Below are 57,671 nucleotides of genomic sequence, written 5' to 3' on the forward strand. Positions count from 1 at the left end.
GTATCCTTCTAGACCAAACCCATTACCTGCGATCAAATCTGACACGCGGCTATTATTTTCCAACGAAGTTATTTTATTTTTTGCTTTCGTATAGATAAAGCTTGATACCCAAGAGAAAGTTTCATTTTTCAAGATAGTAGCGGCCAAACTAAACTCCACACCATTTGATTCCATATCCGCTACGTTACCGTATTTTGCAATCTCTCCTCCTAGCCCTTGTGTATTGACAATTCCAATCAGGTCAAAGTTTTTACGCTTGTAGTAATCAATATCTAATGCGATACGATTTTTAAATAAGCCCAAAGAAGCTCCAATATTCAATTCGTGTTTCTTTTCGTAAGTCAATTCTGAGTTTTCTAAATCCGAAATATTCAACCCTGACTCTTTATCCGAAGTACTCGGTCTCCATGGATTATAACTTTGAATAATAATCTTTGAATTGGTCACGAAATCAGGTCCCCTATCAGCTGTCAAACTGTAGGAGGCTTTCAGCGCTAGATTGGATATTGGTGTCTCAAGCTCTTTAAAAAATTTCTCTTCATTTACATTCCACATTCCCGAAACGTTCCATGTTGGCATCCAACGTGCCGAGGTCGTCCGTCCTAAACGATTCGTCCCCTCGTAACGCAAGGTACCATTCACCGTATACCGATTATCATAGGTATAGTTTGCTGTACCGTAAAAAGCTATTTGACGAGTGCGCGCTGGCATTACAGAGCCATTTTTACGTCTATCTATAGAATAGTAATCGGAATTTTCTTCCTGACTTTTCTTAAACAGTTTGTAATCAATAAATGGTATTTCGCCCAAATCATATTGCAATCCCCATCCTCTGAACCAATTATTGTTTCGATCTACAGAATTCAGCTCCCCACCAGCAAAAAGATATAGTTTATGTACCAAATTAAAGGTATTGTCATAGGCAGCAGTGGCTCGAAAGTCTTTCGTCCACATTCTATTATCAGTTCTGTCATAAATACCACCGTTAGGCAATACCGTCTGAGGAATAGCATAAGGATCACTCCGGTCTTTGTATAGGAATGGGTTCGCATTTCGTATAAAAGTAGTTGGCATCCAACGATAAGCCAGGGCTTGATTAGACTGATCTTTTATGTAGTGTTGCTGCGATGTTTGTTGATAACGAGTCGCTCCCATTATTCCCAACTCTAATGGTTTGATAGGCTTCCATTTCAGCTCCCCTTGAAACTTGATATCAGCTACATTCAGATCCATGTAGTTATTTTCAAGTTCATGCAATATATTGAATGGCGCATAATTCCTAGCGTAAAATTCGTTCTTATCCAAAGTACGGGAAGTATTTAAAGCATAAGAATAAGGATTAATATCAAAGTCACGCTTTACTTCCATAGAAACTCGGTCTACTGTAGACCCCAGAGTTCCAGGTGCACGTTGATCACGATAAGACCCGTTGCTTCTGAGTTCGAGTTTTAAATTGTCGTACAGATTATAAGACGCATTGAATAGAGCCGTATAGCGCTTAACGTCAGACTTTTTTGCCCAACCATCGTCAAAAACACCACTGATAGAAGTATAATACTGAGCTTTATCTGTTCCCGAGGAGAGACTCACAGAATGATTTTGCATTACAGTCTTACTGAAGAGTTCGCCGAACCAATCTGTATTTCTATACTCTGCCTGCCGCAAATAAGCATTCCGAGCTTCTTGAGTGTTCTCTAATTCTCCTGCCTTTATCAATTCGTACATCTTTCCATATACACCAGACTGCGACCGGCTAGCTACATCTGCCATTGTCAGCCATCCTCGTTGCTCTAATATCTGATAGAAAGACATCTGCTCCTGAGAATTCATTATATTGAAATTGTTGTAGGACGGAATTGCTCTTGTTGTAAATTCACCCACATAACTAGCAGAATTCCTCCCAGCGGTACCTCTCTTGGTCGTTATGACAATTACTCCCCCCATAGCTCTAGCTCCATAAATCGAAGTAGCCGAGCCGTCTTTTAGAACTGTAAAAGACTCAATATCATTTGCATTCAAACCTGCGACCGCAGAGCTGATCAATGTCAAAGCATCTCCAGAAGATAACTCGTCGGATGAGACACTCCCGACATCTTCGACAATAACTCCGTCGACTACCCACAACGGCTTAGAACTACCATATATAGAAGTTGCTCCACGAACCCGGATTTTTGGAGCCGTACCAAACGTACCTGTCGTATTCTGCACAACGACACCTGCTACTCGTCCCTCTAGCGCTCTCGACGGATCAGGCAATCCGCCAAGTTCAATATCTTTCATATTGACCTTGCTGGTTGCACCAGTAAATGTTCGTTTATCGATTTTTACGCCTAACCCTGTTACAACGACCTCTTCTATCTCATCATTATCAGCCAATAAAGTAATTGCAATAGTCTCCTGGTTACCGACGGGCACTTCCTTTGGCAAATAACCTATGTATTTAACGAGTAAAGTTGCCCCATTAGCACCTTGAATAGAGAAGTTTCCTTGCGCATCTGTAGTTGTCCCTACAGTTGTCCCTTTGATCGAGATCGAAGCACCGACCAATGGGCTTCCTCCTGCATTACGAACTGTCCCTCGGAGTCTATGCTGAACTTCATTTGCAACGTCTAGCCTCTGGATGTTTTCTACTTTCGCATTAATCGTAATAGTTCCATCTATTATCTTAAAGGCCAACTTATTATCAGCAAGAACCTGTGTCAACGCATCAGACAAGAGTTTATTTTCAAATTGAACATTGACCCTCTTTGCATTTTTAAGAAGCGCATCGTTATACAAGAATTTAAATTTTGTCTGTTTACCGATTTCCTTAAAAGCATCTTCTAACCGCGCATTCTTTAAGGAGAGCGAGACTTTTTGAGCGTTGCTGCTTCCATATGCACAGGTCATAAAAACCAACATCAAGACTGTTGCTATTTTCATAATCCGGAGAATTATTGGAAAGGGGGTGCCAGAAGAGGCATAACGCCCTTTGCCAAATGATAAGTTATTCATACATTTGAGTAATTGAGTTAATGTTAATAGTTTAATTCTGATTAGCTTAATGATTTTTAACAGGGGTGCTGCAACACCTCTGTTTTCATTTTTCCCGTGTAAACCTTATATCATACTTTATTGTTTTTTAGGATTAATAATTTGTTATTATCTATTTTAAAATCTAAATCACTTACAAATTCCAGCATCTTCAGTACTTCTGTCAAATTAGAGCTACGACTTATTTCACCGGTATAGGTCTGAGATAAAGAAACGCCCTTCGAAAAAGAGATTTCCAAATCATACCAATTTTGCAGTTGCTTTGCAATAGTCACAATATTATCTCCTTTGAAATAAAAAGAATTATTTTTCCATGCCAATGCTTTTTCCACATCAGCATTTTGTACATCAATACGATTATCCAACATTTCTGCTTTCATACCAGGCGATAAAACTTGTTCCATCCCATCTTTATACACTAAAACAGATCCTTCCTCAAGAGTTGTCACAGCCTTCTCATCATAAGCAGACATGTTAAAGCTAGTTCCCAATACCTCAACATTTCCTCCATCCGTTTCAACAAGAAAAGGTCGATTAGCCTCCTTGTTGACCTGAAAATAAGCCTCTCCTAGCAATTTAACCTGTCTCTTTTCTTTTGAAAATTGACTAGGGAAGGTCAATCTGCTATTGGCGTTCACCCAAACTTTGGTACCGTCCGAAAGGGTTAGATTCAGAAAGTTTGCAACAGGTACTATCAAAGTATTCCAAGTTGTTGATTTGCCTTCTGTCAATACCGTCTTGTCCTTCGTTGCAATACTTCCATCAGCAAGTAATGTTACATTATCATTGACTTTTATTTCTGTTCCATCTGCTAAGACAATTTTCGCCCCTTTGATTGCCGGAAGAATATCATTTTTATAACGTTCGTCTTTACTCTCGACAATACGGTTATTATCTTCTGCTCTATTAATTCTCAACACGAAAAAAGACACTATACCTATCACAGCCAAAACCGCAGCAATACGACTCCAGTATAAAACGAACTGTTTTCTTTTTTTCTTGTGTATCATCGACCAAGACCGATCGGAATCAAAGGAATCAAAAACTTGTGTATTCATTCCCTTTTTGACCTCATCCTCCAACTCTTGGATCAGACGAGCGTTTCGAAAATCCTGCTCAGACCATTTCTGCAGAGCATAGATTTCCTCCTCAGTCAATTCGTTATTGAATTTCCTACGTATCAGTTGGGCAATATGTAAAGGGTCAGTTATCATAATTTCCTCTATAAAAATTTAAATTGATGAGGAGAGCTACAAATTCGCTTTTATATCATGGCACAATTCTATGGCACTTAAAGTCGAATTCCTGTAGGTTTGTATATAAGAAACGGAAAGTGAATAAACGGGTGACAAATAATTAACTTTTTTTTAACAAAAAGGTTATTCTTGAAAAAACAGGAAAATACAGCCTAATTATTGGTAAGTATCAGCAACACGATAATGAAAAAGAATTCGGGATGAATCTTCTGCCGCAGCACACGGAGTGCCCGTTGTTTTTGTGTCTTGATCGTGTTGACCGAAATCGACAACTGATCTGCAATCTCTTGATTAGATAGACCGTCGAGATAGCTCAGCTTAAAGATATATTGACAGGAGTCAGGCAACCCGTTTACCACACGACTGATCTCCGCCATAAACTCGGCCCGAATAATCTTATGCTCATAATCGGTGTCATCCATCTCATCTCTAGATTGTCTGCTTAAGTACTTCTGAATGGTCTTGCCTTTACGATTACGATTATATACCGCATTACGAATAGTACTGTACAGAAAAGAACGTACAGCATGGGGTTCGGAAGAAATTTTATGTTTATTATCCAAATAAGCGACAAATGCATCCTGTACCAGATCCTCGGCCAACTCAGTATCGCTCACCATCTCCCAGGCGAAATAACATAGTACTTTGTAATGCTTGTTGAACTCTACTCGATCCTCGAAATTCATCCCTCGCCCTCCTCTAGGAATATAGTGTGACGGTACTTATTTGTACGCTAGTAAATATAAGATATAGTTTGAGAAATGGCAAACAAATACCTCAATATTGAAACTTAACATTAAAATGCTGACATAATTAATAGCGCAAAACAGCCTTCCAATAAAAAAGGGAGTGAAAACAAAATTTCACCCCCTTTTTTATTGAAAATCTTCTAGAAAAAGTTAATTAACATCCCACCAAATTTTATCTTTCTGAGGATCAATGTCACCTTCAGCAGCTACATTTGCCGCATTGTAATTAAATTCATTTTGAGGGTATTGTAACCTCAAAGGAATTTTTCTTCCATTAAGGGAAGAATTCAATGACAAAGGAACATCGCTAGGGTACCCTAGTCTCCTATAATCTACCCATGCCTCAAAATTATTAATGCCAGGCAACGCCAAATATTTCTGATTAATAATCAACTCCAACTTATTAGAGCTATTCGACCAAGAAGCAATATTCTTCTGTAAATATCCAGCAACCTCAGTTTGTGCATCAGGAACATTCAAGAAAACGAAAGACTCTTCGACAGCCCTTTCATACATTGCTTCCGCATTTCCTGACAACCAACCTCTTTGGACAGCTTCCGCTTGTAAAAACAAACTTTCCACTGAAGTGAACAACCAAGCAGGTGCATCAGGAGACGGAACTAAACCTAGGCCCATCACAATAGATTCTCCTGACGAAGATTCTCCCGATACATTATTTTGACCAAAATTCTTACCTCTCCATAATTCCCCACCAACAGGTGTGATAGCTTTTAAAAAAATCTGTTGATATCTTAGATCATCATTTTGTTTATATTTATCTAAAACAAAATTATTCGCTCGATTAAACCCATCTACTAAAGTATTATTCTCATCCCTAACGTATGCAATATACATAGGGTTCAACTTGTATTTATCGTTAGAATATCCAGGGTTTACCCACGCCGTTTCGCCTTCATCTAAGAAACCACTTCCATCTGCAACAATTTTTGCTATCTCAGCTGAGGGATTTGCAACCTTTTCAGATTGATGCACCAACAACCTGAGGGTCTGCGTATTGACAAACTTTCTCCATTTTTTCAAATCGCCCTTAAATATCAAATCAGCTGCGACGGCTTGATCCGATATGGAAAGATTAGGATTGGAAAAAATCATACGGGCTTCATCAAGCTGTATTAATAAATCTTTATAAATATCCTCTCCTTTATCATATTTTGGCGTTATTTTATTGGCCAAATCAAAAGCTTCAGAATACGGCACGTTATTATACATATCAACCAAATACATGAAACCTACCGTCTTTAATGCTTTAGCCACCCCAACATAAAACTGTTCGCCACTAGCTAAGCCTTTTTGCTCCATTACATGATTATCCATAAGAATATCGTACCACCCAGCATCAGGCGTAACTCCTGACCACTGGGTCGCTTCAAAAGCAGCATCGATATTATAATTCTCTAAAGGAACAGATATCCCAAACGAACTACCCCTAGCCCAGTATCCCATCCAATGCGCGGAAAATCTATAAGATGATGTACTTCTTTTAACCACATTTGTAATAACGGATGTCATTAACAAATCTGGAGTGATCGCCTCTTCTGTTGGAAGATTCGGATTTTTGTTGATATCAAAAAAACTATCTTTACAAGCTGAAAAAGTTAATGTAGAAGCACATATAATTGCTATTATTTTATTTTTCATTTTCGTAATATTAAATACTAAAACTTAGCGTTAATTGTAAATCCATAATTTCTAGTCGGAGGATTTTGTGTAGACGTAATCATACCCATTGAGTTACTTCCATCATCGTAAAAACTATTAAAGTCGGGATCCATAAATTTGTTTTCTTTAGGCAGCCACAATGCGATATTTCTACCCACCAATGCTATAGACAAAGACTTCACAACTCTCTGTCTAGATGCTAGCCATTGCTCAGGCACACTGTATGTCAGCGCTAGTTCTCGGAACCTCCAACTACTTGCATCCACTAGAAAATTAGAGGCAGCCTGCCTATATTCTGCAATATAGTGCTGCAGTACGTGCTCATTCGCTCCGATTTTAGCAGTCGTATTCTCAATATATTGACCAGGATTGTTTGGATCCTTTATAACAGAATTAGGAAGTATAAAGGGCTCTCTATTATTATATGCAGTAGCTTCTGAAACACCTGTCCAAGCCATAGAAGTTCCCATTTCGTTAAAAGAAGCTTGATGCCCAGTTTTATGTTCAAATAATGCGGACAGGTTGAAAGATTTAAAATTGACTGAAGGGTTCAATGAAATAATCCATTTTGGCATTGTACGACCATAGACTTTTAACGCATTAGATGCGCTAGGACGTCCAGTTGTTTCACTCACAATAATTCTTCCTTGGTCGTCCCTAACGTAATCTGTGGCTTTAAACACAAAGGCAGGTTGTCCTTTAATGGCATAATTACCAACCCTTGCATAACTTGTACCAATGACAATCTCATTCAAATCTTGGTCATCAAAAATAGAAGTTACCTCACTATCATTATAAGTAGCATTGGCTCTAAATCTAATATCACCTCCATCAAACTTCACTAATAGCGTTAAATTTAAATCCAATTCAAAACCTTTATTAATAAATGAAGCTGCATTCCTGTACATAGAGCGATAGCCTGTAGCATCGGAAACTCTGACGTTAACGATTTGATCTGTATTCTTTTGATAGAAATAAGTTCCTTCTAGACGAATTCTATTATTCCAAAATCCAGTTTCCAAACCGACTTCTGTACTGTTAATAAATTCAGGCTTTAGGTTGGGATCATAAGCAGTGTTTCCAGCTGTAAAACCAGGTACGGAGCCATAAGGATATCCTGTGTCACCTGGTTGAGAAAATGTTGCTTGAAGAAGATAAGGAGTAATATCAGCATTACCAGTTTTATTCCAAGCCCCTCTAATCTTTAGAAAAGACAAATAATCAGACCTCAAAGCATCAATTGCTTCAGTTAAGATTAATGAGCCTGACACTCCAGGATAAAAATAAGTATTATGCTCCGAAGCCAATAAAGATGTTTTATCCATTCGCCCAGTAACCTCAACATTTGCCCAGCCTCTATAATTCAACCCTGCACTACCAAAATAAGAAAATAGGCGAGCTTTATATCCATTAGATGATCCCGTCAAGTTGCCTAAACGATTACCTAGGTTAAAAATATCCGGAACAAGCAAAGAACCTGCTTGAACACGAGTCGTACGATACTCATTCTGTCTCACATAAGTACCCAAAATAGCAGACAATTTGAAATCATCATCCAACTGCTTATTAACCTCTCCAAACAACTCTGAAGAGAGCGTGGTATAGTTATAGTTATACTCTTCAATTGACGCAGGAATTGACTCCTTTTCTCTGTCTATCCCAAACTGTGAGACCTTAACTCCTAGCGAACTATTGCGCTCCGCCGTATTTCGGGAAATTAATCCTGCACGATACGTAAAACTCAGCCAATCTGTTGCTTTAAGAGACAAATCTAAATTGGTTATTAAATCTTGTTTTTTACCTTCTTTTCTCCAATTTCCAGCTTGAAAATATGGATTTAACCCATAGTTTGTAAACCAATTTTCATGCTGAGACCATTTCTCATTCTGAAAATCTTTATATTTTGTAACTCTAATATGAGCAGGTGTATTTATTATCTGATTAAAAATCCCATCATTCCCCCCAACACCTAAAACAGCAAACATTTCTTCAGCCCCAGTACCATCAAAAACATTATAATTTTGTTGAACATAATTTGAATTAAATCCAACCTTAAATATACCAAATTCTTTACCCGTATTTAATCGGATACCTGTTCTTCTATTTTTATCATTTGGAACGATTCCCTTTACGACAGCATCTTGAAGACTAAGGAAAAAATCATTCGTCGACAAAGACAGATCGGTCTGATGAGTAATTCCCGTGTCATAAAACTTCTTACGTTCATCAGTTGCGCTATATACCTCTGTTTGTTGCGAACCGTCTGGCAATTTAGGACCAATATTAACAATAGAACCATCAAATGCTGGTCCCCAGGACATATTTTCGATCGGATCATAATCTCCATCATATCCTGTACCAAACTGCTTCTGCATCGCAGGAAAATAAGAGACATTTTGAAATTGCGTGGAGTGTCCCAAAGTGATTACAGGAGCTGAACTGCCTTTTTTAGTTGTAACAACAATGACACCATTTCGAGCATCTGGTCCATAAATTGCCGCAGATGATGAACCTTTCAAAACAGAAACATTCGAAATGTCATTTGGATTAATAGATGACATATAATTCAAGTCCATCGGAATTCCGTCCACTACTAACAATGGATTGTTCTTACCTGTAAGAGATCTAATACCACGCAAGTTCATTTTAACGTTTTCAAAAACTCCGCTATTAACTCCAGTTACGTTCAACCCGGATACTTTCCCTGTCAGACCACTAGCAATATTAACTGCATTAACCTTGGTCAAATCTTCACTGCCAACCGTTGTCGCAGCGTATCCAAGATCTTTCTTACTTCTCTCTATCCCCAATGCAGTCACTACGACTTCCTCCAAAGCATTATCATCAGAAGCCAACTGTATATTGATAGTACTCTGATTCCCTACCGTAACGCGTTGAGCACTATATCCAATAAAAGAGAAGTTAAGTGCTGCGCCTTGATTTACGGAAATAGAATAATTTCCACTTCCATCGGTCTGTGTAGCAGTAGAAGTACCTACCACAGACACGGAAACTCCTGATAATGGAGTGCCATCCGTTGCAGAGGTAACTTTACCACTCACTTGCCGATTTTGTGCCATCGACACGCCTATTAAGCAAGTCAGCACAAAAAATAAACTGAGTAATTTTTGTTTCATGTGTTTATGTGTTTAGTTAAAAATTGTGTACTTGATATATTTGAATTCATCCAAAATCCGATGCGTAATATCTCCTCTCCACATCTAAAATAAGATGGAGATAAAACGTTTTATCTAATCAGTTAAAACGGGTAACAGACCATAGCGTACAATGATCTTAGAATTTTTAGAAAAAGCAGTTATATAATCCTTGTCTGACTTAAAGAGCCAGATCAAACTCCACTAGAAAAATCTAAATGCGGAGATCGAGGGATAAATTGAATAATCTTTGTTCCATGTGTTGTGTGTTTAGTTTTTAAAATTGTTTGTGTGTTAGTAGCTGCAACATCGTAACAACGATATTACTATGCAAACATATAAAAAAAAATAAAGTTTCACACTTTTTAACATATTTTTTATTGAAAACAACAAAAGAAACCGTAAAAAAGACAGAATACAGACTTCAATTGTAACAACAGGCCAACTATTTTGCCAAACAACTAAAATAATAGGAGTACAATATCACTAGTATAACTACATAAAAACGGGGTGACATTTTTCAATATCCCCCCGTTCCATCCACTAAAGATTTACGAAATCTAAATATTCCTTCTACCTGTCATGGTAATTGAGAAACATTAATCCTTCAACGGATTTTGATCTGCCACTGACAATTGCTTATTAGCATTAATCTCATCTTGAGGTATGGCAAACAACCACCGGTTACTATTAGCCGGCAACGATGTTACGCCTGGAGCAAAATTATTTCCATTTCCTCCATTTAACTGCGCCCCTCCATGGTTACCAGCTCCCGTAGGACGATTAAGTCCTTTTCCAAGACGTTTGATATCCAAGAGGCTAAATCCTTCTCCCCACAACTCAATTTTACGCTGTAACAGAATCTCATTTAACAAGGCTTCCCCTGCGAGACCTGCAGTACTGTATCCGCTATACCTTGTTGTTACTAGATCAGCAAGTGTCTGTGCAGCTGCTGCATCCTGCGTAAGACGAGCCTGCGCTTCCGCTTTGATAAGATATAGCTCTGACAATCTCATAAACAAATAATCAGAAGCCCAATTTCCCAATTGACGCAACTGGAATTTCTTTTGTGCATAAATAGGCATATCCGCACTAATTACACCCTGAAACAAATCTTTACGTACATCACCAGATGGGATCTTATCATAAAGATCCTTGGTGATCTTTTTCTGACCACCCAGTGCTGCATAACCGCCTACGGCAGCTCTATTATCCATATGCGAATAAAATGAAGCAAAAGCCGTAGACTGCTCTACATTGACCTCTCCACCCCAGATCCACTCAGCCGCACTCAGCGTATTAAATGCTGCCGACGTGTATTGAGCAGCAGTAAACAATTGTTTACCACTCGACTTGATCGCTTTATCGGCCATTTCCAAGGCCTTCGGATAATCGCCCTGTTGAAGAGCCACACGTGCAAATATTCCCTCTGCTGTAGCTTTGTTTACATGCGAAAGATGAGCACGGGATTTCCCTTCTAGCAATTTAGTAGACTCCGTCAAATCCAAGTAGATTTGATCGTACACATCCTTCACCGTACCCCTTCCCTTACCGTCGGTTGTGGGAGCCGTATAAAGCGGCACCCCTGGATTCTCTGGCCCATACTTCGAGAAGAAATTGACGAGATAATAATACGAGTGTGCACGCAAAGCTAATGCCTGCCCCATAATCAAGTCTTTTTCTTCCTGCGGTCCTGTTGCTGCTGGCAATAAGGATATGATCCGGTTCGCATTATTAATGATCCGGTAATAATAATACCAGGTACGGTCTGCTCTTTGATTAGTACTAGCACTACTTAAACCAGAGTAATTATATTCACTCGTATAATATCTATAGCCTTGGGCATGCAGAATAACATCTTCCCCCATCATATCAGAGGTCAGGTCATAGGCCTTTTGTCCAAAATTCCCGTGGTTGGTCAACGAACTGTACATGGTACGTATGGTACCATTCAAGGCGACCATCGCTCCTTCAGTAGTCTTAAACACAATATCTGCACTCACTAAATCTGTCGGGTTCGTTTCTAAATATTCTTTCTTACAACTGGTAGCCATAATGGTGCAAGCCAAAGCTATCGCAGTCATTCCTTTATATAATCTTTTCATGTTGTTCTATCTTATAAACCTATTGTTACACCAAAAGTGAAGTTCCGCATGGTAGGATATGTATAATCTGCAGTTCCAGTGAAGGAGCGCTGCGGATCCATACCTTTTCTTTTTGTGAAAATCGCCGCATTATCTACGTTTGCAAAGACGCGAAGTCCAGACAATCCCATCCTAGAAATCAGCAGTTTATCAAAATTGTATCCCAACGTAATGTTTTTAACATTTAAGTAGGACGCATCAAACAGGAATCTGGACGACGTAGAGTTTCCAGCATTTGCCGCTCCGATACCATTCTGAAGACGAGGTACATCGGTCACTTGCCCCGGCTCTGTCCATGCATTCAAAATATCAGAATGCCAATGTGTTCCGTAATTACCCATATGCATTAATGAAGCATAGTTCCCATCATAAAACTTGCCTCCGATCTGGTAAGTCAAAAGAACTGACAGATCAAACTGTTTGTAACGGAAAGAGTTAGTAATACCACCGACAAAATCAGGAATGGCAGAGCCATGATAGTAATATGTAGCAGAGTTTACGTTATTAGTCGTCGTACGACCAATCACATTGTCGTTTGCATCCAGCTCGTCCATGTACCACAAGGCATCTCCATTAGCAGGATCCACTCCTGCATAATCTCTTAACCAGAATTGATAAACATCCTGTCCTTCCATCAGCCTCTTTGTCCCACTTATAATACCTGCTTCTCTATTTTCTTCTGGCAACTTCGTGATCTTGTTTTTGTAATGGCTGAGGTTAAGATCAATTCTCCAGTCAAAATCAGTATGTCGGATAGCATTGTAACCGATCTGAAGATCAATACCACGATTATACATACTACCTACATTACGCCAGATCGATGTAATACCAGTAGACATTGGTAGTGGAACACGGAATAATAAATTAGAAGATTCTCTATTATACCATTCAATAGTACCGTCGATCTTTCTATCAAAAAGTGTAAAATCCAACCCGACATTTACGGCTCTGTTTTTCTCCCAACCTAACCCCTCATTGGGTAGTGATGTGATGATTGCTCCTGGCATGCTTACATTGTTCCATCCGTAACCGTAAAGACTTTGCCAGCCATAGAAATTATCAATATTCGTGTTAGTAGGATCTTCCTGATCAGTCTCAGAGGATGCGCGAGCTTGTACGACCCCCTCATTACCTTGCTCCCCATAACTTGCTCTCAATTTCAACTCGTTAATCCAGCTCACATCCTTCAGGAAATCTTCCTGGCTGATTCTCCATCCGGCACCCACAGAGTAGAAGTTACCCCATTGGTTATTTCCTTTTCCATCCTTACCAGGGTAAAAACGAGAAGTACCATCGCGACGTAGACTAGCAGACACTAGGTATTTATCGAGATAGGTATAGTTGACACGGCTGAAATAACCTTCGATTCTATGGTAGTTTTCGTAAGAAGTCGCGTCCTCAAGGGTAGCACCTGGTGCCAGTTCCGAATTTCCTGGAAAAGGGAAGCCCGAACGTGTTGCTGACAGAAAATTGCGCTCTAAGCGGTAATTCTCATGCCCTACCATTACATTCAAATTGTGATCTCCAAATGTCTTGTCATACGTCAATACCTGATTGAAGGTAAATGAAAGCTGTCTATTTTGGATTTTAGTAGATCTACCTCTCACATTCGCAGCATCACCATATTCTGGATTTTGGAAAGTAGTGGTATACCTGTTGTAATAGTTTCCTCCCACAGTCGTCCTAAATGTAAAATCTTTTAAGAAACGTGCCTCTAAATAAGTGTTAAAGTTCACATTACCTATTTTACCAGTTCGCTCATCTAGAGCCAATGAACCTAAAAGATTGGAGTTACCTGCGTAGGGTCTTGCTCCCATTTGAGAGTTCAATCCCCAGTCCAACGATTTCTCTCCGGTCAATGGATCGATCACAAAGCCCCCTTGATCATCACGTTGCCAAACCGGATAAATCGGCCCCATCATACGTGTATAGTAAAAAGGGTTTATAGTGGTTGTACCACCTATTGACTGTACATTATCCTGATAAGCCAAGGCACCGTCCAAGTTAAGACCTGCAGACAACCATTCCTTTACCTTACTATCCACATTGACACGCCCGTTAAAACGTTCGTATCCTGAATATTTAACAAAGCCTGGTTCATTCAGATAACCTAGAGACACGAAATGGGTAGACTTATCGGATCCTCCAGAGTAGTTCAAATTATAATCTTGTCTGAACGGAGTACGAAAAAGTGCATCTTGCCAATCGTCTGCATATAAAATCTTCGCATTCGGATTGAATTTGCCATTTGCCAAAACAACCTCATTGTCCGCCTGATCCGTTACATTATAGACCAATCCATCCATCAAAGAATTAGAAGCATTCTGATTAACAGCATCAGTGATCTTAGACGGATCACCAAGAATCAGTCCATTACGGGTAGCCTGCCACATACCCTCATAATACTGAGGGATACTCACACGGTCATATTCAGGTATAGCTCGGTTCAGGAATCCCAAACGCGCTGTAAAATTCATACGTGGTGTATTCGCCCGGCCTTTTTTTGTAGTGATCATCACAACACCGTTGGCAGCACGCGAACCATACAATGCTGTCGCTGCGGCATCTTTTAATACCGTCGTACTTTCGATATCATCTGTAGAAATAGAAACGTTGGAACCTGAATACGGTACGCCATCGATAACATATAACGGAGACGAACTTGCATTTACCGAGCCGATACCACGGATACGGATATCCGAGCTTGTACCCGGCGCCCCTCCACCGTTACTGGCTTGAATACCGGCTACAGTTCCTTCCAAAGCCTTTGTAAAAGATGCTACTTGCTGCTTTTCGAAAGTTTTAGATGAAATAGTCGATTCCGATCCAGTAAAAGCAGTCTTCTTAATTGTTCCATAAGGAACCTGAACAACCACTTCTTCTAGCTCCTCTTGATCAGTGGCCAACTCGACATTGATCACAGACTGGTTACCGACAGCTACACGCTTTGAGACATGACCTACATAGGTAAAATTTAACGTTCCATTTGAGGAAACTTCCAATACAAAGCGTCCATTGCCGTCTGTCTGTGTACGGGCAGTTCCGCCCACCACGGATACAGATACACCAGCCAAAGCGGTCCCATCCGAAGCAGACGTCACCTTTCCACTCACTTGGCGATTCTGTGCATACGCACCTCCTAAAAGAAGTACAAATACACAAATAAAACTGAGTAATTTTTGTTTCATGTGTTTATGTGTTTAGTTAAAAATAATTACACTATTAGCTCTCTTGCTAGTGATCAATGCAACCAAATTGTAAACACAAACACAGACGGTTTATGCAGATTACAAAAAGCGAAAAGAGTCGCTTTTCATAAGATGAAGAAGTATAAAAAAGTTAGTATACGCCAATTCGTTAGAACTGAGGCAACAAATATAATGTCACAAAGTTGTTATTGCAAGCTTTTAAACACAAAATATATTTTATTACAAATGAAGCAAGCAAAACACACACTATTTAACAAACCATCAAAACTCCACTTATATTTAACAATTCTTTAAGAAAACAACGCATTTTGCCATATAACCCTGAAAAACAACACACTTAAGCAATCATATTATTAAAAACACACTTCCAACACTAAAGACCAAATAATCTAGATATGAATTTCATTACTTCATACCGGACGTTCAATTCTCAATACTAAATTATTACCTTTGTAACATGAGATTTGATATCATTACAGTGCTTCCTTCGCTATTGGACAGTCCTTTTGCACACTCTATATTACAACGTGCCCAGAACAAAGGTCTCAGTGAGATTCATGTGCATAATCTGAGGGATTACGCCACTAACAAACAGAAATCGGTAGACGATTACCCCTATGGTGGTGGTTCGGGCATGGTCATGCAGATCGAACCCTTTGCTGCATGTATTGAAAAGTTAAAAAGCGAGCGCGACTATGATGACGTCATCTATATGACTCCGGATGGAGTCACTCTCAACCAAGCTATAGCCAATGACCTGTCGACAAAAGGCAGTATCATTATGCTGTGCGGACACTATAAGGGAATCGATCAACGCATACGGGACATATTTGTAACACGTGAAATCTCTATCGGGGACTATGTGCTTTCTGGAGGCGAGCTACCCGCGGCTATCCTGGTCGATGCTATTGTACGATTGATACCAGGAGTGCTGTCCGATGAGACCTCTGCCCTTTCCGACTCTTTCCAAGATGGCCTGCTTGATGCACCGATATATACAAGACCTGCCGAATGGCGTGGACATAAAGTCCCTGAGATTTTACTCAGTGGCCACGAAGCAAAAATAAATGCGTGGCGAGACGAACAGCAACTGCAACGTACTCAGGACAGAAGACCAGATTTGTTACAAGACGAATAATACCCAATAAAGACATCGACATCTGTTGATAATTAGGTAAGCTTTCGTAACTTTTTTTATTTTTTTAACAAAAAGAATTTGATTATTTAAAAATTATTCTAAATTTGTGATTCAATGATAACACAAAGCACATATCAATTTTGGTGGTGGCCTGGAGCAAATAGCGTCGGGAGGCACCTCTATTGGTTTTCAGAATAAGGATTTTTTAATCAACCAAAACCATAAATCAAAAAGCCCGACGTATTTCGTCGGGCTTTTTTTGTGCAATTAACATTAAAAGCCATCAACAGGAATTTTAACAAAAAACAAAAACATAGCCATCAATATGACATACACTTTTAAAACGAACCATAAGAAAATACTGGCGGATACGACCACTCCCGTCAGTATCTATCTTCGTCTGCGGGACACCTTTCCAAACAGCCTCCTGCTAGAAAGCTCCGAATACCATAGTCGGGACAATAATATCAGCTATATATGCTGCCAACCGCTGGCGGGTTTGATATTGAATGAAAAGAGCTTAACCATCAGCTATCCAAATCAAGAGAAAATATCCAAAGAAGCATCAGGAATAGACCTGAAAAATGAAATTTCTTCCTTTCGTCAATCTTTTACGGAGAATATTATTGCTGACACCAATGTAATTTCCAATGGACTTTTTGGTTATTTTTCCTTCGATACTGTAGCTCACTTCGAGGACATCACTCTTACAGCTCCCTTGGACGAGTCTAGAAAGATTCCTTTTCTACAGTACCATATCTACAAATATGTCATCGCCATTGACCATTTCCGCAATCAGCTGCATATTTTCGAGCACCTCTTGGACGACGAGGAAAGTGAATTAGAACGCATTGAATACCTGATTCAAAATAAGAATTTCCCGGAGTATTCTTTCCAAACCAAGGAACAGGAGACCTCCAATATGACGGATGAGCAATTCAAGCAACTCGTGGAGAAGATGAAATCACATATCCGCAGAGGAGATCTATTTCAGATCGTACCTTCTCGTGCATTTTCTACTACTTTTTCAGGTGATGAGTTTAATGTCTACCGTGCATTACGCTCAGTCAATCCTTCGCCCTACTTGTTTTATTTCGACTATGGCGATTTCAAGCTCTTTGGTTCTTCCCCTGAAGCACAGCTGACCATCAAAAAGGGCGAGGCTACCATATACCCTATTGCAGGAACCTTTAAACGTACTGGTGATATCGAGCAAGACGAAAAAATTGCGGAGGACCTAAAAAATGACCCCAAGGAGTCTGCTGAACACGTCATGCTAGTCGATCTAGCCCGTAATGACCTAAGTCGTCACTGTACTCATGTACAAGTCAAATCCTATAAGGAAGCACAATATTACTCACATATCATCCATCTGGTATCCAAAGTGGCGGGCAAACTAAAACCGACAACCAATCCTTTTGATATTGTAGGAGACACCTACCCTGCCGGCACCTTATCGGGGGCTCCAAAACATATGGCACTCACACTGATAGACCGTTACGAAGGACTACAGCGCTCTTTTTACTCTGGTGCAATCGGCTTCATGGGATTCAATGGAGATTTCAACCACGCCATCATGATACGCTCTTTCCTCAGTAAAAAGAATGTTCTACACTACCAGGCAGGGGCAGGCATCGTACTGGATTCCGATCCGGAAAAAGAACTACAAGAAGTTAACAATAAAATAGCTGCACTGCGCAGAGCACTTGAAATAGCACAGACCATATGATACGCCCACTTGAATATTGCGAAAACACCGCACAAATAACCGCAAGTATTGAAACTATTGATTCCAGAATATTGGAATTGCTCCACCTGAGAAAGCAGTATCTTGCCCAAAAACAAAAAATACAAAGGAGCTGTGAAACAGATTTGATAAATTTGACCACAGTTAACGAAGAGATCCAACAGTTAATACAAACCAATCATTCATTACAAAATGAACAAAAATAGAATTCTCGTTATCGACAACTACGATTCTTTTACGTACAACCTCGTACATCTATTACAAGAGTTGGGAGAGAGCTATGAGGTTATACGAAACGACAAATTTGAGCTTGATTATGTTCAACAGTTTGACTGTATCTTACTATCTCCAGGTCCAGGCATCCCAGAGGAAGCGGGATTACTTCTCGATGTGATCCGTACCTATGCGGCCAGCAAACGCATCTTAGGCATATGTCTTGGACAGCAGGCGATTGCAGAAGTATTCGGTGGCACACTGTATAATATGCCCAAACCGCTACACGGGGTCGCTTCGTCCATCATTATTACAGATAAAGACGAAAAATTATTTCAGGACTTCCCTGAAGATTCTAAAATAGGCCGTTACCATTCGTGGGCTGTTAATACGGAAGACCTACCGGACTCGCTCCAGATAACGGCAGTAGACGAAAATGGGGTGATCATGGCCCTAAGGCACAAACAATATGATGTCCGTGGAATGCAATTTCACCCAGAATCTATATTGACCGAGAATGGAAAAAAATTAATCGAGAATTGGCTTAAATAAAAGGCTATCAAGTTAACCAGATAGCTCCATCACCAGACAACTACATAACTCGATAACTATACAAAAATGACTATACTAGATAAAATCGTAGCAAGAAAAAAAACAGAAGTAGCTGAGGCCAAAGCCAGGGTCACTATACAACAATTGGAAGAGTATCCGTTGTTTTCCAGAATTTGCTACTCTTTAAAAGAATCCATCGAACACCCACAGCGCACAGGTATCATTGCTGAATACAAAAGAGCTTCCCCATCTAAGGGCATCATCAATGGCAAGTCGACCGTACAAGAAGTGGTACAAGGGTATCAGTCCGCTGGTGCGTCAGCAATATCCGTACTCACTGACCAGGATTTTTTCCAAGGCAGTCTAGCCGACCTCACCGCAGCTCGCGAAGTACTTCAGCTGCCCTTACTCCGTAAAGAGTTTATAATAGACAAGTACCAAATCGCAGAGGCAAAAGCTTTTGGTGCTGATATCATACTACTGATTGCTGCCTGTCTCACGCCGGCCGAAGTGGAGTCCTTATCCATTTATGCCAAGAGCATTGGACTGAACGTATTGTTGGAGGTCCACAATGAGGAAGAACTTCAACGCAGTATTTTTAACAGCATCGATGCTATAGGTGTCAACAATAGAAATTTGAAAGACTTTTCGGTATCGCTGGATCACTCTTACGATTTGGTCAACAAAATACCGAATCGCTTTATCAAAGTTTCCGAGAGTGGAATTTCCGATCCACATACCATACGGGATCTCAAAAAAAGAGGTTTTCAATCCTTCTTAATAGGCGAGAACTTCATGAAGACAGTCGATCCAGGAGAAGCGATGAAAAATTTTGTCGGTGAATTAAAAAATTAACGTTCCATACTGTAACTAAACTTACGATTTCACTTGCATCACGACCATTTCTCGCATCGCGTCGCCTCGACCTTGTGGAGAGCTCTACAAACTATGCAGAGAAAACCATATCGTTAGATCTAACTTCGTTGAGCCCTCCGGGGTTCTCCGCTATGGTCGAGAGGACGACGAAACAATTGAATGTACGAAAACTTGATTTTTGTCGCGCATCCAATTTCACGGTTTTACATTTTAACAACAAAATTATTCCTAATTTTGTCCCATGTCTGTAAAAATTGGCGAAAACATAGATTTGGGAGAATTTCCTCTTTTATTGGCTCCTATGGAGGATGTCAGTGATCCTCCGTTCCGTTACGTGTGCAAACAGAATGGCGTAGATATGATGTATACGGAATTTATATCTTCAGAAGGACTGATTCGAGATGCTGCCAAATCCGTGCAAAAATTGGACATCTTTGAATACGAACGTCCCATCGGTATACAGATATTTGGAGGTGACATCGAGTCGATGCGTCAATCAGCAGAAATATGCACTAAAGCCAATCCCAACCTTATCGACATTAACTACGGCTGTCCGGTGAAAAAAGTGGTGTGCAAAGGGGCTGGCTCATCTTTGCTGCAAGATATCGACAAAATGGTCGCTATGACCAAGGCTGTAGTCGAAGCAACGCATCTGCCTGTAACGGTCAAAACCAGGTTGGGTTGGGACGATAACACCAAAAATGTATATGAAGTAGCCGAGCGCCTACAGGATGTCGGTATACAAGCGTTAGCAATACACGGTCGCACACGAGCTCAACTTTACAAAGGGCAAGCCGATTGGGCTATGATACGTGACATCAAGCGCAATCCTCGAATAAAGATCCCAATCTTTGGAAATGGAGATGTAGACTCTGTTGAAAAGGCAGCAGCGTGGAGGCAAGAATATGAAGTCGATGGAATTATGATCGGCCGCGCATCTATTGGTTATCCTTGGATATTTCGGGAAATAAAACATTTTTTCAAAACCGGCGAGCGACTTGAGGGACCTACTATTGCCGAACGCGTAGAAGTGTGCCGTACGCACCTGACGAAATCCATCGAATGGAAAGGTGAGAAGCTTGGTATCTTCGAAATGCGCAGGCATTATGCCAATTATTTTAAAGGCATTCCTAATTTCAAGGAATATCGTATGAAATTGGTCGGCCTCTCCTCCCATGACGAGATCCAAGAAGTGCTTGAAGAGATCAAAGAAAATTTTGTAGGAGAGGCTGTTTAACTAGCCTTTCTTAGTATCTGCATGACTTTATTCTTCTCCAAAAACACAGTAGCAATACAAAAAACAATCAATAAGAGATTTCCTATCCAAACATTACTGTCGAAAACGAAATAGCTGGTTAAAGAAATCAAAAATCCGACTATCAGATATAGACTAATGGTACCAAAAGCGTACGGTATCGGATAGTATTTTTGTCCCCACACCAGCGACAGCATAATCATTATACCATAAACAATGGTGGTCGACAGTACCGCTCCGACATAAGAGTATTGGGGGATCAATATAACATTCAAAACAATGGTCACCAAAGCACCTACCCCTGAAATATAAATGGCATATTTTGTCTTATCCGTTAACTTATACCATACTGAAAGATTCATATAGATCCCCAACAAGACATAATTAAAAAGTAAAATAGGGACAATCTTCAGACCTTGCCAATAGACCTCAGGCTGTAATTCATTTCCTTTGATAAACATTTTCAGCCAACTGATATTTGCCGTTATCCCCACCATGACCATCACCATCAATATCACAAAATATTTCATGATGATGGCATAGGTTCGCTGCGCGTTTTCACTCTTGGCATGCGAAAAGAAAAAAGGTTCTGCTCCTAATCTAAAGGCCGTGACAAAAAGGCTCAGAAATACAGCGATCTTAGTTACTGCATTATATATCCCCAACTCTATCTTTCCAATTTCTCCTGGGATAAGCTTGGGAAAAAACATCTTATCGAGATTTTCGTTGATAATAAACGAAATATTAGCCACTAGAATAGGAAGACTATAGGTCAGCATACTTCTCATAATCGGCTTATCTATCTTCAAGCGCACTTTTGAGATCTCTGGGAAGAGTAATAGAAGCGTGACTACACTTGCCCCTAGATTGGACAGGAAAACATAGCCGAGCCACCCCTCGACAAACCAATCGCCTGCAAAATTGGACCAAAATAGGGAGGTCTGCTTCCAAGCTGGGAGGTAAACGATAAAAAATAAATTGAGACCTACAGTGACAAATATATTTACGAATTTGAGGTAGCTGTACCGAATGGGGCGTCCTTCAGCTCTAAGCCTAGCAAAAGGCACAACAGCCAGGGCATCGGCCACCAAGATAAAAGCAAAATACTTGATATATTGAACATATATGTCCACATCTCCCCCATCGGCAAACCAAGAAGCAATCGGCTTAGTATACAGAAAGACAGCAAAAAGCAATAGCGCAGATGTAAACAGGGTAACAATAAAGCTATTGTTATAAATTTTATCCCTGTCTTCTTCCTTCTGTTTCTGGAGGTACCTAAAATAGGTAGTTTCCATACCAAATGCCAAAATCGCATTCAACATAGAAACCCAAGCATAAAAATTGGAATAGACTCCGTAAACGGCAGCATCTTTAAACTTCCGCAGGTACACGGGAGTCATCAGGAAGCTAATCATCCGCGATACGATGGTCGTAAAACCATAAATCACCGTATCACTTAAAAATTTCTTTATAGAGGACACAGGCTATTATTTACGGCGTTTGAGAACTTCGAAATCCTTAAAGCCTCTGATCTCGCTCGTCTCTTCATAAGTAACCTCTTCCACCTCAGCTCTATCCGGCCCTTCCTCACAGTATTCCAACAAAGACTCTAAAGCGAAATCGTCCCCCTCAGCTTCGATATATACCGATCCATCCTCCTGATTGATGACAAACCCTTTGATCCCCAGCTGATCGGCAACAGCTTTGGTTGTGAGCCTATAATAAACACCTTGAACCTTTCCTTTTACCGTAATATTGTAATGTTTCATCAAAACGAATCTCTTTAAATTACATTCCACTTATTACCGCAAAAGTAAACAATTTATTTAAGCAATCCGTTCTATCTCGATCTTGTCCGTGACCTTAAAATGATTCATATTTTTGACCAACAACAGACCAGGCGTCTTTCCAACTTCCAAGGAACCCAAACTTTCCTCTAACGTCAACGCCTTCGCACCATTTATAGTCGCCCATTTCAAGGTTTGATTAAAATCCAACTCAGGGAAGTGCTTATGCAGAACTTTCAGTTCATCCAATACACTTAGCGTATCGTTAGAAGCTAAACTATCTGTTCCTATAGCTATTTCACAGCCATTCTGCTCAAAAATACTAACTTTTGGAAGCGCATCCTCTATATACAGATTTGCCTTTGGACAGATACACATGACCACATCCCGTCCCATTCTACGGATAAAATCCAGATCTTTTAGTGATGTGTAGGTGTTATGCACAAGGATGACTTTGTTTCCTGTTGGAAGATAAGACATATAGGTCTGTATAGAATTTCTAGCCTGTGCTTTAAACTCGTCTGCTGAAAACCCTATCTTTTCATAAAACTCCAAGAATTCTCCAGTCTTATAGCGGAAAAGTTTATTCTCCTCTTCACTCTCTTGATTGTGAATAGAAATAATATTGTCTTCTGACACAGACTTTTTGAAGGCTTTGAAAAGCACCTTAGAGCAAGAATAAGGCGCATGTAATGTAATGGACGCATGTCCCGAATCAAAACTAAACTCGATTTCGCGCGCTTCATCAATCTTTTGTGCTGCCTCCTCTTCCCGTAGACCTAATATCTCTACAAAGGTATGATAAACAATTTTACTGTCTTCTTTTATCTTAGCCGAAACGGCAGAGTTGACATGATCCCCCACAGCCTGTATACCGTTGGCATACATAGCTTTGTCTGCTAGGTCCATCGCCTTCTGAATCACATCATCATCAGCACTACGATTAGACATCACCTCGGTGATAAACTTAACCAAACCCTTCTTTTGGGAAATCTTGCCCAACAAATGAGACAATTCTAAATGACAGTGTGCATTGATAAATCCAGGAATCAGAACTCCTTTGAAGCGTTCTATTTCTACATTCTTAGGCACCGAATCATTATCATATATCCCTAAGACTGTACCATTTTCGTCCATAGCAATGACCCCATTTTTTATAGGGCTGGACGTGACAGGCATCACATAATCAGCTGAATAATAATGAACCATTTATATACCAATAGTTAGTGTGTATGTTTTCTAAAGATAAAAGACTTAACCTCTAGAAAATGTAAATCTACTACAAAATATTGCTTTAAACCAATAGTCTTGACAAATTAAGTAATTTTTTTTACAGAAAGTTGATGGATATTTTTTTTACAAAAAAAATAGGGTATGTTTGCGCCATCGAAAAGGGGTGCCTTGTTCATTCAGAACACGAAAAAGGCTGAGATTATACCCTGTCCTGCTTAGCAGGACACACCTGATCTGGATAATGCCAGCGTAGGGAAGGGCGGTTAAATTGTAACGCTACTGTGACCCCTTGCAGTAGTTTGGTTTAACTCAAAATATTTTTTAAATCTTATGATTAAGCATTTTATTGCTACTTGGCTGTTAACACTGCTCATTACGATAAGCGCGTTAGCACAACAGAAGTTAACGGTTCGTGTCACGGACCAACAAACGGGGCCTATTCGAGGAGCCACCGTCACCATCGATGGTAAATCAAAACAAACTAATGAAACTGGTCTGGCAGACTTTTTAATTGGAAACGAAGGCAATAATCCCATCAAAGTACACCACCTTGGATACAAAGTCTTCACCGCACGTCTTGAGGGTACGCCCACACACCTAGACATCATTCTGCAACCTTTGCATTTACAGACAGGCGAGGCTTTTGTATATGCGACACGGGCGAAGGAAAACTCGGCCACGACTTTTAAAAACCTTTCTAAAGAGGAAATACAAAAGAACAATCTAGGCCAGGATATCCCCTACCTCATCAACCAGACACCAGGAGTAGTTATCGGTTCTGACGCTGGTGCAGGTATCGGTTATACGAATATCACCATACGGGGTTCGGACAACGAACGAATCAATGTAACGCTCAACGGAATCCCATTGAATGATGCAGAGAGTATGGGATCCTTCTTTGTCAACCTACCGGACTTTGCGTCAAGCATGGAAAGTATCCAGATACAGCGCGGGATCGGTACTTCAACCAATGGGGCAGGTGCCTTCGGTGCTTCCCTGAATATACAGACAGATGCTTTGGAAAACACGCCCTATGCAGAGCTCAATAACTCTTTCGGTTCGTACAACTCGTGGAAAAACACCCTAAAGGTCGGTTCGGGCTTGATCAATGACAAGTATGCTTTCAATGCCCGCCTATCTCGAATCGCATCAGACGGGTATATGGAAAGAGCCTCCTCGGACATGAAATCTTTTTACGTAGACGGAGGCCTTTACACCGAAAAGCATACCCTTAAGGCGACGTTATTCTCAGGCAAACAAAAGACCTACCAAGCCTGGACGGGAGTACCCGAACCTTTGATCAAGGGCGATCGCTCTCTGCTTACGGAATATGCCGGAACTGGACTTGGAATATACGGTGGTCCAGAACTGGACAGAATACTGCAGGCGGACAGACGGTACAATGTCTATACCTACGATGACCAGACCGATAACTATACGCAGACACATGCTCATCTACAGTACACCAATCGTATCAATGAAAAATTAGACTTCAACACCGCACTACACTATACCCGTGGCGCGGGGTACTACGAGGAATACCGTCTGGATGACAAACTCGCTAAATACAATATGGAGGACGTCACCCTAGGTGGGGAAAAAATAAAAAAATCTGACCTTATTCGTAGAAGATGGCTAGATAACCATTTCTATGGCCTGACCTATGCCCTAAACTATAAGCCCACAAATACCCTAAACATGACACTTGGCGGTGCCTACAACCAATACAAAGGGGATCATTACGGTGAAGTCATTTGGGCAAGATATGCGTCGAACAGTGAGTTAGGTGACAAGTATTACCTAAACGATGCCAAGAAAAATGATTTTAACATCTTTGGTAAAGTAGATTACCGAGTAGACAGATGGTTGTTAAATCTTGATGTACAATACCGCAACATCTATTATCAGGTTCAGGGCAATGATGACAAGGTCAAAAACATGGATTTTGACAACAACCTAAACTTTGTCAACCCGAAAGCAGGTGTCACTTACTTTATATCCCCGAACACCAACTTATACGCTTCTTATGCCTATGCCAATAAAGAACCTGTTCGCAAAGATTATGTAGAGAATCCTCGCAACGAATTTCCTAAGGCCGAAAAGATGCAGGATATAGAAGCGGGATACCGTTTTAATAACAGCACATTCAATCTAGGAGCAAATGTGTATGCTATGCTTTACAAGGATCAACTGGTACCTACTGGATCTATCAACGACACAGGAGGTGCTCTACGCATGAATATTCCGAAAAGCCACCGCATAGGCATCGAATTGGACGGATCTTGGCAGATCAGTAAGCAATTCTCCTGGGCGGCTACTGCAGCATTAAGTGACAACAAAATCAAAAACTTTGTGGAATACGTTCCCGTATATGATGATAATTGGGTAAAAACCAGAGAAGAGGTGGTAGAGCATGGCAACACAAACATTGCCAAGTCGGCCTCCACAATTCTATCCAACAACTTTACATACTCCCCTGTAGAGGACTTATCGTTCAGTCTATTGAGCAAATATGTATCTCGCTTATACCTAGACAATACCTCTAGCAAAGACCGTTCAATAGATCCATCATTTGTAAACAACCTTATAGCACGGTATAGTTTCCAAGCATTGGGCCTACAACGTGTCGATTTGAGTTTAGCTGTAAATAACATATTAAATGCCAAGTATGAGTCGCACGGTTATACCTGGAGACAAATGTTTGAATCTAAAGGTACTGTCGAACACTACAACTTCTACTACCCACAGGCAACAACCAACTTTATGCTGGGATTAAACATTCGCTTTTAGGGGCGTCTTAATGAAAAGATAAAACTGCTGTCCGCTACAGACCAAATCTGTGGCGGACACTTTGTTTAATGCAGGAACCACACCCGTTTACCACCTGCTATAACGGACTTCTGTAGACATACACGGACTTGGACGGACTTTCTTACTTTTTCATTTTTACTTTTTACTTTTTAATTCGTACTTTGAAAAATGCGAGCAGTAATACAACGGGTGACAAGAGCATCATGCACCGTAGACGGGCAGATAACCGGAGAGATAGAAAACGGACTACTGGTATTGATCGGTATCGAAGATGAAGATGATCAACAGGACATGGAGTGGTTATCCCAAAAAATTGTCAATCTCCGTATCTTCAGTGATGAGCAAGGTCTAATGAACAAATCCATCCAGGATATCGATGGAAATATTTTATTCATTTCGCAATTCACCCTATTCGCACAGACAAAAAAAGGGAATCGACCTTCCTTTATACGGGCTGCAAAACCCAATAAAGCAGAGCCAATGTACCTAGAGATGGCCAAAAATCTATCTACACTTTTAAACAAAAAAGTACAGCTGGGCATATTTGGCGCAGACATGAAGGTCGATCTTCGGAATGATGGCCCGGTCACCATTATGATGAACACCAAGGACAAGGACAACTACTAATGGTTAATGATTAGTCATTAACCATTGATCATTAACACTTAACAATTGAAAACAGATGACAATTAAAGATGCACAGGAAATAGTTGATAAATGGATTACCACTACCGGTGTACGTTATTTTAACGAACTGACCAACACTGCTATGCTTATGGAAGAGGTTGGCGAAGTCGCTCGTATCATGGCACGGCAGTACGGTGAACAGTCTTTTAAGAAATCGGACAAAGACGTAAACCTTGCCGATGAAATGGCTGATGTGCTCTTTGTATTGATATGCCTAGCCAATCAAACAGGAATAGACCTGACGGAGGCGCTGGAAAAGAATATGGACAAAAAGAGTATGCGCGATGCCGAACGACATAAGAACAACGAAAAGTTAAAGTAGTAAAAAATCTACTTTAACTCAATCTCTGCAAGTAACGGCAAATGGTCCGATGGATAGGATGCATCGATAACACTATAGCTTTTCCACCGAAACTTGGTTGGATTCGAAATTAAGATATAGTCAATTTCCGCTTTTGCCCCTACATTAGGAAATGTAGGTTTATTATCCTCCTTATTCCTAGAAAATTGCTGTTCCAGTATACGGATAGCTTCAGAACCCGGCGAAGCATTGAGATCTCCAACGAGAATCAGAGGATGCTTACCGTCAACCGCTAATTGATTGATATATTCTGTCTGTGCTTTTCTATTTTCTTCTTTGAGATCAAGATGGGTATTAGCAAAAGACAATACTTTACCATCAGCCAGTTGGATATCCACAATAGCTAAAGAGCGATTTTCACTTTTCACAGGCATCGGCAGATCATACCTACGCTTACTCAGTATTTTATGTTTTGTCAAAATCAAGACGCCATACTCCCCTTTTTCCAGATCAATCCCCTTAGAGAAAAAATAATCCGTATCCGTCAATTCGGCCAACCGCTTGGCCTGATCTACATTTCCTGAACGAGAGACATTTACATCTACTTCCTGAACACCTATGATATCAGCATCTGCCTCATTGATAACTGCAGCTATAGCTTCTAAATCAATAAATCCTGGTTTCGATGGAGGATTTCCATGATGGATATTATAGGTCAATATCTTGACCGTCTGTGCTGAAAGAACAAAATTCACTAAAAGCAGAAGAAAAGAAACAAAGTAGCGCATAATTCGATAATTTATGTGAATATAACTATCTTTAGTTGTAAAGACTAAACTAATTTCAAACCAAAGAGCGGACTGTTTTTTAAAGCAGAGATTATGTACCTTTTAAATCATTAAAACAAACAACAGACAAACAATTACAAATATTATGATGAAACATCTTTGGCTATTTGCAGTTATATGCTACATCACTGCAAGTTGCACAACTTCCAAACACACTCATGACACACAAATATTTGAAAATGGTGCTGTCATTACTGCTCATCCCCTAGCCTCGGCTGTCGGAGTAGAAATCCTGAAAAAAGGCGGCAATGCGACCGACGCCGCAATCGCGGTTCAATTTGCTCTAGCTGTAGTCTATCCAAATGCTGGAAATATAGGTGGTGGAGGATTTATGGTCTATCGCAGTAAGGATGGTGAAGTATCCGCATTAGATTTTCGAGAAAAAGCCCCTGCTGGCGCAAGCAGAGATATGTACCTGGATAAAGACAGCAATCCAATCACAGATTTAAGTCTATACGGACAACTAGCCGCAGGAGTACCTGGAGCAGTTGCAGGGATGGACGAAGCCTATAAAAAATACGGAACCCTACCTTGGAAAGAGCTATTAGCTCCTGCAATACAACTGGCTAAAGAAGGTTTTCCTATTACCGCGCAACAAGCTGGCGAATTCAACCGCTACAAAGAAAGGTTTCAGCAGCACAATAAACAGGGAGCATCGATAATCAAAGATACCGAATGGAAAGAAGATGACCTTTTTGTTCAAACAGAACTTGCCGAGACTCTGGAGCGCATCGCGCAACAAGGGCGTGATGGCTTTTACAAAGGTCAGACAGCCGATTATATCGTTGCAGAGATGAAACGAGGCAATGGTATCATATCCCACCAAGATCTTGAAGATTACCAAGCCGTATGGCGTACACCTATAATAGGCTACTACAAAGGCAACAAGATTATCTCCATGCCTCCTCCTTCTAGTGGTGGCATAGCGCTATTGGCGTTATTACAATCTGTGGAGAACTACCCCCTAAGACAATGGGGCTTCCAAGCAGACAGTACCGTGCGCGCTATTGTAGAAGCTGAACGCAGGGTCTATGCAGATAGGGCAACACATCTTGGAGATCCAGATTATTACAAAGTCCCCGTTACAGAACTTACGAACTCCGAATTTAATCAGAGCCGTATGGCCAAAGTTTCGCTGGCTAAAGCTACAGATAGCGAACACGTAAAAGCAAGTAAGTTTCCGGGCTATGAATCCGAAGAAACAACACATTTCAGTATAGTAGACAAGGAGGGCAACGCTGTTTCACTGACGACTACGATCAATGGATCCTACGGTTCTTGTGTATGGGTAGATGGTGCAGGTTTCTTGCTCAACAACGAAATGGATGATTTCTCTGTAAAACCAGGTTCGCCAAACCTATATGGACTGCTGGGAGGAAAAGCAAACTCCATAGAACCTGGTAAACGTATGCTGTCGGCCATGACTCCGACCATTATAGAAAAAGACGGAAAGCTAAGAATGGTAGTAGGAACTCCCGGAGGATCGACCATTATCACTTCTGTATTACAGACTATTTTAAACGTTCTGGAATTCGACATGACTGCTCAGGAGTCTGTAAGTGCGGCACGCTTTCATCATCAGTGGAAACCAGATCATATCGATGTAGAAGAAAAAGCAATCGACACAACAATCCGCAGTAGCCTACAAAAGGATGGATACAAGATCAATAAACGGGGGCCTATTGGCCGTGTAGAAAATATTGTTGTTTTGCCGGATGGCCGTCTCCAAACAGGAGCTGACCCCAGAGGAGACGACAAAGCTATGGGATATTAAATCACCCCTCGTCCAGGAATCGATCGTCGATTTGTTTGTTTGCTTTAGCACCCAAGACTTTAAGATTTTCGACCTTTCGCACAATGTTGCCCGTTCCTGACGAAAGTTTACGCATGGCCTCCGTATGTTTTTCGGAGGCCTTATCTAAATGCGTCTGTATCTGATCCATATCATTCAAAAAGCCTACAAATTTATCATACAACAATCCTGCTTCTCGCGCAATATCCAATACATTTCTGTTTTGACGCTCTTGCTTCCAGATTGCAGCAATGGTACGCAGTGTCGCCAGTAACGTAGATGGACTCACAATCACAACCCGTCTATCCCAGGCATCGGAAAACAACTCTGGTTTTTGCATGACTGCAACACTAAGAGCAGACTCGATAGGCATAAACAACAATACAAAGTCGGGCGAATGTATCCCATAAAGACTGTGATAGTTCTTTACTGAAAGATCACGCACATGATTTTCGATAGATTGAACATGAGCTTTGAGGTGCAAGGCACGCTCTTCGTCGGACAGCGCATTGACAAACCGTTCATAAGAAACCAACGACACCTTAGCATCCACAACAAGCTGCTTGTCATCCGGCAAATCTATAACCGCATCAGGCTGCAAACGTCTCCCTTGCTCATCGGTCAGGGCAACTTGTATACGATATTCTTGGTCACGATTCAAACCCGAGCGTTCCAATACCCGTTCCAAAACAACTTCCCCCCAATTTCCCTGTTTTTTTGTATCTCCCTTTAGCGCCCGAGCCAGATTACCAGCCTCGTTTTTGATTTCCACACTCTGCTGCATCAATTGTTCCACTACACCTTTCAGCACATTCCGCTCAGCGGCTTCTTGATTGTACGTTTTCTCTACTCGTTCCTCAAAACTCCTTATTCGCTCTTTCAGAGGGTCTAACAGTTTTCCCAATTGCTGTTGATTGTAAGCCGTAAATTTTTCGCTTTTCTCTTCCAGTATCTTATTCGCTAAAACCTGAAAATCTGCATTGAACTTTTCTTTAATCAGCGCTATTTCTTCCTTTTGCTCTGCATATTTTTCCTGCTGTGCCTGCAGATAGGCATTCGTCCCTTCCAGTGTACGTTCTACAGCCTGTCGTTCCTGCCGCTCCTTGTCTAACATAGCCTTTACCGATTGGACTTCTTGATTCAGTAGCGCAACGTGATGATTGGCAGTTGATGCCGCAATCTCCATTCGCTGTTTCTCTTCCAGCACATTACGGTAAGTTGGCTGTGATACAGCCTGTCCATTGCGCCACATTAAGTAAGCACATGCGACAATAAGAACAATTAAAATGAGGTATAAGATATACGTCATGCTGAATACGATAATTTATTGTAATTTCTGATGTGTGCGCCACCAAAGATCTGGCATCTCCCCCGATACAGCGAGTTGGTAATCCTCATAGCGACACGGCACCAAGTAGTACCGCTCATTAATTGATTTGGTACCAAAGTAAGGTACTTGCATCCACCAACGGTCTGACTTTTTACTCTTCACGAATACCAATTCATGTTCTTCATTTTCTAATTGTGTGCGATAGATGATATAAGCCGATTTTGGAATTAATGGCGCATCATTTTTACGATTATAATACCCATCAACAAAGCACCAGATCATCTGCGACACCAACATCGCCGTCTGTTCCATCGGGTCAAACGTTGGATTTAATTCATAGAAACCAATAGAGCTACATTTGTCCGACATTCCAGCATACCGTGCGAGTTGACATGCCTCATCTCCAAAAAGACCATTCGGAACAGCATTCGCATTACCAGGAGCTTCAGAAGCTCGTATTGCCCCGATATCAAAGCTGACCATGTCAGCTGCCCGAATGATAGGCTCTGCCTGATCCAACTTGCCTGCTATCATGCCCACACGTTGCGCATTAAAAAAGAGCTTATCGTACATATTAATAGATTCCTTACTCACCAAATAGGTTTGATAAGCAACATTGTTCAGATTGAACAAATAATCCGGCTGATGCAAGATAATATGATTCAGATAGGTCTGCGAATTTAAAGGAGTTTCCTGGGCACTTGCTTGATCCAGATCAAACTTAGCATCTATAATAGCGACTTCAACACGCTGCTCCAGATCTTCATATCCCCGATACTGTGCATACGTCAGGTCTTGTCCCCCTCCAATAATCACTGGTACGATATCTGATTTGACCAATTCCTCTACCACTAAGCGTAACGCCGCATACGTATCTTCTATACGACTACCTGGTTTAATATTGCCCAGGTCAACGATTGTCACATTATAATCCCCTTGATACAATTCATACAGATGTTTTCTTACGGCATTAGGTGCCTTTGCTGCTCCTTTATTACCGACAGCTCCCCTATCCTCTTCGACTCCGACAATAGCGAGATGAGGTCTGCTTTCTGGATTATCCAATACCGGAAAATCATCGACGTATGCTTGGATAACGTAGCCAAATTGAGAGTTAAAATAACCATCGCCTGTTGAAAAATCAGTAATGGTCAGTGGGGAGAAAAAGTCTGCTAACGACATAGATTCAAGTAAATAAAGTCAGAAGTAAAAGTATAAAAAACTAATGCCTTATACTGTAAATAAGCTTAGTCAAATGTTGACTGTACTACAAAAATGCATTAATTAACACAGGAAACCTTAAAAAAGTATCCACAAAATGTGGGAAAGTTGATTAATTTGCATAGGAATTAGCAATGGGTTATCTTTGAGAACATCAAGTATTTCAACAATAAGTTAGCAAGTGATATTAGTAACAGGAGGAACAGGTTTTTTAGGTTCAGCGGTGATCAAACGTCTCGTTGAAAAAGGAAATGCAGTAATAGCTCTGAAACGGAGCAGTTCCCATATCCCCGAAAGCCTCAAGGCATCATCATTAATCGAATGGGTAGACGCTGATATTACAGACTATTTTGCGCTGTCGGACATTTTTGACCGTGTGACGCATGTCTATCATTGTGCCGCTAAAATATCCTATCAAAAAGAAGATGCCGAGCAGATGCTCCACGTCAATGTAGAGGGCACACAGCATATTGTCAACCTTTCTCTGGAGCATGGTGCTCGCCTATTACATGTCAGCTCCATTGCCGCCTTAGGCAGCAATAAACTTGGCAAACCCGTTGACGAATTAGATAAATGGGAACATGATATCAATATGTCCAATTACTCCTTGTCCAAGTACAAAAGTGAATTGGAAGTATGGCGCGGTATCACCGAAGGACTGGACGCTGTAATAGTCAACCCCTCGGTCATCATGGGGGTCAACCCTGCCAAATCAGGCTCTGCCGTCATATTTGATCTGGTACAAAAAGGCATTAAAATATATCCTCCAGGATCCGTGGGTATTGTCGATGTCGAGGATGTCGCTGAAGTCATGATCGTTCTGATGGAACGGAATGACATTACTGCACAACGGTACGTATTAAACAGCGAAAACATTACCAACAAGCAACTGTTGTCCACGATAGCGACTCTATTGGGCAAAAAGGCGCCAACCATTGCAGCCAGACCTTTCATGCTACAACTGGCTTGGCGTGTTGCTAAACTGATTGCTAAGGTAAAGGGAAAACGACCTACCCTGACAAAAGAATCCGCTTACGCCGCCGCCGCTAAACTCGCTTATTCTAACACTAAAATTGTAAACGAAATAGGCTACAATTTCAAACCCATTACGCAGACACTCCAAGAAATAGCAAATACATATTCATAACACAAACAACAACAATCTAAACCCAATGAAACGTATAGGATTTGCTCCCTGTAACACCTATAGGAATCATTACTAAAAAACCGTTTATTACAATGAAGAACTATTACATCATTGATTTTGACAGCACTTTTACACAGGTTGAAGCACTGGATGAACTCGCTCGCATATCACTCGAAGGTGACCCTGAGCAGGAAAAAGTATACCAAGAGATCGAGCGCTACACCAACCTGGCTATGGAAGGCAAGATTTCATTCCGAGAGAGTCTAGCGGGTAGAATAGCGCTGTTAAAAGCAAACAAAAATCATTTAGACAAACTTATAAGCCATCTTAAAAAGAAGGTTTCAAAATCATTTGATCGTAATAGAGAATTTTTAAAGAGCAATTCTGATACCGCTTGGATTGTATCCGGAGGATTCAAAGAATTTATCACTCCAGTGGTATCGCCCTATGGGATAAAAACAGAAAATATCTATGCCAATACCTTCCTGTTCGATGATAAAGGGAATATTATCGGATATGATGCCGACAACCCATTGTCCGATGAGGGTGGAAAAGTAAAGCTATTGAGGGAGCTTAATATCCAAGGTCGTCTTTTTGGAATTGGAGACGGATACTCTGATTTCCAACTGAAAGAATCCGGACTGATAGAGAAGTTCTTTGCCTTCACCGAGAACATATCCCGCCAGAGTGTTACAGATCGGGCGGATCACGTTACACCCAGCTTTGACGAGTTCTTGTATGTCAATGACCTCCCACGTGCCATATCCTATCCGAAAAACAGAATCTTATGCCTTATCGTAGGTGATGTCCCAGAGATATCCAGTCATATCTTAAAAAGAGATGGCTTCTCGATCCGAGTCAAGGATACATTTGAGGACAAATACACAAAAGATGTCGGCATGCTCCTTTTAGGGCCTGGGGTAGATATCTCTGATGAACAATTGGAACGCGCTGCAAAGCTAAAAACAATAGGTTATCTAGGGGATGTAAAAGGACACATGAGCCGCTCTATCTGTAGTCAGAAAGGCATTGTGGTATTTGATGACAAAAAGAATAAAGCACACAATGCAGAATTCATCCCACGGCGTATGGCTGAATTCATCAATAATGGCGATACCGACCAGAGCCGTAACTTCCCCAACCTCCTACTTCCCAAGAAGATAAAAGGCCATCGCTTGTTGCATATCCACAAAAACGTTCCAGGTATCATGGCACAGCTCAACAATGTGTATGCTGAAAACGAAATCAATATCCTTGCACAGTTCTTAATGACACGGGGAGATATCGGCTATGCTGTCACCGATATCGACACCAATTATGATAAGGGATTACTAAAACAATTAAGACAGATCGATCATACAATTAAATTTCGGATATTGTATAAATAGGCCTAGAGATTGCTCTCTGAGGAGCGAGGTCAAATAAGCAGAAACTGGTTTAAGAGTTTTTTTGTAAATTACATCAAAAAACAATAACACATATATAGGCATGAAAAAGGTAATACTTTCGATAGCAACAGCTACATTGCTTTTCCTAGGAACAGGGATTAGCAACGCACAGGTCAAACTTCCGCCAACGAGCAGCAGTCAGACCATAACTCAAGGTCTAGGGATCAAAGACATCGTGCTAACCTACCAACGTCCAAACAAAAACAATCGTGCTGTTTTTGGTAGTCTAGTTCCTTATGGAGAAGTATGGCGGACAGGAGCAAATAATATCCCCAGCATAACGTTTGCTGAAGAGGTGTCTATCGAGGGAAACAAAGTTCCTGCCGGCACCTACGGTCTATTTACCATTCCCCACAAAAATGAATGGACGATTATATTAAGCAAAAACGTAAAACAATGGGGCGCTTATCAATACAATAAATCAGAGGATTTACTCCGTTTCAACGTCAAGCCACAGACACTAGCAGAAAACGTAGAGACATTTACTATTGCCTTTGAAGACGTAACGACCAAGTCCACAAAAGTAACTTTAGCATGGGAAAAAACGAAAGTCGGTTTTAATATAACGACGGATCAATCGAAAGAAATCCTTTCTAACATAGATCAAGCGATGCTTGGGGAAAACAAGCCTTACCTACATGCTGCCCAATATTACTTAAACAATGACCTGGATCTAAAAAAAGCAGTGGAATGGATTAAAAAAGGTGATGAAGGAAATACCTCTGCTCCACATTTAAAATATTGGAAAGCTAAAATCCTCGATAAAGCAGGAGACAAAGCTGGTGCAAGACAGGCTGCAAAAGAAGGAATCGAAATGGCTACAAAACTAAATAATCCAGAGTATATCAAAATGAACACGGAAGCTTTAAAGGCAATTAAATAGTATCCGCGTAGTTGGAACATACGATCTATAACAACGTCATCTCAAATATATTCGAGATGACGTTGTTTTTTTAAGGTGTATCCAAAAATTATACCAGGGCCTGGTAGAGTACCTCAATAGGGTGCATTGCTTTTACCCCTGTCCCATCTTTAATCTGATGTCGACAACTGGTACCCGGAGCAATTACGATATCTTCTTCAGACCTCCTATTAATTGCAGGAAACAAAACCAGGTTTCCAACCTGCATTGATAGCTTATAGTGCTCGCGCTCATAGCCAAATGATCCCGCCATTCCGCAACATCCTGATGGTATAACCTTAACAGTCGCCCCTTTCATGATCTTCAGCGCATGCTCGGTATACCCCTGCAATTTCCAGGCCTTTTGCTGGCAATGGGTATGGAGTAAAATCTGACGCTTACTCTCGTCAAACATAGCTGGGGAAATATTCCCCTTTTTACTTTCGCTAACGAGAAACTCTTCAATAAGCATAGCATATGGCGCGATTCGCCTGGCATCAGCCTCTAACTCAGGAGAGACTAAGTCCACATATTCATCCCTAAATGTCAATATAGCGGATGGTTCTACTGCCAATAGCGGCGTATCTGCCGACAATCGTGAAGCAAACGTCCTTACATTCTTATCTGCCAGTTTTCTAGCATCACGCAACAGTCCCTTAGAGAGCAATGCCCGTCCACTGGGGGCATGGTCAACCATCAACACCTCATAACCTAATCTTTCTAAGAGTAAAATGGATTTTTGGCCAATTTCTAAATCATTGTAATTGGTAAATTCATCACAGAAAAAATAGACCGTACCTTTCACCTTTCTATCGCTAGGCTTATCCTTGCTCACGAACCACTTTCTCAACGGCATGCTGCCTAACAAGGGTAAGCTTCTATCTTCTGCAAAACCGACTATACGTTTAGCCAATCTTCCGATGATTGGATTTTGTACCGACCAGTTATACAAGCCGGGCATATAAGCCATCAATCCCATAAGCTTATCTACATGTCCAATCATACGGCTGCGTAATGGCACTCCATGTGTGTCATAATATTGCTGCAAAAAATCGGCTTTCATTTTGGCCATATCGACACTAGATGGACATTCAATCTTACAACCTTTACAGCTCAGACACAGATCCATCACTTCTTTTATTTCAGGATGATCAAAAGGATTATCCTGGGTCGAATAGGTCAAAAACTCGCGTAATATGTTAGCTCGTGCACGCGTTGTATCTTTTTCATTGCGACTCGCCATATAGGAAGGACACATGGTACCTCCGGACAATTCAGACTTCCGACAGTCTCCCGAACCATTACATTGCTCGGCATGCCCCAAAATATCCTGTCCGGCATATCGGAACACTGTTTTTATAGCTTTGCGTTCCACGCCCGGTTCATAGCGCAAAAAAGTATTCATCGCTGGAGAGTCTACAATCTTACCCGGATTAAAAATACAGGCAGGATCCCATTGCTGCTTTATATCTTTCAACAATTGATAGTTGCGATCTCCAATCATATACGGAATAAACTCACCGCGCAGACGTCCATCCCCGTGCTCTCCACTCAATGAACCTTTGTATTTCTTTACTAGTTTTGCAATTTCAAAGGCAATCTCCCGAAACAATCTATTCCCATCCTCCGTCTTCAGATTCAGAATAGGACGCAGATGCAATTCTCCTGTCGCAGCATGTGCGTAGTGAACAGAGTATAGGCCATACTTTTCCAAGACGGTATTAAACTCCGCAATATAAGCAGGAAGATCTTCGACTGCTACTGCCGTATCTTCGATCACCGCCACAGGTTTTTCATCCCCCGGCATATTGCTCAGCAGCCCCAATCCCGCTTTGCGTAAGTCCCACACCCGCTTTCTATCAGCTCCAAAGATAACCGGAAAATAATACCCCAGACCAGCTGCACGCATCGCCGTTTCTACCTGCCCTGCCTTGCTACGGATATCTTCCTCACTATCACCTTCGTACTCTACGATTAAAATAGCCTCGGGTGTACCTTCCACAAAAAAACGATTGTGCCGTTGCTCCAGGTTGCTAGCTGTGCATTCTAGAATATAGTGATCCATCAATTCGCTAACTAGAGGCTTGTGCTCCAAAGCTATTAAATTGGCTCGTAGAGCATCGTCCAGGGAGTTAAAATGGACACACAGCAGACCTGTCGGCTTTGTCCGTAGTCGGTCAACATGCAATTTAATCTCTGTCATGAAAAACAGTGTCCCTTCGGAACCGCATATCAGTTTACAAAAATTGAACGCATCTCCTCCTGCTGTAAATGGATCGCTTTCCAACAGCAGGTCTACAGCATATCCTGTATTTCGTCGATTTATACTTGCTTTGGGGAACTGTTGTCTTATTTCCTCTTGGTTATTATAATCGCCCAAGATACTTCGGATCTGTCGATAGACTTCCCCTTCCAAAGACTGCAAATCACACTTCGCTATAAAATCGTCAAAAGACAGTGCTTTAAACGAAGTCTTGGTGCCGTCGGAAAGGAAACCATGAATTTCCAAGGTATGTTCTCGAGTACTATGGTAGATCAACGAATTGGAACCACAGGAGTTATTCCCGACCATCCCCCCGATCATCGCTCGATTCGCTGTCGAGGTCTCTGGGCCAAAATACAAGCCTAAAGGCTTTAAGAACATATTTAACTCATCCCGAATAACCCCTGGCTGTACCCTGACCCATTGTTCTATAACATTTACTTCAAGAATATCTGTAAAGTGTTTAGATACGTCTACGATAATGCCTCCCCCAACAACCTGGCCTGCCAAGGAAGTACCAGCTGTCCTGGGAATAAGTGATGTTTTATTCGCAATTGCAAATTGGATAAGATGCTGGATATCCGCTTCATTCCGTGGCAATGCGACAGCAAGCGGCATCTCTCTATATGCCGATGCATCTGTAGCATAGAGCGTACGCATCAGCTTGTCGCTATGCAGCTCACCCTCCATCACACTTGCTAATTGCTGCAACCTCTCTTCCACAAGCAAACTCTATTAAGAACCTTTTATCTGGGTTGTATATGTACTTTCAAAAATCTTATCGGCATTATTGGTCTCAAACCCATCTCTTCGATGTGTCGCACGAATCTCACTTTTATCCAAATCCTTGAATTCAGGCAATACGCTACGCTCGGCAAACTCCACATAGCTACCGGCTATTTCTAATGTCTGATTGTCCGCAAAAGTCGCTTTATATAAAGCAGACACCGTACTGCTCTGCCTCAATAGATGGTCATCACTAGTCTTGATCACACCTCCTGAATTGTTGAGTTTGACACCTATACTTATCAAAAAAGAATTAAACTCTTCTAGCGTATTATAACCGTCTTTCAGCTCATGGATACTGATGGTATAATGGTTTAAATAGTATCTATTATAAATAACCCAAGCCGCGTATTCACTTTCTTCCAGCAACAACTTATAATCTTCAGAAGTTGGCAGATCCCACAGCGGTCTTTGCAGAAAATCGGCAACCTCTTGCCCATGCTCTAAATTAATGTGATCTACAGGGTCTTCCGTAATATGAGCGGTGTATTTATATATAATCTCCTGTGCTTTGGGGCTCAGGTCCTGTACACGCAATTCCGAAACAAATATACGCGGGTATCCCTCTTGTGGTGGCGAAAACCAATATGCATCTAATTTTTTACCCTCAAAGTGATAATAGTCTCGTTTTTGATAGCCAAAAGCCAAAAATATCTTCTCAAAAGACTTAATACCCAAGTGAGGTACTCCTAATGTACGAAAAGCGATATGATCATTTACAATATCCTCCTGGGAGCCGATCACACCTTTATCCAGTAATGCTTGAGTGATTTTATTCACATCCGAAACATTAGCTCTATAATGATCAAACAGATCATTCAACACGACATCTAATGGTTTATTTTCATCAAAATGCATATGATCAAAAATTTAAAGTTTATACTACAGTAAATTTAGCAAATAGATTCTAATAAATCACCAAAACAAAACTATTATCGAACAAAAATCAGACACAAAGTGTTTTTAGAGAAAAATATTCTAAAAAAACAGATAAGTACAGAATCTTAAAGTTCCTCTTTCAACAATTCTTCCAATTCCTCGGGACTAAGATTCATATTGACACTACCATCTTTAGCTAAAGAAATCTCACCCGTTTCTTCGGAAACAATTACAGCAATCGCTTCCGACACCTCCGTAACTCCAATAGCTGCACGATGCCGTAAGCCAAACTGAGGAGGGAGATCTTCACTGTCGGACAGGGGCAATACCGAACTCGCTGTCATCACGCGGAAATCCACAATGACTACAGCGCCATCATGTAGAGGACTATTTTTAAAAAAGATACTTTCTAACAGTCTTTTGGAGACTGGAGCATCGATATACTCTCCACTGGACTGATAGTATTCCTCGTCAAAGTATTTCGAAAATACCAGTAGCGCTCCGGTACGAGATCGAGACATGCTTCTGCACGCATCTACTATCGGTTTGATTTTCTCAGAATGGTCTTGTTGCGCTGTTTTCTTAGCGCCTAAAAAGGTCCAAAAGAACTTCTTTCTACGCATGGATATATTCTTACCGACATGGAGCAAGAATCGCCTTATCTCTTGTTGAAACACCACGATCAGCGCGATAGAACCTACAGAAATAAAACCACCAAATATCTCCGTCAGGAGACGCATCTCCAATTGTTTAACGACGAGATATATCCCATAGAACAGACCTACACCCAATAAGATATTGACAGCGATAGTACCTTTAATCAAGCTATAAATGTAATACACGATTACAGCCACTAAAAAGATATCAATGACATCCAATAAGCGGAATCCTTCCAGGAGATCAAAACTTAGTCCATTCATTTGCTATGCAATTTAAAAAATTAATACCAGGATTTCTTACCTCTAAATAGATTTTGTAGTGATATGTCTTCGATCTAGACAAAGTTTTAGAAATTAAGCGTTTTAAAAGAAGGATTTTTATACACCAAGGTCTGGATCCAAGGAATAAAGAAGATCTGGTCCTGACAAGTACAAATGTGATAATTTAATCCTTCGATTTTTAATTATCTTTGGGCTTAACATATCTTGCAAACATGACAAAACTATCCGTAAACATCAATAAAATAGCTACTCTTCGGAATTCTCGTGGAGGCAATACACCGAATGTACTTGCTGCGGCACTGGCTTGTGAGCGGTTTGGCGCGGAAGGTATCACGGTTCACCCACGACCTGACGAACGGCACATCCGTTATCAGGATGTATATGATCTGAAAGGTGAAATCCAAACCGAATTCAATATCGAAGGAAATTGTCAGGAACAGAAGTTTATAGACTTAGTACTTGCCAACAAGCCGACCCAAGTCACATTAGTACCTGATGCGACAGGACAACTGACCTCAAACCATGGCTGGAACACCATTAAACACAGGGATTACCTCAAAGAAATGGTCACTCTTTTTCAGCATGAAGGCATACGTGTATCTATTTTCGTAGATCCCGTGGTGGAAATGATCGAAGGTGCTGCAGAAACAGGAACAGACCGTATAGAATTATATACAGAGTCCTATGCTTCAGAGTTTGGTTTTGACAAGGAAAAAGCCATTGCTCCCTATTATAAGGCTGCAGTAAAAGCCCGTGAATTGGGATTGGGCCTCAATGCCGGCCATGATTTAGACCTGAACAACCTCGCTTATTTCAATCAGCATATACCTGATTTGCTGGAAGTGAGTATAGGCCATGCTCTTATTTCTGATGCTTTATATCTGGGTTTAGAAGAAACGATCAAACGATATTTGGCAGCGTTAAAGGCATAAAGTTAGCGCGTTAGAGCCTAAAATATAAAACTGTAAAAGACAAAACCGTAAAGACTTTTAATTTAAAATCTTTACGGTTTTGTCTTTTTAACACGCTAAACTTTTAACGTATTTACGGTATTACAGCTTTACGCTCTCTACTTTATTCCTCTGAATATTCGGTTCCAACGGACTTTGCTAAAGAATGTCCCATCTTTATCCCAGCTCAACCAAGTGAACAATGCTTTACCCACTACGTGATCTTCCGGGACGAATCCAAAATCTCTAGAATCCAACGAATTATCCCTATTATCCCCCATCATCCAATAGTAATCCATTTTTATGGTATAGGTATCGGATTTCACGCCATTAACATATATACCATCTACTTTCTTATCTAGCGTATTCCCTTCATACACCGTAATCAAACGTTGATAAACAGGAAGTGTCAACTCATTCAACTGAACGATTTCGCCTTTTTTAGGAACAGTCAAGGGGCCAAAATTGTGGAAATTCCAATTATACTGTCCATCTTTCGGAAAAGCTGGGCTATCATTATTATACGGAACTACTTCTGTAACCGTCGACCATCCTTTGACCTGTTCGATTTCTTCTTTTGTAACATGTAATAGATAGGCTACAATACGACCATTTTCATCAGGAAGTTCCATATATTCGAAGCGCTTGTCCACCAATATATCGGGATTCAATCCCCGCTCATCGGTATATACAATATAAGCAGACTGCACATCGTCAGAACCAAACCCAGGCTTTCCGTTAACAATCAGGTTACCGCCTTTCATCTCGACAACATCTCCCGGAATCCCTACCGCACGCTTGATATAGTTCTCACGTTTATCGACCGGTCGGTTAAAAGGAGCATCGGCCTCCATTGGAAAATTGAAAACAACCACATCATTGCGCTCTATTGTTTCAAAGCCTGGCAGTCTCTTGTAAGGGATCTTAATTAACTCAGAATAAGCCTTCCCTCCGGTGACTGGCATGGTATGGTGCGCAAAAGGAAATGCCAGTGGTGTATTCGGAATACGTGGCCCATAGTTCAACTTACTTACAAAAAGAAAATCTCCCACCAACAGACTACGTTCCATAGATCCTGTAGGAATCATATAAGCTTCAATCAGAAATCCCCGTATCAATGAGGCAGCTACTGTCGCAAATATAATTGCATCAGCCCACTCACGCGCGACTGTCTTTTTATAAGGATATTTCTTTTTGAATTCTTCTGTATTAGACTGTCCAAGATATTGAACGGAAGTATCTCTTCCCCACATAGGGAGTACAATAAAAGGAACCAATACAGCTGCTGCATTCTCCCAAAAACGACGCTTGCCAAACGATTTTATCAGATCAAGGTAGAATCCATAAAATATGAAAATATTGACAATAGGTACAAACAACCAAACAATCCACCAGGTAGGCCTTCCGACCAACTGCGCCATCACATACTCTCTATAAAAAGGTACAATAGCCTCCCACCCTTGCTTGCCTGCTTTTTTAAACAATAGCCACAGACCGTAAAGTGAAATGACAGTTAGTAACCCAAAAATGATATACCACATAATAGTAAAATTTAAAAGTCAGAAATCAAAAACCCGACCAAAGCCAAAAGTTATCATCATGACTTTTTATATGTCGACCAATCAATTTATATGTTACAGTAATAATTATTATTTATTAAAATCAAAGATCTCTGTGACCTGAAAGAAGCCCTTGCGCCCCTTCAGCCATTCTGCTGCTACGACAGCTCCCAAAGCAAAGCCATCTCTATTATGAGCTGTATGTTTAAACTCGATTTGATCTACTTCTGAGCTATATAACACGGTATGTGTGCCCGGTACTTCTTCAATACGAAGACTCTCAATCAATAATTCTTCAGGTTTATTAATCACATCACTTTCTTCCCCCACGACCTCATTGACCCATGAAGTCTTAGACGAATTGTTGTCTATAATACCTTCTGCTATGGTAATTGCTGTACCACTCGGTGCATCCAGTTTATGAACATGGTGTATCTCTTCCACTTGCACATCATATTGCTTATAGGGGTCCACTGCCTGCGCAAGAAGCCTATTAATGTGAAAAAAAATATTTACCCCGATGCTAAAATTAGATCCGTACAACAAGGATTGCTCCGCTTCAATACAAGTTTCCCTGACCTCTTGCATATGCTCATACCAGCCCGTCGTACCGACAACAAGAGGAAGATTTGCCTCGAAACATAAGCTGATATTGGATAAAGCGGCATCTGGTGTACTGAAATCAATCGCAACATCTGCGTTCTCTAAATCTGCTACGGTGATACTCTCCCGATTATGAGCATCTACTATCAGAACAACTTCGTGCCCTCGTTTGAGTGCAAATTTTTCGATAAGTTGCCCCATTTTTCCATAGCCGAGTAAAACGATCTTCATATCTTATGGTTTAATAATTGCCAAATTAACATTAATTATTTAATAGTAAATGTCAACTTCACACCTGGTGTAAAATAATTCGTAAGATTAGGCTTGTAGGCCATAGTCTGTGTAGGCATAAAAGTCGGCGATATCTTCAGGCCTAGATCATCCCCAATATTATAACGATTACGTAACATGGAGTCTGTATAAGCTTCGATGACATTACCAGCCCACCATACTGCCGTGACAAGAATGGTCATATCTCGGTTCCGCCTAAAATTATCTTTCTGTCGAATGATACCTTCTGTACTCATCCGTTCCAAATCGACATTGTTTGTGCCTCCAGAATTATCAATACGATATGCTGCCTCTTTGGCAAACATTTGATAATAATAGTTCCAATAATCAAAAACGAAATAGGCTGTAATAAATCCGCCGTAAATAATGGGCAATTTGACCCACACCCAACGGCCTCCGTTCGTTATCTGCCCCCATCCTGGCGCTATTGCCGAACGTCGCCAAGCGACACGCGAGACGTGCTCTATGGCCAGACGTGTAGAGTCTTTGAGTATATCTTTATAATAATATTTTGCTCGCTCTTTTTCTGCCTTTTCTCTTTCTTTACGTTCCTTCCTAGTTTCTTTTTTAACAGAATCCTGTACCGCAGCTGTATCTAAATTCAATTTTGTTGAATCCCGCAGCTGTTGTAATGAATCTATTTGGGCATAAGTACCTGATGCCAACAACAGGAAAAATATAACGACTAAGAGTCTGGGCATTACCAATCAAGCAGTTCTAATATACGACTTAAATCATCTTCGGAATCAAAAGGGATTTCGATAGCACCCTTACCGCGTGCATTCTTTAAATTCAGACGTACCCGAGTAGAAAATCTTGACGCCAGGTCATCTTCTATTTTCTGGTACTGAAAATCTAACTGCTTGCCTACATTCTGATTTTTCTTAGGCTTCAACTGTTCTTGTATGTTGCGCACAAGAATCTCTGCCATACGGACCGAAAGCCCCTTATCTATGATTTCCTGAAACACATACAATTGCTTGTCTACTTCACCAACATTAATGAGTGCACGGGCATGCCCCATAGAGATCTGTCCATCACGAATTCCCGCTTGGATCACTGGTGGCAACTTTAACAATCGAAGATAGTTGGTTACCGTAGAACGATTTTTCGAGACCCGATCTCCAAGCTCTTCCTGCTTCAGGTTACACTCTTCGATCATCCGTTGAAAACTCAATGCTACCTCGATAGCATTTAGATTTTCACGCTGTATATTTTCGATCAGGGCCATTTCCAACATCTGTTGGTCATTTGCCGTACGAACATATGCCGGAATATCTGTAACACCTGCTAACTTAGAAGCACGTAAACGACGCTCTCCACTGATCAGTTGGTACTGATTTTTACTAACCTGGCGTACCGTAATGGGTTGAATCAGCCCCTGTAGCTTAATAGACTCAGAGAGTTCCTGTAAAGCTTCTTCATCAAAATCGGTACGCGGTTGAAACGGGTTAACGGCGATGTGCTCCACCTTAATAAAATTGATACTCCCTGCCGCTGCTCCACCTAGATCACCGTTATCTTTCTGTGACGACGCTGACGAAACATTCATTTCATCTTGCAACAAAGCACCTAAACCTTTACCTAGCCCTGTTTTACGTTGTAATGCTGCCATTTTTATACGATCGCTTTTTCTTTATTCTGTTCAACCAAACCATTTTTCTGTAGAATCTCACGAGCCAAGTTCAAATAATTGACGGCTCCTTTACAAGACGCATCATGCATAATTACAGATATACCAAAACTTGGAGCTTCACTCAAACGTGTATTCCGTTGGATAATCGTCTCGAAGACAAGTTCTGTAAAGTGCGTACGCACCTCTTCCACCACTTGATTAGATAGGCGTAGACGCACATCATACATGGTCAAAAGAATTCCTTCAATTTCTAAATTGGTATTCAGTCTGTTTTGAACAATCTTTATAGTATTCAATAGTTTTCCTAATCCTTCCAATGCAAAGTACTCACACTGTACAGGTATGATGACAGAGTCTGACCCCGTGAGTGCATTGATCGTGATGAGTCCCAATGAAGGAGAGCAGTCGATGATAATGAAATCGTAATCATCTTTTACCTCATCCAACATTTTCTTCATTTTGTACTCACGTTCATTAAGATTGATCATTTCAATCTCTGCCCCAACCAAGTCAATATGTGCAGGTAAAAGATCCAAAAAAGGAGTCTCTGTTGCTTGGATAGCCTCCCGCGGAGGTAAATCATTGACCAAGCATTCATAAACGCTTGCCTTGATATTACGTGGATCGAAACCAATTCCGGATGTAGAGTTAGCCTGTGGATCAGCGTCCACTAGAAGCGTCTTATACTCCAAAACAGCCAAACTAGCCGCTAGATTTATAGACGTTGTTGTTTTTCCTACGCCACCCTTTTGATTTGCAATTGCAATTATTTTTCCCATGAGATACCGAACCTTTTACAATTTTTGTTTATAAGCATGTTCTCCATTCAAAAATACATTTCCATTACTAAGGAAATGTTTAAATGATGTTAAAATTACTAAATTTGAGAACTTCCTGATGCTATCACTCAGGATGCTAAGATACAAAAAATTGGTTTACGATTTGACAAACTCGTGGATTGATTATTATAAGTAGCAACATAACAATGAATTTAATTATATCAGGAACAAATCGACTGGGTAGTAACTCATTAAAAGTCGCAGAATATTATAAAAAAGAATTGTGCAAGAAAGGCGAAGATTGGCAAGTACTGTCATTGACCGATCTACCACATGACATTTTATTCTCTGACTTATATGGCAAGCGCTCAGTTGCCTTTGCACCTATTCAGGAATTAGTCGCTAAGGCTCAGAAATTTGTTTTTATCATACCGGAGTACAACGGAAGTTATCCAGGCGTGCTCAAAACCTTTATCGATGCCTGTGCCTATCCGGTATCTTTCTATCACAAAAAAGCAGCACTAGTAGGAGTATCTACTGGAAAATATGGCAATATCCGCGGAATAGATCATTTTACGGGGGTGTGCAACTATATGCGCATGCATGTCATGCCATTAAAAATTCATATTCCCAGCATACAGGCTGAATTGAATAGCGAAGGAAACTTACAGGAAGACAGCACCTATAAGTTCGTCCAAGAGCAAATTGATGAGATAGTTCGTTTTTGAAACGCTTATCGTTCGACCTTAATACGATCTAGAATGCTCTCCAATGTATATGATAGCGGAGATTCGTGCAAAGGATACTTACCAAGCTTGTCCTTCTGTTCTTCATAATGGAACATGGTCCACTCTTGGTTATTGTATTCCAATGCGGACAGGTTTTCTATCCAATCTCCCGAATTCATATATACACATTTTCCTTTCTTCGTCTCGACGGTTCGGATCTGGGGCTGATGTATATGTCCACAGATCACGTAGTCATAATGGCTTTCTATAGCGAGCTCGGAAGCCGTTTGTTCAAAATCACCAATAAACTTAACAGCCTTTTTCACAGAGTTTTTTATTCTTTTAGATAAGGAATATTTTTCTCGTCCCATTCTATTCAACCCCCAATTTATAAGGTTATTGACCCGTATCAGCATGTCATAACCCCAGCCTCCCAGTTTAGCCAGCCACTTCGAGTGCTGTACCGAAGCATCAAAGACATCACCATGGAACACCCAAGCCTTCTTGTTCCCCAGATGCAAGACGACCTTATCCACGAGCTTTATATTTCCGAAGCTGATGTCAGAGAACTTACGCAACATTTCGTCGTGATTGCCCGTAACATAGATTATTTCTGTTCCCTGATACGCCATATCAAACAAATATTTGATAACACGCAGGTGCTGATCAGGAAAATAACTTTTCTTAAACTGCCAGATATCGATTATATCTCCATTTAGAATCAATTTGGAGGGCTTTATCGAATACAAATAATGGAGCACCTCTTTGGCTCTACACCCATAAGTTCCTAAATGGAGGTCGGACAGAACGACCAAGTCTACTTCTCTCTTCATAGTTGATTAATACAAATAAAGAGAACGAAGATTAACTTATCATTTTCAGATAGTTAAGAAAATTTTAATTATGCAGTGATCAAGAGCATATTTCTTCAACTTTCGGACGCCTAATTTTCCCTTTCTTTTTTGTCTTTTTCTTTTTGCCCCACCAGACATAAAAGCCCGTAATCGGCAGGGAAGCACAAATCAGACTAGCGATAAAATAGAGTATTTTTGTCCACATACCTCCAATAAAACCCGTATGCAGCGCATAATTTGACCTCGAGATCCACTCCGCTGTCCCCGCTTCACGCACCGGCTTTTGTGAATTTGGCAGAAGATCGATTGTATTTCTATCAAACCGCAAATCCCTCCATCTTCCGGAATGCATATCTGTGCAGGCATAGATCATCTCTTCACCCTCTTCGGGAATATGAATAATGACTGCCTCTTTGTTTAGTGATGCTATTTCGGTACGCACCTTATACCAGATCTTGTCCGCTACCACGAGCGCATCCTGAAGTACTGGATCTGTCAACGCAGGCTCCACCTTTTCCACCTTTGGCCTAGGGGGCATACCACCACTCAGCCACATCACCGATTTACGCATCCATGGGAAGGCCATAATAAGGCCTGTCAGCGCCATCAGCAATGCTAACAACAAGGAATAAAAACCGAGCACATTATGCAGATCGTAGTTGATACGCTTTAGCTTAGCTTTCCAATTAATAGTAAAACTTTGCTTCGCAGCCCGCTTCGTCCACCTCTTGGGCCACCACAGGATTACTCCAGAAAGCGTCACCAAGAAAAAAACAAAAGTTCCCCAGCCCACAATTTGTCTTCCCAGTTTACCTTCAATCCACAAATGTCGATGTCCCTCATCCATAAAATGGAAAATGTCTTCATGATCTACCTCTGCTAAAATCTGTCCTGTATAGGGATTAACATACAGCAAGGTATCACTATGATCGATACTGGCCTTTATAGATTTATCCAAGCCATAATACCAAAGGCTAGAGACCTCCTTATCTGGATAGAATTCTTTTATCTTTTGATGGATTACACTCGGAGGCAGTTGAGCATCCGCAGTCTGCTCATCAACTGAAATATAATTAAACACCAGGTCTTTGATATCATGTTCAAAAACAAGAACGCAAGCGGTAATCGATAGGATAAAAACGATAATACCTGACACTAAACCCAACCAAAGGTGTAACCAAGCATTTATTTTAAGCAAGACAGATTTCATATATAGTAGGCCAGTATAATGGCAATTGGCTTTGGTAGTACATAAAAAAGAAAAGCGTCCAAAAGGAAAGGAACCAATACCTCTCTTTTTGGACACACTTTCAAAAAATAATTATTTATTCAAATTGAACAAGATTGGAGTGTCATTGTCTCCACCGATAACTTTAGCGCCACGTGTCAACTTGTCTGTTGTCGGATTGTACTCCCAGATGTAAATAGCATCTGCCTTAGGATCGTTTACAGCTATATAAACATTTCCATTATGCACGATAGCTGATCTTGAGTTTGTAACCAGTGGAAAATCCAGTTTCTTGATTACTTTTTGTGTGTTTACATCCACAATTAAATATTCCCACATTGCAGCATACCACCAATCATTCTTCTCCTTTACATTAGTAGCTACATCATGAGCTGAAATAACCAATGCTTTACCATCCCCTAAATAAGCAACTCCTAATTGATTATCACCACCTCTTTGTGCACTGATATTGAAAAAATAATCCTTATCCAAAGCCTGTTCACCATCTTTTATACGGAAAAATCCTGTTGGCATATGCGGTCTACCTCCTCCTAAAAATGGCATCGTGTAAGACATTAGATACGTATATCCTTTTTCTTTAAATTGGTGGAAATAACCATTACGAACTGGTCCAATTGGATTGGATCGTAGATCTTTTCCTGTAACTTTAAAGTTTTTGAATGTTGGAAAATCCATCGATGCGGTGTATGTGGTATCATAAGTTTCCTTAGTCACCTGATTATACAGACTATAGCCAAGCACCACCTTATCGCCTTGAGGAACCATAGCATACAGTTTTAACTGATGATCTTTCGGCAATGCAGTACCCGTGTCAAAAGTCCCCGAAGATTTGACAACCATATTCTCGACATCTACGATCGCATATTCGTTACTACCTCGTGGGCCGAATGCAACATGTGTCTCGTCTATCCAATTATGCCAGCCTAGATAATAGTTTGTCAAAGTTACCAACGGAATTGTTTTCACAGTCTTGACCACTCCTCCTTCAGCACTATACTTTCCAAACTTACGAGCGTCAGGATCTAAATGATAAAAAAACATTCCTTTCTGAAATCTGTTTTCTTGCCAGGTAAAGATGCTCGTCACATCTGTACCCTTACCCTCTGGTGATATCTCTCCCGTCATCAGGTTTTGAAAAGGAACCATGAATACGCCACGTTCCGTGCTATAGGAAATCATAAAATTCGGATCCTCCGGTTTGGGCGAATCAGGCCCATCATTCTTAGAATCTTTACAAGAAGTAATTAAAGCAACTGCTAAAGCAAGTGGAACAATCAGTCCCTTTTTTAATTGAGCAAACATATGTTAAAAGTTATTATTTATATGAAATCAAATATCTAAGCTTAACGGAGAAGGAGCGACCAGGCTTTTCGAGCTTGAATGTATCATAAGCAATCTCATCCGTCAAATTTCGTCCCTCAAAAGTGATGTTGTATTTATTATGGGCTAAAGAATAAGTTAGCGCCACATTATGAAGCCACTGAGCAGGAATATAATCCTTTGTGGATTTGTCAGCCAACTTAGACCAGCTAAGCGAATAATCATTGATAAACTGGAGATAATAGTTCAAATAAAGATTCCCATCTCCTAGACCAAATGGTTTATTAATGAAAGTACTTATATCAGCATTACCGTATAACCAAGGTTCGTTGGGGGTACGATTTTTATAGGTAAGTTTAACCCGATCCGTTCCTTTTTCATATTTTTCATTATCTATCGCATTGTAGTAACTCACATTGACCTGAGCGCGGAATACCCCTCCCCTATACAAATAACGCAGTTCAGTATCTGCCCCATTGATACGCACCCCTCCTTCATTGGTCGAATATCTTCTGGAGCCCTGAGGCCCCTCATAGGTCGTATTGATAATATAATCCTTAGCGTGACGATAAAAAACACTTCCATCCACAGAAAACTGGTGTTCTTCCCTACCGACATTGTAGTTTAGAGAGAGGTTAAAATTATTACTATTCTCTGGCCGAAGGTTGGAACTGGGGTCGATACTGATACCATCCCCATGCAGTTCTACAAAACTTGGCAATCTGAAGGCTTTTTCATATGACCCTTTTACCGCGAGACTCTCCCAGATTTTGTAACTTACCGCTGCACCATATCCATAATAGTCTGTCGTTTTCGACACTTTAGCCCCCTGTCCGACCTGACTTTTACCCATTACTCCATACCTTTTTCCAAAAACAGAGCTGTTCAGCCGCTTGTCAAACAACAGTTGTTGATAATTCAAACCTGTTACTTGCTGTGTCATACGATTAGTCTTGCTATAATAATCGTCGTAGGGATCTATCTCATCATAGGCCTCTCTCTCATTACTGTTGATATTGTGATTGAGTGTAAATATGTGTTTTGGAGAGAGTGTGTACATCAGGTTTACCTGACCAAAAAGATTGTTGTTCTTCTGATGCTGCCTCGATTTACGATCCCTCAGCTCTCCTTTGGCAGGCTTACCCAAATCCACTGGATCACCTGTCCACATATAGGTATTGAAAGAACTTGTATCCGTGATAACAGTATTGCTATAAGCTAGATTGCCGTACATCGTTGCAGACAGTCCGTCTAACCATAGCCGATCTTTTCTATACCTGACATTAGGAGTATAACTCTGGGTCTTGCTATCCACCATACCAAATGGTCGGTCCTGTGTAGCTCCTGTCTGTACATCCTTATCTGTACTGGCATAGGTAAAGCCTAATACAGCTACATCTGCCCATTTTTTATCACGAATCCCCACTTCCAATTGTCCCATAGAAGATTGGTAAGCATCGTGAAATCTGCGAGCAGAAGACAGGGTATCATACGAAGAATATTGTCCATTTGCATCCTTTACAGGAATTTCTAACCACACCCCTGCTTTGGGATTGGTATGCATCTTGTAATTGTTGTCCGAATAATTATGATAGGCGTTCAGATTAAAAGTTAAGCCGGTTTTCGGGTCCTTGTACCCGGTACTCAGCGCCGATCGATGTGTATTAAAGGATCCCAGACTATAACTTAGATCCATAAATTTATTACGATCTCTATTAGTCACGAGATTGACAGCTCCCCCCAGCGCATCCGAACCCAGATAAGCGGGTACCACCCCCTTATACACTTCAATCCGTTCGACAATATTTACGGGTATATTATTAAAGGTCAACCCTGAACCCATAGATTCCAAAGGTATCCCATCAATAAAGAACTTAATATGATTGCCAGAAAGTCCATTTAATGAAAAACTAAAATTAGAACCAAGGCCTCCTTGCTCTCTAATACGGACGCCTGTACTCCGATTTAAGATTTGATTGACATCAGAGTTAGTGTTTGCATAGGCTTTTGTTTCGATTACATTAACATTAAATCCTGTTTCTCTTATTGCCTGCGCCTTACTGTGCCCCTCGACGTCGACGATTTGAATCTCTTGATTACGCTTAATCATCACGAGCTTCAAGGATGGGTTTTTACCGTCCAAAACCTCTATTTTCTGCTTTAAGGTATCATATCCTACAGCTTGAACCTGCAAGCTATAGTGCCCTGATTTAAGTCGATTAAAAGAAAAATACCCTTTCCCATCTGTTTGCGTCTGCTGCCCTGTCTCTACAATCTTAACACCTACTCCAACAAGAGCTTGCTCATCAATAGAGCGAACTATACCGTCAACACTTCTTTCTTGGCCATTGGCCGACAATATTCCTATTGTAAATAGAAGCACCAGCTTCCATCTCAAATCCAGCATTCTTATTTAGATTAATTATACATAGGTATGTAGCCTATGTAGCGCTAAACCGAAGGTTGGAAATAAAAAAAATAGATTTTATTTAAGAAAATCTAATCGAAGAATATAATTCACTGATTTTGAAGCAGAAAAAACCTTATCCGTTTTTCCATTGGCAGGGGTATAACGCCATACTTCGTGCTTTTTGCCATCGCTGTCAATACCAAAATAGACATAACCATCTTGAACCAGAACATTTTCCTTACGGGTACCTTTGTCTAAAGGTATATTTATCTTCTCCAGTTTTTTCGTAGCAAGATCCACGAGATAGTATTCAAACTGAAAGACCGAGTGATGATTGGAGAAATCTGTATATAGATCACGCTGCTCGCTTCTAATAATAGCTTTTTGTCCACCTACATACCAAAAACCGTAAGCATGATTAAGAATACGTTCAGAAACGTCCAGCATATAGGATGTATCTACCTGTTGCGAACCTGCTTTCTTCCGAAAGATCGCTGTCGGCTTGGACAGATTGTTGCCTAGTGCCACACCAGGACAGCTCATAAAATAAAAGTCGCCCTGATCATCTCGAAAGCTATAGCTTTGCACGGTATTAATGCCCCCAGGATAGGACGATCGAGTATCTTTTTGCAGATTAACAATGTCGAATGATGAAAAATCAAGGGTTGCATAATACATCGTATCCGAAGTTGTATAGTCATCTATCGTCAGCACCTTCGAATAGCAATACGCCATCCACAACTTGTCATCCACAAAGTCTACCAAACCTATGCTCAAGAGATTAAAATCTGCTACTGATGCTGGAAACGGTAAAGCCTCGTCACGTATCAACTTAAATTCTTTGGTATCGACCATATACATACGAGCACGAGCAGTGGTTTTCTTTTCTACTATAAAAAGCAGTAATGTGTCTGTATCTCCTTTCCAAAGATAGTTCTCCAAATAACCATCCTTAAATTGAATTGAATCTACCGCCACCATATGCTTATTATCATCCAATTGATAACGTATAAAGTGGCTATTCCATTCATTGAAATGATAAAACACCCCACCTTTTTGGATATACTCCCTCGTAAATTCTTTTGAAGGTATGGGGATTTCGATTTCCTTTTGGTCATCTTTCAGGCTCTCTTTCAATAAAAAACTATTTGTCCCATCCTCATTCAAAAGGTACAACGCATAATCAGGCAAAAAAGTTGCGGGAGAACTTGACGAGGTACAGGAGAAAAACAACCCTAAACTCGTTAAAAATCCGATATATAAAAAAGGAAGGAAATACTTCATGAATAGTTAGGAAATATGAAACTGCTGCTTGATTCTACGTTGTATCACCGGTGGCAAAAACATTATTTCTCGTTTTGACAAGATGATAAGCTTCTTCTGTCCCTCTCGTTCCGAGACGAAATATACTTCTCCACGCTTAAAATTAAAAGACTCGTTACTACGTTCATCCTGCAGAACAAAATCACGCTTGGGCGCCAACATGATATTCCCTATCAGCGATATATTTCCTGATTCAAAGTCAATATTAGCCTCACTATTGGCACTCAACGCCACATCAAAATAATCCTTGGAAAAGGAGATGACATTAGACTCCACATTAGCCGCTTGGAATACAGTAAACTCTTCATCAGCCTTATAAGAATAATAAAAGACACCTGTTAATATAAGAATACAGACGACAGCAGCGGCAGACCAATATCTCTTTATAGAGAAGATTTTGTGACGGAGCTGTTTAAGGGGCGGACTGTCGGAAATATCCATTGAACCAGAGATATCTGCCCACATATCCTCTTTAATAGTGACATCTACCTCGCTCTTCAAGTCCAATTCTCCCCAATCCTCATTATCCAGCCAATCGCGGACAGCAGCAAGCTCTTGATCAGTACACTGACCAAGCTCATATTTTTCTAAGAGTGCTTTATTGATGTCCATTTCTATTTTATACACAAAAATACAAAACTATACTGTTATATTATATGTAGCTGCATCAATCTTGTTCAGCAAGATTAGTACGCAATACCAACAGGGCTTTGCTAATGTGATATTCTACAGCTCGCTCAGAAATAAGAAGTATTTGTGCAATTTCTTTGTTTGTTAGTCCCTGCTCCCTACTCATTTTAAAAACATTTTTACATTGTCTTGGCAACCCCTCCACAATTGTATTCAACTTAGAAGCCAACTCTTTGACTTGTAATTGTTGATCCTCGTACATCACCTGCGACTGTGTCTGTATCACCTCGTGGTGCCGTTGTCGTGTACATTTGTTTCTAATATGTTCTAGCGACTTTAATTTGACCGATCTCAACAGATATCGTTCCACATCTTTAATATTCAACGTCTCCCTTCGCTCCCACAATGATTTGAAAACATCCTGAACAATCTCTTTTGCCTCGTCCTCATCTTCCATTGTCTTCAATGCAAATACATACATTCTCTTCCAGTATTCCTGAAACAGAGTGTCAAATGTCTCGGCATTGATCGATATACTTGTATTGCTATGAGGCGTCTCCAAATCATCGCAAATATACATTTATTTAGATTTATTATAAATAATATTTAAGATTCGATATCATTCCCAATCCAGTCCTTACTGATACGAAAATACTTCCTTCGTTCCAGTGGTCTACTCTCACTGATAATGGCACCTTTTTGCCGCAATGTCCGTACACTATGGTATACTGCCGCATAGCTATAACATTTTGCTGCAGGATTCAACAATAAAAATATTTCTTCCACATCCATGAAGACCTTCCGCTCATGTAGCAACGCAATCACTGCTTTTTCCGTTTTACTCATATCTACTGAATTATTGACTATGTTATTATGTGCCAAAGCGATAGCTAAGGGACAATAAAACCTTTCTATTATCGGGATAGGCCGAATGATATAATGTCAAATTATCATATGTACTGGTCAACCTCGGATTTCCATTTCGAATCAGACCATTAACAGCCAATTTTATCATCGCACGGTCGTCCATCAACTTCTTTTCTACGCCGAGATCCATTCCATAGGTCGCTTCCTTAAGCTGTACCCCCGTCGTGACACCAGAATTATAATAGCCTAATAACTCAGACCGAATTCCCCATTTCAACTGCAATGTATGTTTGGAATTGAATGACCAGCTTGATCCCTCCGAATCCAAGTCAATACCGTCGACTTCGCCTGTGTATTTATTGTGAAAAGCATTGATATAGTGACTTCCCGCCCACCAAGAGGTAAACGAACTATTGTACATTACATTCGCACTATAATTAATAAAGCGTCCGATATTTTCAGGCGTACTGAATGTCATGTTCTCTTCCTTTGCTCCCCTTGTTATCCAAGTAATCACGTTTTTACCGTAACTGGTCGACAATGTGGTAAACAGTTTATTTTTAAATCCATGTCCCAATTCGACGATATAACTACGCTCTGGCTCCAAATCAGCATTACCCTCATAATAAGAGAAGGCATTCTCATATACCCTAAATACATTGACATCATGGTCGCCAGGCCGTTCAATACGACTGCCAAAAGAAGTCCGCAAAAAATTGTTCTCATTTAGATTATACAAGGCAAAAGCATTAGGAAAGACATCCATATAGTTCTTGCGATGCTTCTTATCTAGCGTCTTTTGCACCGTTTCGATATAAGCATATTCTCCTCGCAGCCCCGCTTGATACTCAAATTTTCCACTTTTCCCCGAGTAGATAAGATACCCAGCTTGTACATGTTGTGTGTACTTAAAATTATTTGAGCTGTTATTATCGACCACCCATTTCTCCTGTACAAGCGTATCATTATGAACACTGTTGTCAATAAAGAAATGGGTGAACTTGTAACCCGCCTCCAACTTAGAGTTATCATAAGGCTTACTGTAATCTACACGTGCCGTATAAGTTGTGTTACTTAAATCTTGAAC

At 40.6% G+C, this 57,671-nt stretch carries 44 protein-coding genes (2 of these 44 running past the window's edge); 14 read left to right on the forward strand and 30 right to left on the reverse strand.

Going from position 1 to position 57,671, the window contains the following annotated elements:
* From M472_RS25265 to M472_RS25295, 7 genes are all read right to left on the reverse strand, one after another.
* Positions 1-2,994: the 5' portion of a SusC/RagA family TonB-linked outer membrane protein gene (locus M472_RS25265; protein ID WP_021068608.1), read on the reverse strand. The gene continues 669 nt to the left of window position 1, outside the view; 2,994 of the gene's 3,663 nt are visible here — the first part of the coding sequence; the start codon lies at positions 2,992-2,994; its stop codon lies off the left edge, out of view.
* 110 nt (positions 2,995-3,104) lie between these two features.
* A complete protein-coding gene (locus M472_RS44320; protein WP_021068609.1) occupies positions 3,105-4,247 on the reverse strand; it encodes a FecR family protein in 1,143 nt (380 codons plus the stop codon).
* 194 nt (positions 4,248-4,441) lie between these two features.
* Positions 4,442-4,975, reverse strand: coding sequence for an RNA polymerase sigma-70 factor (locus M472_RS25275; protein WP_022829240.1), 534 nt, complete (start codon positions 4,973-4,975; stop codon positions 4,442-4,444).
* Positions 4,976-5,188: 213 nt separating this feature from the next.
* The gene (locus M472_RS25280) at positions 5,189-6,697 is read right to left on the reverse strand and encodes a SusD/RagB family nutrient-binding outer membrane lipoprotein (protein WP_021068611.1); all 1,509 of its coding nucleotides are present in this window, start codon (positions 6,695-6,697) and stop codon (positions 5,189-5,191) included.
* 17 nt (positions 6,698-6,714) lie between these two features.
* Complete coding sequence (locus M472_RS25285) at positions 6,715-9,855, reverse strand: SusC/RagA family TonB-linked outer membrane protein (RefSeq protein WP_081643079.1); 3,141 nt, start codon at positions 9,853-9,855, stop codon at positions 6,715-6,717.
* Positions 9,856-10,472: 617 nt separating this feature from the next.
* Complete coding sequence (locus M472_RS25290; protein ID WP_021068613.1) at positions 10,473-11,978, reverse strand: RagB/SusD family nutrient uptake outer membrane protein; 1,506 nt, start codon at positions 11,976-11,978, stop codon at positions 10,473-10,475.
* 11 nt (positions 11,979-11,989) lie between these two features.
* Entirely contained in the window at positions 11,990-15,205 is a 3,216-nt protein-coding gene (locus M472_RS25295; protein ID WP_021068614.1) for a SusC/RagA family TonB-linked outer membrane protein, read from the reverse strand.
* Positions 15,206-15,683: 478 nt separating this feature from the next.
* On the opposite strand from M472_RS25295, the gene trmD reads away from it, so the two are divergent.
* The 5 genes from trmD to dusB all read left to right on the forward strand — a co-directional run bounded on the left by trmD (position 15,684) and on the right by dusB (position 20,989).
* Positions 15,684-16,364, forward strand: a complete 681-nt coding sequence (trmD, locus tag M472_RS25305; RefSeq protein WP_021068616.1) for a tRNA (guanosine(37)-N1)-methyltransferase TrmD — start codon at positions 15,684-15,686, stop codon at positions 16,362-16,364.
* A gap of 325 nt (positions 16,365-16,689) precedes the next feature.
* Positions 16,690-18,093, forward strand: coding sequence for an anthranilate synthase component I family protein (locus tag M472_RS25310; protein WP_021068617.1), 1,404 nt, complete (start codon positions 16,690-16,692; stop codon positions 18,091-18,093).
* 210 nt (positions 18,094-18,303) lie between these two features.
* A complete protein-coding gene (locus M472_RS25320; RefSeq protein WP_021068619.1) occupies positions 18,304-18,876 on the forward strand; it encodes an anthranilate synthase component II in 573 nt (190 codons plus the stop codon).
* A gap of 66 nt (positions 18,877-18,942) precedes the next feature.
* Positions 18,943-19,731: an indole-3-glycerol phosphate synthase TrpC gene (trpC, locus tag M472_RS25325; protein WP_021068620.1), complete on the forward strand. Its 789-nt coding sequence runs from the start codon at positions 18,943-18,945 to the stop codon at positions 19,729-19,731.
* A gap of 262 nt (positions 19,732-19,993) precedes the next feature.
* Complete coding sequence (gene dusB / locus M472_RS25330; protein ID WP_021068621.1) at positions 19,994-20,989, forward strand: tRNA dihydrouridine synthase DusB; 996 nt, start codon at positions 19,994-19,996, stop codon at positions 20,987-20,989.
* Here the strand turns inward: dusB and M472_RS25335 are convergent.
* Genes M472_RS25335 through M472_RS25345 form a run of 3 tightly spaced genes read right to left on the reverse strand, consistent with a single transcriptional unit; the run spans position 20,986 to position 24,006 of the window.
* Positions 20,986-22,491, reverse strand: coding sequence for an MATE family efflux transporter (locus tag M472_RS25335; RefSeq protein ID WP_031301292.1), 1,506 nt, complete (start codon positions 22,489-22,491; stop codon positions 20,986-20,988). The genes dusB and M472_RS25335 overlap by 4 nt on opposite strands.
* Positions 22,492-22,497: 6 nt before the next feature.
* Positions 22,498-22,779 carry an acylphosphatase gene (locus M472_RS25340; RefSeq protein WP_021068623.1) on the reverse strand — a complete coding sequence of 94 codons (282 nt, stop codon included), beginning with the start codon at positions 22,777-22,779 and terminating at the stop codon, positions 22,498-22,500.
* A 57-nt stretch (positions 22,780-22,836) separates the two neighbouring features.
* The gene (locus M472_RS25345; RefSeq protein WP_021068624.1) at positions 22,837-24,006 is read right to left on the reverse strand and encodes an amidohydrolase family protein; all 1,170 of its coding nucleotides are present in this window, start codon (positions 24,004-24,006) and stop codon (positions 22,837-22,839) included.
* A 354-nt stretch (positions 24,007-24,360) separates the two neighbouring features.
* Between M472_RS25345 and M472_RS25350 the strand changes: the two genes are divergently transcribed.
* The 3 genes from M472_RS25350 to M472_RS25360 all read left to right on the forward strand — a co-directional run bounded on the left by M472_RS25350 (position 24,361) and on the right by M472_RS25360 (position 27,850).
* Positions 24,361-26,820, forward strand: coding sequence for a TonB-dependent receptor (locus M472_RS25350; RefSeq protein ID WP_021068625.1), 2,460 nt, complete (start codon positions 24,361-24,363; stop codon positions 26,818-26,820).
* Between the two features lie 189 nt (positions 26,821-27,009).
* Complete coding sequence (dtd, locus tag M472_RS25355) at positions 27,010-27,468, forward strand: D-aminoacyl-tRNA deacylase (RefSeq protein WP_021068626.1); 459 nt, start codon at positions 27,010-27,012, stop codon at positions 27,466-27,468.
* 55 nt (positions 27,469-27,523) lie between these two features.
* The gene (locus M472_RS25360; RefSeq protein WP_021068627.1) at positions 27,524-27,850 is read left to right on the forward strand and encodes a nucleotide pyrophosphohydrolase; all 327 of its coding nucleotides are present in this window, start codon (positions 27,524-27,526) and stop codon (positions 27,848-27,850) included.
* A gap of 8 nt (positions 27,851-27,858) precedes the next feature.
* On the opposite strand, the gene M472_RS25365 is transcribed toward M472_RS25360, so the two are convergent.
* Entirely contained in the window at positions 27,859-28,617 is a 759-nt protein-coding gene (locus M472_RS25365; RefSeq protein WP_021068628.1) for an endonuclease/exonuclease/phosphatase family protein, read from the reverse strand.
* A 145-nt stretch (positions 28,618-28,762) separates the two neighbouring features.
* On the opposite strand from M472_RS25365, the gene ggt reads away from it, so the two are divergent.
* On the forward strand, positions 28,763-30,451 hold the full coding sequence (ggt, locus tag M472_RS25370; protein ID WP_021068629.1) for a gamma-glutamyltransferase: 1,689 nt from the start codon (positions 28,763-28,765) through the stop codon (positions 30,449-30,451).
* 1 nt (position 30,452) lies between these two features.
* Here ggt and M472_RS25375 read toward each other — a convergent pair whose 3' ends face one another.
* Both M472_RS25375 and M472_RS25380 read right to left on the reverse strand, forming a co-directional pair.
* Complete coding sequence (locus M472_RS25375; protein ID WP_031301293.1) at positions 30,453-31,778, reverse strand: DNA recombination protein RmuC; 1,326 nt, start codon at positions 31,776-31,778, stop codon at positions 30,453-30,455.
* Between the two features lie 15 nt (positions 31,779-31,793).
* On the reverse strand, positions 31,794-32,981 hold the full coding sequence (locus tag M472_RS25380) for a formimidoylglutamase (RefSeq protein WP_021068631.1): 1,188 nt from the start codon (positions 32,979-32,981) through the stop codon (positions 31,794-31,796).
* 220 nt (positions 32,982-33,201) lie between these two features.
* On the opposite strand from M472_RS25380, the gene M472_RS25385 reads away from it, so the two are divergent.
* The 3 genes from M472_RS25385 to M472_RS25395 all read left to right on the forward strand — a co-directional run bounded on the left by M472_RS25385 (position 33,202) and on the right by M472_RS25395 (position 36,498).
* The gene (locus M472_RS25385; RefSeq protein WP_021068632.1) at positions 33,202-34,167 is read left to right on the forward strand and encodes an SDR family NAD(P)-dependent oxidoreductase; all 966 of its coding nucleotides are present in this window, start codon (positions 33,202-33,204) and stop codon (positions 34,165-34,167) included.
* 92 nt (positions 34,168-34,259) lie between these two features.
* Entirely contained in the window at positions 34,260-35,555 is a 1,296-nt protein-coding gene (locus M472_RS25390) for an HAD-IB family phosphatase (protein WP_021068633.1), read from the forward strand.
* Positions 35,556-35,655: 100 nt separating this feature from the next.
* Positions 35,656-36,498 carry a DUF2911 domain-containing protein gene (locus tag M472_RS25395; RefSeq protein WP_021068634.1) on the forward strand — a complete coding sequence of 281 codons (843 nt, stop codon included), beginning with the start codon at positions 35,656-35,658 and terminating at the stop codon, positions 36,496-36,498.
* 88 nt (positions 36,499-36,586) lie between these two features.
* On the opposite strand, the gene M472_RS25400 is transcribed toward M472_RS25395, so the two are convergent.
* The 3 genes from M472_RS25400 to cdaA form a co-directional block, all read right to left on the reverse strand.
* The gene (locus M472_RS25400) at positions 36,587-39,502 is read right to left on the reverse strand and encodes an FAD-binding and (Fe-S)-binding domain-containing protein (protein ID WP_031301294.1); all 2,916 of its coding nucleotides are present in this window, start codon (positions 39,500-39,502) and stop codon (positions 36,587-36,589) included.
* Between the two features lie 12 nt (positions 39,503-39,514).
* Entirely contained in the window at positions 39,515-40,423 is a 909-nt protein-coding gene (locus M472_RS25405) for a DUF1338 domain-containing protein (protein WP_021068636.1), read from the reverse strand.
* 146 nt (positions 40,424-40,569) lie between these two features.
* Positions 40,570-41,364, reverse strand: coding sequence for a diadenylate cyclase CdaA (gene cdaA / locus M472_RS25410; RefSeq protein ID WP_021068637.1), 795 nt, complete (start codon positions 41,362-41,364; stop codon positions 40,570-40,572).
* A gap of 233 nt (positions 41,365-41,597) precedes the next feature.
* Between cdaA and M472_RS25415 the strand changes: the two genes are divergently transcribed.
* Positions 41,598-42,317 (forward strand): pyridoxine 5'-phosphate synthase, encoded by a 720-nt coding sequence (locus M472_RS25415; RefSeq protein WP_021068638.1) that lies wholly within the window; start codon positions 41,598-41,600, stop codon positions 42,315-42,317.
* A gap of 137 nt (positions 42,318-42,454) precedes the next feature.
* On the opposite strand, the gene lepB is transcribed toward M472_RS25415, so the two are convergent.
* The 5 genes from lepB to M472_RS25440 all read right to left on the reverse strand — a co-directional run bounded on the left by lepB (position 42,455) and on the right by M472_RS25440 (position 47,203).
* On the reverse strand, positions 42,455-43,876 hold the full coding sequence (lepB, locus tag M472_RS25420) for a signal peptidase I (protein ID WP_021068639.1): 1,422 nt from the start codon (positions 43,874-43,876) through the stop codon (positions 42,455-42,457).
* 108 nt (positions 43,877-43,984) lie between these two features.
* Entirely contained in the window at positions 43,985-44,728 is a 744-nt protein-coding gene (gene dapB / locus M472_RS25425) for a 4-hydroxy-tetrahydrodipicolinate reductase (protein WP_021068640.1), read from the reverse strand.
* A 35-nt stretch (positions 44,729-44,763) separates the two neighbouring features.
* Positions 44,764-45,489, reverse strand: a complete 726-nt coding sequence (locus tag M472_RS25430) for a DUF5683 domain-containing protein (protein WP_021068641.1) — start codon at positions 45,487-45,489, stop codon at positions 44,764-44,766.
* Positions 45,489-46,403, reverse strand: coding sequence for a ParB/RepB/Spo0J family partition protein (locus M472_RS25435; RefSeq protein WP_021068642.1), 915 nt, complete (start codon positions 46,401-46,403; stop codon positions 45,489-45,491). The genes M472_RS25430 and M472_RS25435 overlap by 1 nt, the downstream gene beginning before the upstream one ends.
* 2 nt (positions 46,404-46,405) lie before the next feature.
* A complete protein-coding gene (locus M472_RS25440) occupies positions 46,406-47,203 on the reverse strand; it encodes a ParA family protein (RefSeq protein WP_021068643.1) in 798 nt (265 codons plus the stop codon).
* Between the two features lie 206 nt (positions 47,204-47,409).
* On the opposite strand from M472_RS25440, the gene M472_RS25445 reads away from it, so the two are divergent.
* Positions 47,410-47,931 carry an NADPH-dependent FMN reductase gene (locus M472_RS25445; protein WP_021068644.1) on the forward strand — a complete coding sequence of 174 codons (522 nt, stop codon included), beginning with the start codon at positions 47,410-47,412 and terminating at the stop codon, positions 47,929-47,931.
* A 5-nt stretch (positions 47,932-47,936) separates the two neighbouring features.
* Here the strand turns inward: M472_RS25445 and M472_RS25450 are convergent, their stop codons facing one another.
* The 9 genes from M472_RS25450 to M472_RS25490 all read right to left on the reverse strand — a co-directional run.
* Complete coding sequence (locus M472_RS25450; protein WP_021068645.1) at positions 47,937-48,764, reverse strand: UDP-2,3-diacylglucosamine diphosphatase; 828 nt, start codon at positions 48,762-48,764, stop codon at positions 47,937-47,939.
* Positions 48,765-48,843: 79 nt separating this feature from the next.
* The gene (locus M472_RS25455) at positions 48,844-49,995 is read right to left on the reverse strand and encodes a PepSY-associated TM helix domain-containing protein (RefSeq protein WP_031301295.1); all 1,152 of its coding nucleotides are present in this window, start codon (positions 49,993-49,995) and stop codon (positions 48,844-48,846) included.
* A 111-nt stretch (positions 49,996-50,106) separates the two neighbouring features.
* The gene (locus M472_RS25460) at positions 50,107-51,336 is read right to left on the reverse strand and encodes a hypothetical protein (protein WP_021068647.1); all 1,230 of its coding nucleotides are present in this window, start codon (positions 51,334-51,336) and stop codon (positions 50,107-50,109) included.
* Positions 51,337-51,349: 13 nt separating this feature from the next.
* Entirely contained in the window at positions 51,350-53,761 is a 2,412-nt protein-coding gene (locus tag M472_RS25465) for a TonB-dependent receptor (protein WP_021068648.1), read from the reverse strand.
* A 78-nt stretch (positions 53,762-53,839) separates the two neighbouring features.
* A complete protein-coding gene (locus M472_RS25470) occupies positions 53,840-55,048 on the reverse strand; it encodes a hypothetical protein (RefSeq protein WP_144062627.1) in 1,209 nt (402 codons plus the stop codon).
* Positions 55,049-55,054: 6 nt separating this feature from the next.
* Positions 55,055-55,699 carry a hypothetical protein gene (locus tag M472_RS25475; RefSeq protein WP_021068650.1) on the reverse strand — a complete coding sequence of 215 codons (645 nt, stop codon included), beginning with the start codon at positions 55,697-55,699 and terminating at the stop codon, positions 55,055-55,057.
* 55 nt (positions 55,700-55,754) lie between these two features.
* Positions 55,755-56,297 (reverse strand): RNA polymerase sigma-70 factor, encoded by a 543-nt coding sequence (locus M472_RS25480; RefSeq protein WP_021068651.1) that lies wholly within the window; start codon positions 56,295-56,297, stop codon positions 55,755-55,757.
* 26 nt (positions 56,298-56,323) lie between these two features.
* Positions 56,324-56,563, reverse strand: coding sequence for a helix-turn-helix domain-containing protein (locus tag M472_RS25485; protein ID WP_144062628.1), 240 nt, complete (start codon positions 56,561-56,563; stop codon positions 56,324-56,326).
* A 25-nt stretch (positions 56,564-56,588) separates the two neighbouring features.
* Positions 56,589-57,671: the 3' portion of an outer membrane beta-barrel family protein gene (locus tag M472_RS25490; protein ID WP_021068653.1), read on the reverse strand. It continues 1,263 nt past the right edge of the window; 1,083 of the gene's 2,346 nt are visible here — the last part of the coding sequence; its start codon lies beyond the right edge, outside the window — the gene reads right to left on this strand; the stop codon is at positions 56,589-56,591.

It is taken from the genome of Sphingobacterium paucimobilis HER1398 (assembly GCF_000416985.1).
Taxonomy (GTDB): Bacteria; Bacteroidota; Bacteroidia; order Sphingobacteriales; family Sphingobacteriaceae; genus Sphingobacterium; species Sphingobacterium paucimobilis.

Bases quoted from the DNA above. Each gene is read 5' to 3' on its own strand.
- M472_RS44320 (WP_021068609.1), bottom strand. From the start codon at position 4,247: ATGATAACTGACCCTTTACATATTGCCCAACTGATACGTAGGAAATTC.
- M472_RS25275 (WP_022829240.1), bottom strand. From the start codon at position 4,975: ATGAATTTCGAGGATCGAGTAGAGTTCAACAAGCATTACAAAGTACTA.
- M472_RS25280 (WP_021068611.1), bottom strand. From the start codon at position 6,697: ATGAAAAATAAAATAATAGCAATTATATGTGCTTCTACATTAACTTTT.
- M472_RS25285 (WP_081643079.1), bottom strand. From the start codon at position 9,855: ATGAAACAAAAATTACTCAGTTTATTTTTTGTGCTGACTTGCTTAATA.
- M472_RS25290 (WP_021068613.1), bottom strand. From the start codon at position 11,978: ATGAAAAGATTATATAAAGGAATGACTGCGATAGCTTTGGCTTGCACC.
- M472_RS25295 (WP_021068614.1), bottom strand. From the start codon at position 15,205: ATGAAACAAAAATTACTCAGTTTTATTTGTGTATTTGTACTTCTTTTA.
- trmD (WP_021068616.1), top strand. From the start codon at position 15,684: ATGAGATTTGATATCATTACAGTGCTTCCTTCGCTATTGGACAGTCCT.
- M472_RS25310 (WP_021068617.1), top strand. From the start codon at position 16,690: ATGACATACACTTTTAAAACGAACCATAAGAAAATACTGGCGGATACG.
- M472_RS25320 (WP_021068619.1), top strand. From the start codon at position 18,304: ATGAACAAAAATAGAATTCTCGTTATCGACAACTACGATTCTTTTACG.
- trpC (WP_021068620.1), top strand. From the start codon at position 18,943: ATGACTATACTAGATAAAATCGTAGCAAGAAAAAAAACAGAAGTAGCT.
- dusB (WP_021068621.1), top strand. From the start codon at position 19,994: ATGTCTGTAAAAATTGGCGAAAACATAGATTTGGGAGAATTTCCTCTT.
- M472_RS25340 (WP_021068623.1), bottom strand. From the start codon at position 22,779: ATGAAACATTACAATATTACGGTAAAAGGAAAGGTTCAAGGTGTTTAT.
- M472_RS25345 (WP_021068624.1), bottom strand. From the start codon at position 24,006: ATGGTTCATTATTATTCAGCTGATTATGTGATGCCTGTCACGTCCAGC.
- M472_RS25350 (WP_021068625.1), top strand. From the start codon at position 24,361: ATGATTAAGCATTTTATTGCTACTTGGCTGTTAACACTGCTCATTACG.
- dtd (WP_021068626.1), top strand. From the start codon at position 27,010: ATGCGAGCAGTAATACAACGGGTGACAAGAGCATCATGCACCGTAGAC.
- M472_RS25360 (WP_021068627.1), top strand. From the start codon at position 27,524: ATGACAATTAAAGATGCACAGGAAATAGTTGATAAATGGATTACCACT.
- M472_RS25365 (WP_021068628.1), bottom strand. From the start codon at position 28,617: ATGCGCTACTTTGTTTCTTTTCTTCTGCTTTTAGTGAATTTTGTTCTT.
- ggt (WP_021068629.1), top strand. From the start codon at position 28,763: ATGATGAAACATCTTTGGCTATTTGCAGTTATATGCTACATCACTGCA.
- M472_RS25375 (WP_031301293.1), bottom strand. From the start codon at position 31,778: ATGACGTATATCTTATACCTCATTTTAATTGTTCTTATTGTCGCATGT.
- M472_RS25380 (WP_021068631.1), bottom strand. From the start codon at position 32,981: ATGTCGTTAGCAGACTTTTTCTCCCCACTGACCATTACTGATTTTTCA.
- M472_RS25390 (WP_021068633.1), top strand. From the start codon at position 34,260: ATGAAGAACTATTACATCATTGATTTTGACAGCACTTTTACACAGGTT.
- M472_RS25395 (WP_021068634.1), top strand. From the start codon at position 35,656: ATGAAAAAGGTAATACTTTCGATAGCAACAGCTACATTGCTTTTCCTA.
- M472_RS25405 (WP_021068636.1), bottom strand. From the start codon at position 40,423: ATGCATTTTGATGAAAATAAACCATTAGATGTCGTGTTGAATGATCTG.
- cdaA (WP_021068637.1), bottom strand. From the start codon at position 41,364: ATGAATGGACTAAGTTTTGATCTCCTGGAAGGATTCCGCTTATTGGAT.
- M472_RS25415 (WP_021068638.1), top strand. From the start codon at position 41,598: ATGACAAAACTATCCGTAAACATCAATAAAATAGCTACTCTTCGGAAT.
- lepB (WP_021068639.1), bottom strand. From the start codon at position 43,876: ATGTGGTATATCATTTTTGGGTTACTAACTGTCATTTCACTTTACGGT.
- dapB (WP_021068640.1), bottom strand. From the start codon at position 44,728: ATGAAGATCGTTTTACTCGGCTATGGAAAAATGGGGCAACTTATCGAA.
- M472_RS25430 (WP_021068641.1), bottom strand. From the start codon at position 45,489: ATGCCCAGACTCTTAGTCGTTATATTTTTCCTGTTGTTGGCATCAGGT.
- M472_RS25435 (WP_021068642.1), bottom strand. From the start codon at position 46,403: ATGGCAGCATTACAACGTAAAACAGGGCTAGGTAAAGGTTTAGGTGCT.
- M472_RS25440 (WP_021068643.1), bottom strand. From the start codon at position 47,203: ATGGGAAAAATAATTGCAATTGCAAATCAAAAGGGTGGCGTAGGAAAA.
- M472_RS25445 (WP_021068644.1), top strand. From the start codon at position 47,410: ATGAATTTAATTATATCAGGAACAAATCGACTGGGTAGTAACTCATTA.
- M472_RS25450 (WP_021068645.1), bottom strand. From the start codon at position 48,764: ATGAAGAGAGAAGTAGACTTGGTCGTTCTGTCCGACCTCCATTTAGGA.
- M472_RS25455 (WP_031301295.1), bottom strand. From the start codon at position 49,995: ATGAAATCTGTCTTGCTTAAAATAAATGCTTGGTTACACCTTTGGTTG.
- M472_RS25460 (WP_021068647.1), bottom strand. From the start codon at position 51,336: ATGTTTGCTCAATTAAAAAAGGGACTGATTGTTCCACTTGCTTTAGCA.
- M472_RS25465 (WP_021068648.1), bottom strand. From the start codon at position 53,761: ATGCTGGATTTGAGATGGAAGCTGGTGCTTCTATTTACAATAGGAATA.
- M472_RS25470 (WP_144062627.1), bottom strand. From the start codon at position 55,048: ATGAAGTATTTCCTTCCTTTTTTATATATCGGATTTTTAACGAGTTTA.
- M472_RS25475 (WP_021068650.1), bottom strand. From the start codon at position 55,699: ATGGACATCAATAAAGCACTCTTAGAAAAATATGAGCTTGGTCAGTGT.
- M472_RS25480 (WP_021068651.1), bottom strand. From the start codon at position 56,297: ATGTATATTTGCGATGATTTGGAGACGCCTCATAGCAATACAAGTATA.
- M472_RS25485 (WP_144062628.1), bottom strand. From the start codon at position 56,563: ATGAGTAAAACGGAAAAAGCAGTGATTGCGTTGCTACATGAGCGGAAG.